We start from the raw sequence: 57529 nt of genomic DNA, 5'->3' as shown, positions 1-57529 counted from the left end.
CGATCAGGCGGGGCAGCCGCTGGGTGCCGCCGGCGCCGGGGATGATGCCGAGCTGGATCTCCGGCTGGCCCAGCTTGGCGGACTCCCCCGCGACCCGGAAGTCGGCGCACAGGGCGAGCTCGCAGCCGCCGCCCAGGGCATAACCGGTGACGGCGGCGATGACGGGCTTGCCGACGCGGGCGACGGCGGTGAAGCAGTCCTGCAGCGTGCGGGAGTGGGTGGCCATGTCTGCATAGGTCATGCCGGCCATCTCCTTGATGTCGGCGCCCGCCGCGAAGACCCGCTCGCCGCCGTAGAGGATGACGGCGTGCACCTCCGGGTCGGCGTCCGCCGCCCGCGCCGCCTCGGCGATCTCCCGCTGGACCTGGCCGTTGAGCGCGTTCATCTTGGGACGGGCCAGCAGGATCGTGGCGATCTGATCGGCCACCTCGACGTTCACGTACTCAGCCATGATCCGACCCTACAACGCCACGTCTGAAAAAATCCTTCGTAAAACTCTCGCCGAAGAAGGAAATCATTGAGACGCTGACTCGGTCCAGAACCCCCCAGTCAAGGAGCGGTACATGCGCAGAGCGCTGGCGATCGCCGCGGTCGTCATTCTGCCCTTAGTCAACACCCCGGTCGCGCATGCCGCGGCGCCGGACGACCGGCAGCGCGCCTTCAGCGCGGCGGCCGAGGAGTTCCAGGTGCCCGAGAGCGTGCTGCTCGGCGTCTCCTACCTCGAGTCACGCTGGGACGCCCACGCCGGCCGGCCCAGCAACGACGCCGGATTCGGGCCCATGCACCTGACCGACGCCGCCGCGTACACCGGGACCAACCACCACGCCGAAGGCGCCGAGGACCCGCGCGGCGACGACAGCAGGCCGATGCCCGCCCCGACCGGGACGCCCGCCCCCGTCGAGATCCCCGCCTCGCTGCGCACCATGGAGAAGGCCGCCCAGCTCACCGGCGAGAGCCACGACGAGCTCCGCACCGACCCGGCGGCCAACATCAGAGGCGGCGCGGCCCTGCTGGCCGACTACCAGAAGGCGCTCGGCGCGCCGCTCAGCGACGACCCCGGCCAGTGGTACGGCGCGGTCGCCCGCTATTCGGGGGCCGCGGAGTCCGAGGCGGCCAAGTTCTTCGCCGACGAGGTCTTCGCCACCATCAAGTCGGGCGAGGAGCGCGTCACCGACGACGGCCAGCGGGTCAGGCTGGCGCCGGTCCCCAGGCTGTCCGCGGTCGCCACCTGGCTGGAGAAGCTGGGCCTGCGCCCGCCGCGCCGGGACGGCGTGGAGTGCCCGCGCACCATCTCGTGCGAGTGGATCCCGGCCGCCTACGAGGAGCTGCCGCCGGACGACTACGGCAACCACGACCTGGCGAACCGGCCCACCGGCCAGAAGATCGACTACATCGTCATCCATGACATGGAGGGCTACTTCGGCCCGTCGATCGGCCTGGTCCAGGACGCCACCTACGGGGCGAGCTGGCACTACTCCCTGCGCTCCACCGACGGGCACATCGCCCAGCACATCAAGACCAAGGACGTCGGCTGGCACGCCGGCAACTGGTACGTCAACGCCAAGTCCATCGGCCTGGAGCACGAGGGCTTCCTGGCCGAGGGCGGCACCTGGTACACCGAGGCGATGTACCGCACCTCGGCCAAGCTGGTGCGCTACCTGGCGCTCAGGCACGGCGTGCCGCTGGACCGGGCGCACATCATCGGCCACGACAACGTGCCCGGCACGCTGCCGACCACGGTCCGGGGCATGCACGAGGACCCGGGCCCCTTCTGGGACTGGGCGCACTACTTCACGCTGCTCGGCGCCCCCCTGCACCCGCTCGGCGGCCCGAAGGCGGGCAGCGTCATGATCAGGCCCGACTTCGCCACCAACAAGCCGCACTTCTACGGCTGCGACCGCGCCAACCCCGAGGCGGACTGCCCGCCGCTCAGCGCGGGCACGGTCTGGCTGCGCACCGCGCCGCGCGAGGACGCGCCGCTGGTCAAGGACATCGGCAAGCACCCGACCGGCGAATCCCTCTACAGCGTGTACGACCACAGCGCCAGGGCGAGCACCGGTCAGCGCTACGCGGTGGCCGAGCGGCAGGGCGACTGGACGGCCATCTGGTACCTCGGCCAGAAGTCGTGGTTCCACAACCCGGCGACCGCGCGGACCGCCATCCCGTCGGCGGGCCTCGTGGTGACGCCCAGGCCGGGCCTGGCGACGGTCCCGGTGTACGGCAGGGCGTACCCGGAGCAGGAGGCCTACCCCGAGGGCATTCCGTACCAGGCGGTCACCCCGCTGCAGTACACGTTCTCGGCGGGCGAGAAGTACACGCTGGCCGGCCCCGCGGCGGCGGAGTACTACCGAGCCGTCACCTTCGACCCGGCCGGCCACAAAGTCGTCCGGGGCACGACGAGGTACCTGCAGATCCAGTTCGGGCACCGAGTGATGTTCGTGAAGGCCGACGACGTACGGGTGTCGTTCGCCTGGTGAACCCCGTCACGGCTGACGACGCGCGGAGGTCGTCAGCCTCATGAACCTCGATACGGCTGACGACGCGCGGAGGTCGTCAGCCTCGTGGACCTCGTCACGGCTGGCGACGTGCGGGGGTCGGTCGTCTGGTGAACTCCGCGACGGCGCTCCTGGTGCTGGTGAGAGCCTCCTGGGAGGAGTCGAACGTGCGCTGGGCGACGCCGACGAAGACGCAGTCGACGACGAGGAGCTGGCTGATCCGGCTGGCCAGGGCGCCGGGACGGAACTCCGTCTCGCGCCCGGCCGAGATGAGCACGTGCTCGGCCAGCTCCGCGATGGCGGAGCGGGGGTTGTTGGTGATCGCGACGGTGGTCGCACCCGCCTCCCCCGCCCGCCGGAGCGGCTCGATCACGTCGGGCGTCTGGCCCGAGGTGCTGATGCCGATCGCCACGTCACCGGCCTTGAGCAGCACCGCGCTGGTCAACGCCAGGTGGGCGTCCTGGAAGGCGTGGCTGGACAGGCCGATGCGCAGCAGCTTCTGGGCCACGTCCTGCGCCACCAGCCCGGAGGCGCCCACCCCGTAGGCGTCCACCCGGCGGGCGCCCACGATGGCGTCGACCACCAGGCCGAGCCGCTCGGAGGTGAGCTGGGCGACCGTGTCGTTGATCGCCTCGGACTCGGCCCTGGCCACCTTCTGGATGACCTCCGACAGCGGGTCGTCGGGCGCCAGATCGCCGGGCACCAGCCGGTCGGGCTGGGCCGCTGCCGCCGCCAGGGCCAGGCGCAGCTGCGGATAGCCGGCGAAGCCGAGCAGCCGCGCGGTGCGCACGATGGTGGCCTCGCTGGTGCCGGAGGCCGCCGACAGCTCGGTGATGGTGCTCTTCGCCACGGTCGCCGGGTCTTCGAGGATCAGACGGGCGACGGTCCTGGCGGCCGGCGTCAGCGACGGCAGCAAGCCTCGGACCGTCGCCACCAGATTGTCTGCCCGCAGGCTGTTGCCACTGTCATCCACAGACCCGATTATGCCGGTGCCTGCGGATTGGTCGGGTGCCGCCGGATCGGCGCGAGGCTTCGCTGGTGATGCCGGCGGCCCCCACAGGCATGAGTGGGTGCCGCCGGATCAGCGCAGCACGCCGCCGGCGGCCCCCACAGGCATGGGTCGCCGGATCAGCGCAGGATGCCGTTGGTCATGCCGGCGGGCTCCTCGGGCACCGCGATGAGGCCCAGCTCGGCCTTGGCGGCGGCCAGCGGGTGGTGCGGGACGACCCGGACGGTGTAGCCGAAGGCGCCGGTCCGATCCAGCGGGACCACCCCGCTGTAGTGGGCCCGGCCGTCGTCGTCCACGTCGCCGGCGGTCAGCTCCAGGTGGTGGGGGTGGATCAGCTCGTCGTGCGGGCCGACCCTGCCGTAGGCGGCCTCCACCAGCAGGTCGCCCGGCTCCAGGTCGCCCAGCGCGATGGTGGCGCGCAGCTCCAGCGACGCGCCCACCTCCGGGGTGTCGCCGATGCCGGAGCCCTCCACGTGCTCCACCCGCACGCCGGGCCAGGCCCTGGTGACCTTGAGCCGCCAGGCGGCGAACGCCTTGGCGGCGGCCTGGGAGTCGGCCGACAGCACATGGGCCGCGCGGGCGGCCGGGAGATAAAGACCCACCACGTAGTCGCGCAGCATCCGGCCGGCCAGCACCTTGGGGCCGAGCGAGGTCAGCGTGTGCTTGACCATCTCCATCCAGCGGCGCGGCAGCCCGTCGCCGGCCCGGTCGTAGAAGCGGTCGGCCACCTCGTGCTCGATCAGGTCGTAGAGGGCGGTCGCCTCCAGCTCGTCACGCCGGTCGGGGTCGTCCACCCCGTCGGCGGTCGGGATGGCCCAGCCGTTGGTGCCGTCGTACCACTCGTCCCACCAGCCGTCGCGGATGGACAGGTTGAGGCCGCCGTTGAGCGCCGACTTCATGCCGGAGGTGCCCGAGGCCTCCAGCGGGCGCAGCGGGTTGTTGAGCCAGACGTCGCAGCCCTGGACCAGGAGCTGGCCCAGCGTCATGTCGTAGTCCGGCAGGAAGACGATGCGGTGGCGCACCTCGGCCCGGTCGGCGAACTTGACGATCTGCTGGATCAGCTTCTTGCCGCCCTCGTCGGCGGGGTGCGCCTTGCCGGCGATCACGATCTGCACGGGCCTGTCCGGGTCCAGCAGCAGCTCGGTCAGCCGCTCCGGGTCCTGCAGCATCAGCGTGAGCCGCTTGTAGGACGGCACCCGCCGGGCGAACCCGATCGTCAGCACCTCCGGGTCCAGCACGTCGTCGACCCAGCCGAGCTCGGCCGGGGACGCGCCACGGTCGCGCCACGACTTGCGGAGCCGGTCCCTGGCGCCCTGGACCAGGCGGGCCCGCAGGATGCTCCTGATGTTCCAGATCTCGGCGTCGGGGATCTTGTGGACGTTCTCCCAGCCGCGCCCCTTCTCCAGCAGCGAGGGCACCTCGCGGGCGGCCAGCTCCATGAACTCGCGCCCCACCCAGGTCGGCGCGTGCACGCCGTTGGTGATGGAGCCGATCGGCACCTCGTCCAGGTCGAATCCCGGCCAAAGTTCTTTGAACATGTCCCGGCTGACCTCGCCGTGCAGCTCCGAGACGCCGTTGACCCGCTGCGCCAGGCGCATGCCCATGACGGCCATGTTGAACCTGCTGGGGTCGGCCTCCGCGCCGAGCGCCAGGATGCGCTCGACCGGCACGGTCGGCCAGGCGTTGTCGCCGCCGAACTGGCGGGCGATCATGTCGACGGGGAAGCGGTCGATGCCCGCGGGGACGGGCGTGTGCGTGGTGAACACCGTGCCGGCGCGCACCACCTCCAGCGCCTCGTCGAAGGAGAGCCGGGCCTCGGTGAGCTCGCGGATGCGCTCCAGGCCAAGGAAGCCCGCGTGGCCCTCGTTGGTGTGGAAGACCTCAGGCTCGGCGTGGCCGGTGACGCGGCAGTAGGAGCGGATGGCCCGCACCCCGCCCACGCCCAGCAGCAGCTCCTGCATCAGCCGGTGGTCGGTGCCGCCGCCGTAGAGGCGGTCGGTGACGTCCCGGGCGGCGTTGTCGTTCTCGGCCACGTCGGAGTCGAGCAGCAGCAGCGGCACCCTGCCGACCTGCGCCACCCAGACCTGCGCGTGCAGCGCCCGCTCGCCGGGCAGCCCGATGCGGATCTTGACCGGGGCGCCGTCGTCCTTGAGCAGGCTCAGCGGCAGGCCGCCCGCGTCCAGCGACGGGTAGTGCTCCAGCTGCCAGCCCTCGGGCGAGAGCGACTGGGTGAAGTAGCCGTGGCGGTAGAGCAGCCCGACGGCCAGGATCGGCACGCCCAGGTCGCTGGCCGCCTTGAGGTGGTCCCCGGCGAGGATGCCGAGACCGCCGGAGTACTGCGGCATGGCGGCGGCGATGCCGTACTCCGGGGAGAAGTAGGCGATGGCGTGCGCGCCGTCGGGTTGCGCCTGGTACCACCGCGGCGCGGTCATGTACTCCCGTAGATCGTCGGCGGCGTCGGCGAGGCGGCGCAGGAAGCGGCGGTCGGCGGCCAGCTCGGCCAGCCGCTCGTGGCTCACGGCGCCCAGCAGCGCGACCGGGTCGTGGCCGACCTGCGCCCAGAGGGCGGGGTCGACCTCGGCGAACAGATCCAGTGTCTCTGGATGCCAGGACCAGCGCAGGTTGTGCACGAGCTCGCCTAGTGCGGCCAGCTCCGCGGGCAGGACAGTCCGGACGGTGAACCGGCGGATAGCTCTCACAATTTTGAACCCTACGGGCTAGGAGGGACCTCTGAGTCCTTCACCCCCAGCCAAGGCGTTCAAACCCCTTTCCCGGACGAAGCATGAAGACGGAGGATTGGGGCAACTTTCTCCAATGTCGACGCTCCCGGTGACACTCGGGAGGTACATCCACTGCTGCCCAGAATTTACATGCAAGGATCGTTCCTGTAACAGAAAGCCTCCGGCGGTACCGAGTGTGCCGTCGCAACCTTGAAATGCGATGATCGGACGAATTCCCATCACGGACATCTCCCCCGTCGTCGACTGCGGGCAGTGGCCCGCCAAGGCGGTCGCCGGCGAGACCTTCGCGGTCTCGGCGACCGTGTTCAGAGAGGGCCACGACGCCGTGGCCGCGGGCGTGGTGCTCACCGCGCCCGATGGGCAGCGTGGCCGGCTGAGACGGATGCGCGAGAGCGCGTCGGGCACCGACAGGTGGGCGGTCGAGATCTGCCTGCCCACCGAGGGCGATTGGCTGTTCCGGGTGGAGGCTTGGAGTGATCCGCTCGCCACGTGGCTGCACGACGCCGAGATCAAGATCCCTCGTGGCCTGGACAGCGATCTGATGTGCGAGGAGGGCGCCCGCCTGTTCGAGCGGGCCGCCAAGGCCGTCCGGCAGGCCGACTGCCCGGGGCCCGACGGGCAGGCCGTCCTGGCGGCCACGGCCGCCAGGAACGGCACCAAGAACGGCACCGCGAACGGCAAGAACGGCGACAGTCCGTGCGGGCACCGGGCGGCGCTGCTGGCGGTCGCGGCCACGCTGCGGGACGAGGACCTGGACCCCAGGGCCCGGCTGTCGGTGGCGCAGCTGCCCGAGACGGCCGCGCTGCTGGAGGCGCATCCGCTGCGCGAGATGGTGACCAGGGCCAAGCAGCAGCGGATCAGGGTGAGCAGGCGCAGGGCGCTGTACGGCTCCTGGTATGAGTTCTTCCCCAGGTCCGAGGGCGCGGTGGTCAACGAGGTCGGCATCTCCAAGTCCGGAAATTTCCAGACTGCTGCCAAGCGCCTGCCCGCGGTCGCCAAGATGGGCTTCGACGTCGTCTACCTGCCGCCCATCCACCCGATCGGCACCACGTTCCGCAAGGGCCGCAACAACACGCTCAGCCCCGAGCCGGACGAGCCCGGCTCGCCCTGGGCCATCGGCTCGGAGGACGGCGGCCACGACGCCATCCACCCGGAGCTGGGCACCCTGGAGGACTTCGAGCAGTTCGTCAGCCGGGCCCGCGAGCTGGGCATGGAGGTCGCGATCGACTTCGCGCTGCAGTGCTCCCCCGACCACCCGTGGGTCAAGGAGCACCCGGAGTGGTTCACGATCCGGGCGGACGGCACGATCGCCTACGCCGAGAACCCGCCGAAGAAATATCAGGACATCTACCCGATCAACTTCGACCGGGACCCCGAGGGGATCTACACCGAGGTCAAGCGGGTGCTGCGGCACTGGATGGACCACGGGGTGCGGATCTTCCGGGTGGACAACCCGCACACCAAGCCGGTGGCCTTCTGGGAGCGGCTGATGGCCGACACCCACGCCACCGATCCGGACGTGCTCTTCCTGGCGGAGGCGTTCACCCGGCCGCCGATGCTCCAGATGCTGGCCAAGGTGGGCTTCCACCAGTCCTACACGTACTACACCTGGAAGAATTCCAAGGCGGACGTGGAGGCGTACCTGTCGGAGCTGGCGCACGTGACGTCGTCGTTCCTGCGGCCCAACCTGTTCGTCAACACGCCGGACATCCTGCACGAGTACCTGCAGCACGGCGGCGTACCCGCCTTCAAGATCAGAGCCGTGCTGGCCGCGCTCGCCTCGCCGACCTGGGGCGTCTACTCCGGTTACGAGCTCGCGGAGAACGTCCCCGTACGACCGGGGAGTGAGGAATATCTAGATAGTGAAAAATATCAGTACAAACCTCGTAATTGGGTTCTAGCGGAACGAGAGGGCCGGAGCATGGCCCCTCTCCTCACGCATTTGAATTTGTTTCGAAGAGCCCATCCAGCACTGCAGGAATTGCGTAACCTACGATTCCACCGGGTCGACCAACCGGATATCATCTGCTTTTCCAAACGACTCCCGGGCGCCTATGACACGGCCACACGAAGGCACGGGCTGGGCGACGTCGTTCTGGCGGTGATCAACCTGGATCCGCACCACACCCACGAGGCCACGGTCGAACTCGACCTGCCCGCGATCGGGCTCGACTGGAACGCCGAGTTCGTCGTCGACGACGAACTCTCCGGCGAGTCCTACCGCTGGCGCCAGAGCAACTACGTGCGCCTCGACCCTCACATCCAGCCTGCCCACATTCTCACCGTACGGGCCTCGCCACGGTAGAACTGAATTCAGCGGGGAGTCTTCAACGTGTGTGTTAGCGCCTCCCTCATGAGCCCCCCAAGGGAGAGCCCATGAGCTCCACACCCATACCCAACTCCTTCGACGAGGAGAAGCCGCGCGATCCTTACTGGTACAAACGCGCGGTCTTCTATGAGGTCCTGATCAGGGGCTTCGCCGACTCCAACGGAGACGGCACGGGTGACATCAAGGGCCTGATCGACAAGCTCGACTATCTGCAGTGGCTCGGCGTGGACTGCCTCTGGCTGCTGCCGCTGTTCGAGTCGCCGCTGCGCGACGGCGGTTACGACATCGCGGACTTCATGAAGATCCTCCCCGAGTTCGGCGATCTCGGAGACTTCGTGAAACTGGTCGACGAGGCGCACAAGCGCGGCATGCGCGTCATAGCGGACCTCGTGATGAACCACACCAGCGACGCGCACCCCTGGTTCCAGGCCTCCCGGCACGACCCCGAGGGGCCGTTCGGCGACTTCTACGTCTGGTCCGACACCGACACCGCCTACTCCGACGCCCGGATCATCTTCATCGACACCGAGACGTCCAACTGGACCTACGACCCGGTGCGCGGGCAGTACTACTGGCACCGCTTCTTCCACCACCAGCCGGACCTCAACTACGAGAACCCGGCCGTGCAGGACGCGATGCTGGAGGTGCTGCGCTTCTGGCTGGACCTGGGCATCGACGGGTTCCGGCTGGACGCGGTGCCCTACCTGTTCGAGGAGGAGGGCACCAACTGCGAGAACCTGCCGAGGACGCACGAATACCTCAAGCGGGTCCGCAAGGAGGTCGACCGGATCTACCCCGACCGGGTGCTGCTCGCCGAGGCCAACCAGTGGCCCTCCGACGTGGTCGAATACTTCGGCGACCCGGTCGGCGGCGGGGACGAGTGCCACATGGCCTTCCACTTCCCGCTGATGCCGCGCATTTTCATGGCGGTGCGCAGGGAGTCGCGTTACCCCATCTCGGAAATCCTCGCACAAACCCCGAAAATCCCCGAACACTGCCAATGGGGTATTTTCCTCCGCAACCATGACGAGCTCACCCTCGAAATGGTGACGGACGAGGAACGCGACTACATGTACACCGAGTACGCCAAGGATCCGCGGATGCGGGCCAACGTCGGCATCCGCCGCCGTCTGGCGCCCCTGCTGGAGAACGACCGCAACCAGATCGAGCTGTTCACCGCGCTGCTGCTGTCGCTGCCGGGCTCGCCGGTGCTCTACTACGGCGACGAGATCGGCATGGGCGACAACATCTGGCTCGGCGACCGCGACGGCGTGCGCACCCCCATGCAGTGGGACCCCGACCGCAACGCGGGCTTCTCCGACTGCGACCCGGGACGGCTCTACCTGCCGGTCATCATGGACCCGATCTACGGCTACCAGGCCCTGAACGTCGAGGCCCAGCAGAAGAGCGCCGGCTCACTGCTGCACTGGACCAGGCGCATGATCGAGATCCGCAAGCGCCATCCGGTCTTCGGGCTGGGCGAGTTCGCCGAGCTCAACTCCTCCAACCCGAGCGTGCTGGCGTTCGTCCGCGAGCTGGGCGACGACCGCATGCTCTGCGTGAACAACCTGTCCCGCTTCCCGCAGCCGGTGGAGCTGGACCTGCGGCGATTCGTCGGCGTCTCGCCCGTCGAGACGATGGGTGGAGTTCCATTTCCACCGATTGGCGAGCTTCCGTATCTTTTGACACTTCCTGGGCATGGGTTCTACTGGTTCACCCTCCCACCGGCCATCACCCAGGAGGAGTAAGACGTGCTGGACGAGCTCCTTGCCGCATGGATCGGACATCAGCGCTGGTTCGGCGGCAAGGGGCGCCCGATCGACACTCTGTCGATCGACTCCGACGTCACCATCGAAGCCGGCGACCCCGGCCTGCGCCACCTGATCGTGTCGGTGTGGCAGGACGGCTCCCGTGAGCGTTACCAGCTCCTGCTCGGCATGCGCGCCGACCTCCCCGACACCCTCCAGCACGCCCTCATCGGCCAGTGCGGCCCGTACGCCTTCGAGAACGGCCCCTCCCACCCGTGGTGGCACGTCTACGACGCCGCCCACGACCCGGAGCTGACCCACTGGATCCTGGAGTCCATGGCGGGCGACACCGAGCAGGGCGTGGTGCGCTTCGAGCACCTGCCCGGCGTCGGGATCGACTCCGGCGTCCGCAGCATGGTGCTGGGGGCCGAGCAGTCCAACACCTCACTGGTGTACGGCGACGCGTACATCTGCAAGCTGTTCCGCCGGCTCATCCCCGGGGTCAATCCCGAGCTGGAGATCGTCACCGCGCTGGCCGCCCGGCAGGCCCCGCACATCGCCCAGCCGTACGGATGGATGGAGATCGACCTCGACGGCACCGCGACCACGCTCGCCATCCTCCAGGAGTTCCTGTCCAACTCCACCGACGGCTGGGACCTGGCGCTGACCAGCGTGCGCGACCTGTACAACTCGCTGCCCGACGTCACCGCGGCGGAGGCCGGGGGAGACTTCGCCGCCGAGGCGGCCCGGCTCGGCGGCGCCACCGCGCGCATCCACCGCGAGCTGGCCACGGCCTTCCCGACCGGCACGGTCGAGCCGCACGAGGTCAAGCGGATGGCCGAGGGCCTGCGGCGCAAGCTCGGCCGGGCGGCGGCCGAGGTCCCGGAGCTGCGCGAGCACGTCGGCATGCTGGAGGCGGCCTACCACCGGGTCGAGGAGCTGACCGCCGAGGTGGCCGTGCAGCGGGTGCACGGCGACTATCACCTCGGCCAGGTGATGCGCACGACCACGGACTGGGTGGTGCTCGACTTCGAGGGCGAGCCGGGCCAGCCGCTGGCCGAGCGCCGGGCGATGTCGTCGCCGCTGCGCGACGTGGCCGGGATGCTCCGCTCCTTCGACTACGCCGCCAGGCACCTGCTGGCCGGCCATGCCGAGGCGGACAAGCTGGAGCCCAAGGCCGACCAGTGGGCCGAGCGCAACAGGGCCGCGTTCCTTGAGGGGTATGTCGAGGGCGGCGGCACGATCACCGCCGCGGACGCCGCCCTGCTGCGCGCGTTCGAGCTGTCCAAGGCGGTGTACGAAGTGATCTACGAGTCCCGCAACCGGCCGTCGTGGATCTCCATCCCGCTGGCCGCGTTCCGTTAGCCGCCCAGCTCCTCCTGGAGGATGGGCGCGCCCTCGACGACGGCGTGGATGCCGACGACGCTGACGATGGCGAGCACTTCCATGATCTCTTCAGGGGTGGCGCCGTAGCCGATGGCGTTGCGCATGTGCAGCTTGAGCCCCGGCTGGTAGAGGTGCGTGGCGGAGGCGTCGAAGGCGATGTAGACCAGCTCCTTGACCTTCGGCTCCAGCACCCCGGTCGTCCACGGCACGCCGGAGAAGTCCAGGTACGCCTCGAACAGGTCCGGGTCCAGCTCCAGCAGGCCGTCCCAGAATGCGTGCCAGTAGCCGCGCTTGTCGGTGAAGTCGGCCTTCAGGCGCTCCCGGCGCTCGTCGAGCGGGGCCGGGCCGGTGCGCAGCCCCTCCTCCTCCAGCACCTCCATCAGCAGCGGCACGCCGATGTTGCAGGCGTGGATGCCGAGGGTGGCGGTCAGCTCCAGCACCTCCATGATCTCCTCGCCGGTCGCGCCGTGCTTGAGGGCGGCGCGGATGTGCTGCCGGACGCCGGGGAGGTAGAGGTGGGTGGCGGCGGCGTCCATCGCGATGTAGATGAACTCCTTGACCTTGGCCGGCAGGTGCTCCCTGTTCCAGGGCACCGCGGACAGGCGCAGGTAGGACTCGAGGAAGCCGGCGTCCAGCCGGAGCATGCTCTCCCACGACTCCCCCCAGGTGCCGCGCACCTGGATGAACTCGTCCTTGATCTTCTGCTGCTCGGGGGTGAGCGTCATCGGGTGGTTCCTTTCACTCGTCAGTCCGCGGGCGTCCACGCGCCCGCGCCGCCGCTACGGGTCACGGTGTTGACCATGAACGCGCCGCCGTCGGCGGACACGACCTCTCCGGTGACGTACGCCGCGTCGTCACCGAGCAGGAAGGCCACCACGCCGGCGATCTCGTCGGTGGTGCCGACCCGCCGCATGGGGATGGTGCCGCCCCGCCGGCTCACCGTGGCGGCGCGGGATGCGTCGCCCGAGGAGGCGAAGATGCCGGTCGGCACCAGGCCGGGGGCCACCGCGTTGACCCGCACCCCGCGCGGCCCGCCGTACATGGCGGCGCCGTGCACCAGGCCGAGCAGGCCGTGCTTGGACGTCTGGTAGGGCAGTTGGTCGTCGGCGCCGCGCAGGGAGGAGATCGACGCGGTGACGACCACGGCGCCGCCCGTCTCCTGGTCGCGGTAGCACCGGAAGGCGGCGCGCAGCCCGAGGAAGGCGCCGCGCAGGTTCACCGCGATGACCTGGTCGAAGTCGGCCGCCGCCACGTCGGGCAGGGGTGCCATGGTGCCGAGCACGCCGGCGTTCAGGTGGTGCAGGTCGATCGCGCCGAACTCCTCCAGCGCCGCGCCGATGTAGGCGTCCACGCCCTCTTCGGTGGAGATGTCCGCGGTCACCGCGACGGCCCGGCCGGGCAGGTCGCCCGCCACCGAGGCGGCGGCGTCGCCGTTGACGTCCACCACGACGACGTGCGCCCCGTCCCGCGACAGGCGCCGGGCAGTGGCCGCGCCGATGCCGCTGCCGCCGCCGGTGACCACGGCCACCTTCCCGGCCAGCGAGCTCGCTCCTTGCTCAGCCAACACGCACCGCCTTCCCTGCCGGCGAGCTCGCTCCTCGCTCAGCCAACGCGCACCACCTGTCCGCCGCCGCCGGGCACCGCCGGGAAGCGCCGCATCACGTCGGCGTCGTGCCCCGCCACCAGCACCTCGCCGGGCTCGCCGGTCATCTCGCGCAGTTGCTCGTAGGCGCGGTAGGTGTCGGTCAGGTCGGTGAGGTAGGTGAACGGCCGGTCCAGCTCCACCTCCTCGTAGAAGTGCGCCGCGTCGGAGGCGAGCACGGCGTGCCCGGTCTCCGTCGCCACCCGCACGACGAGCTGGCCCGGCGTGTGGCCGCCGACCGTGATCGCCTCGATGCCGGGCGCCACCTGGGCGACGCCCTCCACGAGCGTGGCCCGGCCCTGCTCGCGGACCTCGCGCAGGTGGGCGATCTCGTTCTCCTCGACGGTGCAGGCGAACTGCGGGCGGGTGGCGTACGGGCCGGTCCAGAAGTCGAACTCGGCGCGCGCGATGACCACCTCGGAGGAGGGGTAGGCGTCCAGGTTGCCCATGTGGTCGTAGTGCGCGTGCGTGATGATCACCTGGGGGGACGCCTCGGGCCGCGCGTTCAGCTCGGCCAGGGTGGCGAGCGGGTCGGTCAGCTCGGTGCGCGCCATGCGGTGCCCCTTGGTGGCAGCGCTGTAGCCGGTGTCGATCACCACGGTGCGCTCGTCGTTCCTGGCCACCCAGAGGTAGAAGTCCAGGTCGATGGGGCTGTCGGCCTCGCGGTAGACGTGGTGGTTGAAGAAGGTCTGGGCGCGGGTGGTCGCGCGGGTGCCGTAGCGGACGGCCAGCACCTCGTACGTGGCGCCGCTCATCGGCCTACCAGCGCGCTCGCGTTCGCGCCGAGCATGCGGCGGACGTCGCCCTCGGCCAGCCCCGCGTCCAGGAGCCCGCGCGCCCCGCGCCGGAACAGCGTGACGGGCAGCGGGTTGTTCGTCTGGCCGGAGTCCGACGACAGCACGGTCTGCTCGGGGCCGACCGCCTCGATGAAGGCCAGCAGCTCGCCGAGGTCCCTGCGGCGCTCGGGACGGCCGAAGTACATCACCAGGCAGTGCTCGATGTGCGCGCCCTGCCGGGCCCACTCCGCGGCCTGCTCGACGGAGGCGCCGACGACGAAGCAGGGATGGTTGACCAGGATGCGCCGCACGCCCTCCTGCTTGGCGGCCTCGATCAGCTTGGTCGTCTCCTCGACGCCCAGGTGACCGCAGGTCATGATCGCCTCCTCGGCGGCGATGACCGACAGGATGTCGCGCACCTCCGGCAGCACCTTGCCGTCCTGGCCGAGGATGGTGATCACGTCGTTGGGCCGCAGCTGCACGACGGAGGTGGGGAAGCCGGTGTCGTGGTCGCGGTGGTGGTCGATGTGCGCCGCCGAGGACAGGGTGGGGAACCACACCACCCGGCCGCCCATCCGCAGGGCCAGCTCGACGGCGTGCGGGTTCAGGCCGCCCACGGTCTGGTTGAGCGCGATGCCGCCGAAGACCTTCACGGACAGCTCGTCCAGCCCGGCCTGGCCGAGCGCCAGGATGTCGGTGACCATGCTGTGGTGGTGGGACTTGGCCACGATGGCCTCGAAGCCGGCGCCCTCGGCGTCCCTGGCGGCGTCCAGGAGCGTCATCCGCCGGGGGAACGGGCTCGGCCCGGGGTGCTCGTGCAGGTCCACGGCGCCCACGAGGAGCGCGTCGGCCTCCGGGTCGGCGGTGAGCCGGTCGCCGTCCAGCTCCGGATCGAGCAGTGAGGCAGCGGGCTGGGTCATGCGGTCTCCTCGTTGGGATGGGGGTCGGTCGGCGGGGTCACCAGCACCTGGTGCGCGGGGTCCCAGTAGGCGGTCACGCTGCTGCCTGCCCGGATGCCGGCCATGGCGTCGGGGGACAGCACGGCGCAGCCCGTCATGCCGTCGCCGTAGTCGAGTTCGGCGCGCTGGTGCGTGCCCTGGAAGAACAGGCCGGTCACCTTCGCCTGGACGCTGTTCACGCCGGCCGGCACGTCGGTGGGCGCGGCGGCGAGGAGCAGCCGCTCCGGGCGTACGACGAGGTCGCGGCCGGCGGGCAGGCCGTCGGCGTCGCGCACGGCCCACTTGTGCCCGGCCCACTCGTACACGCCGCCGGGTCGCAGCCGGCCGCTGAAGAGGTTGGACTCGCCGAGGAAGCCGGCCACGAACCGGGTGCCGGGGTCGCGGTAGAGGTCGGCCGGGGTGCCGATGCGCTCGACGCGGCCCGCGTTGAAGACCGCGATGCGGTCCGACAGCGACATGGCCTCGTCCTGGTCGTGGGTGACGAAGACGAAGGTGAGCTTCAGCTCCTCGTGCAGGCGCTTGATCTCCTGCTGGAGGGTCTGCCTGAGCTTGCGGTCCAGGGCGCTGAGCGGCTCGTCGAGCAGCAGCACGCTGGGCGAGAAGACCACCGCGCGGGCCAGCGCGACCCGCTGCTGCTGGCCGCCCGACAGCTCGTCGGGCCGCCGCCCGCCCATGCCGCCGAGGTCGACCAGGCGCAGCGTCTCCTCCACCCGCCGGGCGATCTCCTCCTTCGCCACCTTGCGCTCACGCAGGGGGAAGGCGACGTTCTGCGCGACCGTCATGTGCGGGAAGAGCGCGTAGCTCTGGAAGACCATGCCGAAGGCGCGCCGGTGCGGCGGGAGCGGCGCGATGTCGCGCCCGCCCAGCTTGATGGTCCCCGAGGTGACGTCGGTGAAGCCCGCGATCATGTTGAGCGTGGTGGTCTTGCCCGAGCCGCTCGGCCCGAGCAGGGTGATGAACTCGCCCGACGCGATGTCGATGTTGACGTGGTCCACCACGAGTGGCCCTGAGCCGTACCGTTTGCACAGATCCGTCAGCTCGATCCGTCCGTCACCGGCCGTCATTGCCTACCTGCCTTTCCTCGGCGCGCGCCGATCACCTGCGCGAGCAGGATGGGGCCGCTGACCAGCACGACCATCAGGCTCGACGCCGCCGAGATGGTCGGGTCGATCTGCACGGTCACGCTGTTGAACATCTGGACGGGGAGTGTGAGCGTGGTCGGCGACTGCAGGAACAGCGAGATGACCACCTCGTCGAAAGAGGTGATGAAGGCCAGGACCGCGCCTGAGAGCACGCCCGGCAGCGCCAGCGGAAGGGTGATCTTCCTGAAGACGGACAGCGGCCCCGCGCCGAGGCTGGTGCCGGCCTTCTGCAGGGACGCGTCCATGCCCTGCAGCCGCGCCGTCACCGCGATCACCACGAACGGCAGGGCGATGGCGGTGTGCGCCAGCGCGATGCCGAACAGGGTGCCGGTCAGCGACAGCCGCAGGAAGGCCGAGAAGACCACCAGGGCGATGAGGATGTTCGGGATGATGATCGGGGACAGCAGGAACCCGGTCGCCAGGCCGCGCGCTCTGCTGCCCAGCATGGCCAGGCCCAGCGCCGCGGCGGTGCCGAGGGTGGTGGCCAGCAGGGTCGTCAGCAGCCCGACCTGGAGGGAGTTCAGGATCGCGGTGCTCCACTCGGGCGAGGTGAACAGCCGCTCGTACCACTGCAGGGACCAGCCCTGGGGCGGGAACCTGAACGTCTGGGAGGAGGAGAAGCTCATCGGGATGACGACGAGCGTCGGCACCGTGAGGAAGAGGCCCACGAGCACGGACACGATCTTCAGCCAGGGACGCGCGTTCACCTGTCACCTCCCGCTGCCACGGCGTGGGCGGCGACCGCCGTGCCCGTGCCTGCCAGCCGCCTGCTGGCGCCCAGCGCGATCAACGTCACGACCAGGATGAGGACGCCCATCGCGCCCGCGCCGCCGAAGTCGAGCAGGTCGCGGGTGCGGACGCTGATGATCTGCGCGATGAGCGCGCTCTGCGGGGAGCCGAGCAGCGCCGGCGTCACGTAGAAGCCGAGCGCCAGCACGAAGACCAGCGACCCGCCCGAGATGACGCCCGGCAGCGACAGCGGCAGGTAGACCTTACGGAAGGTCGACAGGCGGCTGGCGCCCAGGCTCTGCCCGGCGAGCAGCAGCCGGCGGTCGATCTGCTGCATCACGCTGAACATCGGCAGCACCATGAACGGCAGCAGCACCTGGGTCATCGACAGGGCCACGCCGGTCGCGGTGCCGAGCAGCGTGACGCCGCTCAGCCCGACCAGGCTGAGGATGCCCTGCACCACCCCGCCGTCCTGGATCAGCACCATCCACGCGAAGTTGCGCGCCATCATGCTCGTCCAGAAGGGCACCAGCACGACGGTCACCATGACCGCCCGGGTGGTGGGGCTCGCCAGCGTCATCATGTAGGCGTACGGGTAGCCCAGCAGCAGGCCCACCAGCGTGACGATCAGGGCGACGAGCAGCGTACGGCCCAGCACGCGCAGCGTGTAGCCGTCGCTGAAGAGCGCCAGGTAGTTGCCCAGACCGGGTTCGGGGTCGGTGAAGCTGCCGATGATGATGTCGAGCAGCGGCAGCACGAAGAACAAGATCAGGGCGATCAGGGCGGGCAGGAGCAGCAGCAGGGCTGCGGCCCGCCGCCGCCGGGCCGCCGGGCGGCGGCCGGCCGGCGGCGCGGAAGCGGCGGTCGGCGGGGACGCGGTTGAGGCCGGCATGTGATTACCTAGCTGACCTTCCAGCTCGTCCAGCGCTTGGTGACCATGTCGGTGTTCTCGATCCACCAGGGCTTGTCCTGCTCAAGCAGGGTGCCGCGGTCGGGCAGGAACGCGTTGAAGGCCTTCTGGACGTCGCTGTACCCGATGGTGGAGATGTCCACGTCGGCACGCGCGGGCGCCGTGCCCGTCAGCTCGGCGTACGCCTTGGCCTGCGCCGGTTCGGTGACGAAGGCGAGCGCCTGCTGGGCCAGCGCCTTGTTGGGGGATCCCTTGGGGATCACCAGGGCGCCGATGTCGACGGTGGTGAAGTCCCAGACCGCCTTGAGGTTCGCGCCGCTCTGGGCGGTCACGATGCTGCGGGCCGTCACGGTGAGGACCATCGAGCCCTGCTTGTCCACCATCATCTGCTGGATCGCGCCGTAACTGGGGGCGAACACGAGGGACGACTTGATGGTGTCGAGCTTGCGCAGCGCGCGCTCCAGGTCCAGCGGGTAGACCTTGTCGGGTGCCACGCCGTCGGCCACCAGGGCGGCTTCGAGCAGGCCGCTCTTGGGATAGTCATGGACGATGCGCTTGCCCGGGAACCGCTTGACGTCGAAGAAGTCCGCGATCTTGGAGGGGGCCTCGCCCTTGAACATGTCCGCGTTGTAGCTGAAGACGTTGGCGTAGCGGTAGGTCGGCACGAAGCAGTCGTGGGTCGTTCCCGGCGGGAACTTGCTGCGGTCGAGCGCCGGATCGTCCAGCTTCTCGTAGAGCTCCCCGCAGTAGGCGCCGGCGTAGATCCAGCTCATGTTGGCCAGGTCCCAGGCGGTGTTGCCGGACGCGACCATGGCCTTGACCTGGGAGGCGTCCGCGGGGCTCACGTTGACGAACTGGGTGCCGCTCTTGGCCGTGAAGGGCGCCTGCAGGGCCTTCTTCTCGTCCTCCTGGAACTGGCCGCCCGTGCTGGCCCAGGTGAGTGTCTTGGTCGCTTCGGTCGAGGAGTTAGCGCCGCACGCCGCCGTGGCGGCCAGCAGCAGGCCGGTGGCCGCCAGGGCCAGAAGATGGTTGTGCCTCATGTCGTTGCCTTTCTTGAGTGGAGAGCCGTCACGGCCAAGGTGAACGTCACGGCTCCGGGTCCACCCCCGATCACTCGTCCGTGGCCGGCGTTCGCCGGTCGCGGTGCACGAGAGCGTCGATCACTCCCCTGCGCGCTCAAGTGATGCGCTCAGTGCTTGGTGGATGGCCTGCGCGCCCTCACGCAGGGTCATCACTACATCGCTGTCGTCCTCATCCGGTACGAGCTGCGTCACGCCGATCACCGCGAGCGCGGCCACGACGCGATCGGCCGCGTCCCTGATCGGGACCGCCACCGCGCGCACTCCCTCGCTGGCGCTCGATCGGATGGCGACGCCGGTCCGGCGTACCTCTTCCAGCCCGTCAGCCTCCTGCCCGAGATTCGGCACTTCCTTGCGGAAGTGGTAGAAGGACTGGTCCTGGAAGGCGCGGAACACGCAGTCCTGCGCCGTCCCCGCCCGCAGCAGACTTCCCGTCCGTATCGAGACGTGAGCCGTACGGCTGCTGTCCTCGTGGACCTGGACCACCACCGCCTGCCGGCCGTTCCAGATCGTGAGCACGACCGTGTGCCGGACCCGCAGGCTGATCTGCTCCATGACCGGCTGCGCCACGTTGACCACGCCCAGCCGGGACAGGGCCATGGTGCCCAGCTCGGCCAGGAGCGGACCGAACTCGTAGCGGTTGCGGTCACGGCGCTGGAGCATGCCGTGGTTCTCCATCGAGGCCAGGTAGCGGTGCGCCGTGGACTTTCCCACGCTCAACTCCTGGGCGGCCGACACGAGGTCGATGGTCCCGGCCTCGCCGAGCAGTCGCAGCAACTGGACCACTCGGGCGACGACCTGAAGGTCACCGCTGGGGATGTCGGGGATTGTCACGTGCGGCCCTCCCGGCGCTCGATCCAGATCAGGGCTTGTCCCGCATTGCGGATTTTCGATTCCCTCATCCGGTACGTCGGACTGTAGAACACGCCCTACCGGGGCCGTCAAGGTTTCCACGGCATTTCTACTTCAAGAAAAGTAGGTGTTCAAAACGTGACTCTTGACGCAGCGCATCCGAAAGCCTACCGTCACCCCTATCCCGCTTACTAGAACTCTCATCCCTCAATGAGGGACAGGAGGATTCATGCGCATGCTCCAACACCTCCGCGAAAGCACCCGGTGCCTGATCGGGACCTGGGTCAAGATCCCCGCGCTGGAGACCGTCGAGCTCCTGGCCCGCGCGGGTTTCGATTTCGTGGTCGCCGACATGGAGCACAGCCCCATGACCCTGGAGTCGACCTATCGCGCGGTCGTCGTCGCCCAAGGGCTCGGCATGCACGCGCTGGTCCGCGTGCCCGACGCCGGCGGCAGCCACCTGCAGCGCGTCCTCGACATCGGCGCCGACGGCATCCTCGTCCCGCACGTGACCGGCCGCGAGGACGCCGAGCGCGCGATGAACGGCATGCTCTTCCCGCCGAGCGGCGGGCGCGGCCTCGGCACCACCTCCCGCGCCGGCACGTGGGGCCTCGACTCCACGGCCGACTACGTCCGGCGAGGCAACGAGGAGACCCTGCGCATCCCCCAGCTCGAAGACCTCTCGGCACTCGAACAAGTCACGGAGATCCTGGACACGCCGGGGCTCAACGCCGCCTTCCTCGGCATGGGCGACCTGACGATGTCCACCGGCCTGGCCGCCGACGACCCCCTCCTGCAGCGGCATGCCGACGAGCTCCTGTCGGCCGCCCGCGCCCGTGACCTGCCGGTCGGCACCGCCTGCCGGGACGCCGCGGCGGCGCGCGCGGCGGCCGAACGCGGCTTCTCCTTCGTCATGATCGGCAACGACGCGGGCATCTTCGGCAACGCCGCCGCCGAGATCCGCCGCAACGCCGTCATCTCCCACCCCTAGAAAGGACGCACCATGCCTTACGACCCGAGCGACGCGCGCTCAGCCCTCCCCACGGCGACGGCGACGCGGCAGCCGGACGGCATCTACTCGCCCGCCAGCCACGTGAAGTTCTACGAGCTGCCCGCCGTCACCACCGACGGGGACACCCGCACCTGGTACGGCCGCAGCCAGCACCTGGTGATCGGCTACACCGACCTGGTCACGCCCACCGGGTTCACGGTGCCGGAGACCTCCGACGAATGCGCCGTGCTGATGCCGGAGGCGACCACGTCGGCGACCGTCACCATTGACGGGAAGACCACCACGGTCGCCGGCCAGACGCTCACGTTCATCCCGCCGGACGCGGCCGACGTACGGCTTGAGGGCAGCGGCCGGGTCATCACGATCTTCACCGCCCGTTCCGGCGCCGCCCCCGGCGAGGCCGCCAACGCCGCCGCCTACGACGAGCCGCACCCCGGCGTCGCCCCGCTCATCTCCTGGCCGGATCCGGTCGGCGGGTTCCAGCTGCGCACCTACGACCTCGACGTGCCCGGCCTGACCGAGCCCGCCTTCCGTATCTTCCGGTGCAGCTCGTTCATGGTGAACGTCACCCATCCCCGCAATGGCCCGCGCGACACCACCCGCATGTCCCCGCACTCGCACGACGACTTCGAGCAGTGCTCGCTCGTCATCGACGGCGCGTTCACCCATCACCTGCGCTGGCCCTGGACCACCGACCTGAGCCAGTGGCGCGAGGACGAGCACGAGCACTGCGACAGCCCGTCGCTCACGATCATCCCGCCGCCCGCCGTGCACACCAGCCAGGCGACGGACGCGGGCGTCAACCACCTGATCGACATCTTCTCCCCGCCGCGCACCGACTTCTCCCTCATGGACGGCTGGGTGCTGAACGCCGCCGACTACCCCATGCCCGAGGCCGCCTCATGAGCAGGATCCCCTCGATCGGCCCCGACGAGCTCGACGCCCGGCAGTGGAGCATCTACGACGCGCTGGTCAACGGCCGCCGCGCCACCCAGACCAGGGCCTTTCCCATCATCGACGAGGCCGGCGCCCTGACGGGACCGTGCAACGCCTGGCTGCTCAACCCCGCGATCGGCAGCGCCTTCGAGCAGCTCGGCGCGGCGGTCCGGTTCGAGATCTCCCTCAGCGCCCGCTGCCGCGAGATCATCATCCTCTCCGTCGCCCAGCACCGCGACAGCCCGTACGAGATGTACGCCCACCGGCTCGCCGGGCCGGCCGCCGGGCTGTCCCAGCAGGAGGTCGACGCGCTGTGCGCGGGCGCGGACCCCGGCCTCACCGACGAGCGGGAACGCGTCGTCCACGAGACCTCCCGCATCCTGCTGCGCACCGGGGCTCTGGACGACGACGCCTACGAGCGCGCCGTCACCGCCCTCGGCGAAGCCGGGCTCTTCGAGGTCACGGTGATCGTCGGCTGGTATCAGCACATCGCCACGCAACTGGCCGTCTTCGACGTCCGGCCGCCGGTCCAGCCCTGAAAGGGGGCCAACTCGTGCCCGGAGAAACCCATGTGGCGATCATCGGCGGTGGCTTCGGCGGCATCGCCGCGGCCGTCAAGCTCCAGCAGGCGGGGATCACCGACTTCACCATCTTCGAGCAGTCACCGGCACCGGGCGGCACCTGGTGGGACAACCGGTACCCCGGCTGCGAGGTGGACATCCCCTCGCACGCCTACTCCTTCTCCTTCATGCCCTACGACTGGCCGCGCACCCACGCGACCCAGCCGGAGCTGCAGGTCTACGCCGAGACCGTGGTGGACCACTTCGCCCTGCGGCCGCACTTCCGGTTCGGCGTCCGGGTCGAGTCCGTCGCCTGGGACGACGACGCCGGGCACTACCTGGTGACCACCGATGACGGCGAGCGGCGGCCGTACCGCTTCGTGATCAGTGCCGTGGGGCTCCTGAACGTGCCCCGCTACCCGTCGTGGCCCGGCCTGGACGAGTTCGGCGGCGTGTCGTTCCACACCTCCCGCTGGGACGCCGAGGTGGAGCTGACCGGCAAGCGGGTCGCCGTCGTCGGCACCGGATCCACCGCGGTGCAGATCGTGCCCGCCATCGCCCCGCAGGTCGAGCGGCTGGCGGTCTTCCAGCGTGAGCCCGGCTGGGTGGAGCCCAAGGGCGAGCGGACCTTCACCCCGGCCGAGCGGTCCCGCTTCCAGCGGCTGCCCCTGCTGCGCCGGCTCTACCGCTACAAGCTCTTCCGCGACTCGATGCGGCGCTTCAAGGCCTACGACACGGGCGGGCGCGAGCAGCGCAGAATGCGCGACCTGTGCCTGCGCTACATCGACTCCGCCATCGACGATCCCGCCGTGCGCGCCGCGGTCACCCCCTCCTACCCGTGGGGATGCAAGCGGCCGATCTTCGCCAGTGGCTTCTACCCGGCGCTCAACCGGCCCAACGTCGACCTCGTGCCGCACGCGGTCAGCAAGGTCACCGAGAAGGGCGTGGTCGACGACCAGGGCACCGAGCATCCGATCGACGTGCTCATCCTGAGCACCGGCTTTCAGCCCACCAGGTTCTTGTCCGGCTTCACCGTGACCGGCCGGCGGGGCAAGGAGATCCAGGAGTTCTGGGGCGAGCGCCCCCGCGCCTTCCTCGGCGTGACCGTGCCCGGCTTCCCCAACTTCTTCATCATGTACGGCCCCAACACCAACGGCGGCTTCTCCATCATCGCCCAGCTCGAACGCCAGGCCGAAGTGGCCGTACGGGCCATCGGCCGGGTCCGCAAGAGCGGCGCCAAGCTGGTCGACACCCGCGAGGAGGCGTTGGACCGGCACGTGAGCTGGGTGGACCGCCAGCTCGCCAAGCACGCCTCGGCCATGGACGCCGGCTGCAACAACTACTACCACTCGTCCTCGGGCGCGAACGTCACCCAGTGGCCCCGCACCCACCTCGTCTACTACCTGCTGTGCCGCACGCTGCCCCGGCGTGGCCTGGTCTACCAGGGGTGGACATCACCGGAGAGGAAGTCATGACCAGCAGATTCGACGGCGCGGTCGCCGTCGTCACCGGAGCCGCCTCCGGCATCGGCGCGGCCACCGCGAGGCTGCTGTCGCGCGAGGGCGCGTCGGTCGTCGTGGTGGACGTCGAACTCGACGGGGCCCGCAAGGTCGCCGACGAGCTCGCCGGGCCCGCGCTCGCCGTCCGCGCCGACGTGTCCGACCCGGACGACACCGACGCCTACGTGGCCGCCGCCGTCGAGCGATTCGGCCGGGTGGACCTGCACCACCTCAACGCCGGCATCGTCGGCACCTTCGACCGGCTGCCCGAGATCACCGTCGAGGACTTCGACCGGGTCATCTCGGTCAACCTGCGCGGGGCCTTCCTCGGCGTCCGCGCCGCCTTCCGCCAGTACGCCGCGCAAGGCGCCGGCGGAGCCATCGTCCTGACCGCGTCGATCGCCAGCCTGCGCGGCAGCCACGACCTGCTGCCGTACGAGTCGTCCAAGCACGGCGTGCTCGGCGTCATGCGCGGCGCCGCGATGTACGGCGGCCCGCAGGGCGTCCGGGTCAACGCCGTCGCCCCCGGGCTCGTCCCCACCGGCCTGTTCGCCGGCTCGGCGGGCAGCCCCGGCGCGGGCGACGACCTGCGGCGACGGGGCACGACCGTCCCGCAGCGGCGCACCGGCACCTCCGACGAGGTGGCCGCGGCGGTGGCCTTCCTGCTCAGCTCCGACGCCTCCTACGTCAACGGCGAGGTGCTGTCCGTGGACGGCGGCTCCGCCTGGGTCAACACCGTCCGCCCCGGCGGCGGCGCCGGCGCGTGGGATCCCGCCGCCGTGGACGAGGCGGCCCGCGTCATCGCGGCGAAGGGGGACAGCGCGTGAGCATCGGATTCGTCGGCCTCGGCAACATGGGCGGCCGGATCGCCCGCCGCCTGACCGACGCCGGGCACCCCGTCCTCGGCTACGACCCCGCGCCCGGCAGCGCCGAACGCGCGGGCGCGAGCCCGGCCCGCGACCTCGCCGAGATCGCGGCCGGCGCGGAGCTGATCTTCCTCTCGCTGCCCGACAGCCGGGCCGTGGAAGCGGTCGTGCTCGGCGAGGGCGGCCTGCTCGACCAGGCTGGAGCCGGTCTGACCATCGTCGACCTGAGCACCGCCGCCCCGGACTCCACCCGGCGGATCGCCGCGCTCCTGGACGCCAAGGGCGGCCACTACCTCGACGCCGGCGTCTCCGGCGGCGCCGCCGCGGCCGAGAAGGGCACGCTCACCCTTATGACCGGCGGCGACCAGGAGGCGCTGGAGCGGATCCGGCCCCAGCTGGAGACGTTCGCGAAGAAGATCTTCCACCTGGGCGGGCCCGGCGCCGGACACTCGGCCAAGCTGCTCAACAACTTCCTCAACGCGGTCAGCCTGGCCGCCACCAGCGAGGTCATGGTCGCGGGCCGCAAGGCCGGGCTCGACCCGCACACCCTCCTGGACGTGCTCAACTCCTCCAGCGGCGCCAACTGGGCCACCGCCAACCGCTTCCCGCACATCGTGGACGGCGACTACCTGGAGGGCGGCCTGACCTCCACCCTGATGACCAAGGACATCGTCCTGTACGTGGACCACCTGCGCGACCTCGGCGTCCCCACCCTGAACGCGGCCGGGCCGCTGGCCAGCTTCGGCCTGGCCGCCAACCTCGGGTACGCCGACCAGATCAGCAACCGCGTGGTCGACGCCATCGGCGACATCGCCGGCGGGGTGCGCGTACACGAAGGAGAAAGAACGCAGTGAGAATCGTCCACGGACGCGCCGCCGGGGAGGTCTCCGTCGTCAAGTCCGCCACGTTCGTCGGCACCGTGTGGGCCGACCCGGTGCTGCCCACCACCGACGGCACCACCATCAACCTCGTCACCTTCACCCCGGGAGCCCGTACCAACTGGCACGAGCACGCCGAAGGCCAGATCCTCCAGGTGCTGGCCGGACAGGGCTGGGTCTGCGCGGCGGGCGGCCCTGCCGTCCGGCTGCTGCCCGGCGACACCGTCTGGGTGCCGCCCGGCGAGCGGCACTGGCACGGCGCGACCGAGACCACCCTGATGACGCACACCGCCATCTCCCTCGGCCCCACCCACTGGTACGACGAGGTCAGCCCCGACGACTACACCGCGGCCCACTACTCTGCGGCCCACGACGAGGAGTCCCGATGAGCGACCGTTTCGAAGCCGGTCTGGCCACCCGCAAGGAGGTGCTCGGCGCGGCGCACGTCGAGCGCTCGCTCGCCGCGGTGACCGAGTTCAGCCGGCCGGTGCAGGAGCTGGTGACCGAGTACTGCTGGGGGGCCGTCTGGACGAGGGAGGGCCTCGACCGGCGTACCCGCAGCCTGCTCAACCTGGTCATGCTCACCGCGCTGAACCGCGGGCACGAGCTGGCGGTGCACGTACGGGGTGCGATCACCAACGGCGTCACCGAGGCGGAGATCCAGGAAGCGCTGCTGCAGGCGGCCGTCTACGTCGGCGTACCCGCCGCGCTGGAATCGTTCCGCATCGCCGAGCGCACGCTCGGCGAACTGCGCGCCGAAGGGGTGAAGATCCCCTGAACGCCACCCCACCCCTGACCAGCGGGGGCTCCTCGCCCCTGGCCGGCGAGGGCGACCCGACCCCGCCCTTGTCCGGCGCGGGCGACCCCACCCCGACCGGCACTCCGACCCAACCCAGCGGGGGCGACCCCACCCCGACCAGCACTCCGCCCCAGCCCGGTGAGAGGAATCGTCCCATGATCGCGCTCCAGCCCGGTGCCACGGTCGGCTTCGTCGGGCTGGGGAACATGGGGCTGCCCATGGCCCGCAGGCTCCTCGCGGCCGGCTATCGCGTCAACGCCTACGACAGGGCCGAGGCCGCCTCCGAGGCGCTGGTCGCGGCGGGTGGCACGGCCGTGGCCACCGCCGCCGGCGTTGCCCGCGGCGCCGTGGCCGTGGTGCTCATGCTGCCCGACTCCGCCGCGGTGGAGGCCGTCATGGACGGCGACGGACTTCTTGAGGCCGCCGAGCCTGGAACGGTCATCATCGACATGGGCTCCTCGCGCCCACTGGCCACCCGGGCGCTGGCGGCGCGCACGGCGCTGCGGGGCGTCCACCTGGTGGACGCGCCTGTCTCCGGCGGCGTCAAGGGCGCCGTGAACGGCACGCTCACCATCATGACCGGCGGCGAGCCGGACGACGTCGACCGGGTGCGCCCGCTGCTGGAGGTCGTCGGCAAGCGGGTGCTGCACCTCGGGCCGGCCGGCGCGGGGCACGCGCTGAAGGCGCTGAACAACCTCATGTCGGCCACCCACCTGCTCCTCACCAGCGAGGCCATGCTCGTCGGGCAGCGGTTCGGGCTCGATCCGGCGACCATGCTGGAGGCCGTCAACGGCTCCAGCGGCCGCAGCGGCTCCACCGAACGCAAGTGGCCGGACCACATCCTGCCGGAGACGTACGACTCGGGCTTCGGGCTGCGCCTGATGCTGAAGGACATGCGCATCGGCGTCGAACTGGCCGAGGCCACCGGCGTCACCCCGAGGCTCGGCCTGGCGGCGACCGACCTGTGGGCCGAGGCCGCCGACCACCTCCCGCCCACCGCCGACCACACCGAGATCGTCAAACGCCTCCGCCAACTGCTCGACGAACGTTAACCACCCACAGCGGGCGACGGCGAAAGCCCTCACACACACCGAGCCTCAGCCTTCGCCCGTCCGCTGCACCCCTCCAGAAGCCCAGTCATCGCCGGCCCGCTGCTGTGCCCAACCGTCACCCGCCTGCTGCGCGCCTCCAGAGGCCCAGCCGTCACCCGGCTGCTGCTGCACCGCTCCGGCGGGCCAGCCGTCACCCGCCTGCGGGTGCACGGGCTCCAGACGCCGCGCCTCCTGGACTTTGCTGATCTTGTGGATCACCATGGCCGCCAGTCCCGCCGCCACCAGCATCAGCGCGATGCACACTACGTCGAACCTGGCCGCAGCGGCCATGGCCTCCGGCTCATCCGCCCTGAGGAACAGGCGTCCGGCCACGTACGACGTCCAAGAGCCCATCAGCCAGGCCGCCCACCAGGTGGTGACCAGCCCGGCGCGAGGGGACGGCTCCAGGCCCCGGCGGTGGCTAGCGGTCCAGATGTCATCGATGATCTGCTTGGGGAACCACCACGAGACGATCGGCACAATCCACCCCGCGACCAGCCAAATCCTGGCGCGCCGATGCTCTGCGGGCGTAATGATTTCGGCGTTCGCCCTGACCCGGTACAGCCAGACCATGAACGCCACCATCGCCAGCAGGGTGGTCGCCAACTCCGCCACTGCGAAGACGGTTGCCAGCGCATCACTGAGATTGATCTCGGCGTCGGTTACGGTCGGGTCGACGAGGATCCGGTCGATGAGCGCGGCCTGCTGCAGATCGCTCACCACCACGGCGACCGCCGCGACAGAGTAGACCGCCAGGGCCGCCATGGCGAAGACGGCGAGTCCGCGGACCGGGCGTAACGGCGGGGGGTACGAGGGCGGGTACATGCTCACCTCTGAAGATCGCGGGAGTGAACGAGCCCGCCAGCTTGACAGGCTGTCAGGCCAGGACCGACGGACCGCTCAATCCGAGATCATTTCGTGCCCGACCCGCGACGCCACCCCGCTCGACCGCCCGACACCACTCCGACCGACCGATCCAGCGCCTCCCGGCGAGACCGCTCGACCCTGCTCAGGGCAGCTCCTTGATGCCGCTCAGCGCAGCTCCTCGATCAGGCTCTGAAGGCCCTCGGCGCCGTGGCCCCGGGCGACGCGCTGGTCGATGATGGCCTTCATGGGCAGGAGCAGGTCGGGCTTGACACCCTGCTCCTCGAAGGCCAGGACCAGGTTCGCCACGCCGACCCGGTTGATCTCCAGGTTCGACACGTCGGTGCTGTAGTCGCCCGCCGCGATCTCCTCGGCCAGCTGCGGCATGGTGCTCGCCATCGCGTTCAACCACGGCACCAGGAGCGTGCTGGTGAACTCGGCCACCGGCACCTTCTCCGAGGCCACCAGCGCCACCGCCTCCAGGACTCCGGCGATCTGGCCGTACATGCCGGTCAGCATGGCCAGGTCCAGCAGCGGGGCCAGGCCCGGGTCGGCGCCCACGAAGCGCGGCTCGGCCATGGTCGCCAGCGTGTCCCGGTGCCCGTCGAAGGCGGTCTGCGAGCCGCTGTAGAGGATCAGCGCGCCCGGGTGGCCGATCATCTGGGGGACGGCCATGATGCCGCCGTCAAGGTAGTCGCCACCCCGCCCGGCCACCAGCTCAGCCGTCTCGCGGGCTTCGGAGGGGCGGCCGTTGGTGAGGTTCACCAGGACGCGGCCGGTCAGCGGGACGTCCGTCAGCAGCGCGCGCACCGCCGCGTAGTCCAGCACGCACACGATCACCAGCGGACTCGCCGCCACCGCCTCGGCCACCGTCGCCGCCCGCGTCGCCCCTCTGGCGACCAGGTCGTCCCCCTTGCCCGCCGAGCGGTTCCACACGGTGACCTGGTGGCCCGCGTCCAGAAGGGACCCGGCCAGCGCCTGCCCCATGAGACCGAGACCAAGGATCGAAATAGAGTTCGACATTTCCGCATTTCCTACTAAGAGGTGTTGGACGGACACCACGATGCGGAACGACGGTTATGGTGCGGTTCGGAGTTGGTTACGGGAGGGCGGATGAGGTTCGGGGTGCTCGGTCCCCTGGCTGTGTGGACGGCGGCCGGGGAGCCGGTCCAGGTGCCCGAGGTCAAGGTTCGCGCCCTGCTGGCCGATCTGCTCGTACACCGGGGTGTGCCCGTCTCCACCGACCGGCTGACCGAGGACCTGTGGGGCGGCCGCCCGCCCGGCAACGCCCCCGCCGCACTGCGCGTCAAGGCGTCCCAGCTGCGCAAGGCGCTGGGCGATCGCGACCTGGTGACCTTCCAGCCGCCCGGCTACCTGCTCAGGGTCGCGGCCGAGGAGGTGGACGCGGGCCTGTTCCAGGCCCTGCTTGGCCGCGCCGCACACACGACCGACCTCACCGTACGGCGTGCGCTGCTGACCGAGGCCCTGGAGCTGTGGCGGGGCGAGGCGTACGGCGAGTTCGCCGACGAGCAGTTCACCAGAACCGCCATCGCCAAGCTGGACGAGCAGCGACTCGTGGCGATGGAGTCTCTGGCCGAGACCCGCCTCGGACTCGGCGAGCACGACCTGCTGGCGGCGGAGCTGGCCGACCTGGTGCGCCGGCACCCGCTGCGCGAACGACTGCAGGCCGTACACCTGCGTTCCCTCTACCGCGCCGGCCGGCAGAGCGAGGCCCTCACCCGCTACGCCGCCCTACGCAGCCGCCTGGCCAACGACCTGGGCATCGACCCCGGCCCAGAACTGACATCCCTGCACCAGGCCATCCTCCATCAATCCCCCACCCTCACCTTCCCCACCCCACCCACCGACCCCCACCCCACCGGCCCCCGCACCAACCTTCCGGCCCCGCTCACCGCCCTGGTGGGCAGGCGGGAAGCGGTGGCAGAGGTTCGCTCACTCCTGACCACCACCCGGCTGATCACTCTCACCGGCCCTGGCGGCGTCGGCAAGACCCGCCTGGCCCTGGAGGTCGCGACCCAACCCCGGGAGCTGGGGGTTGCGGGCCAACCCGATGCCCGGGAGGTGGCGGGGTCGGGGTTTGCGGGCGGGGTTTGGCTGGTGGAGTTGGGGGCGGTGTCCGTACAGGGGAGAGGGGGTGTGGCCGACGCGGTGGCCAAGGTCCTCGGGGTGCGGGACGACGTGCCCGGCGCTTTGACCGATCGGCTGGCGGGGGCGCTGCGGGACGGGCGGACGCTGCTGGTGCTGGACAACTGCGAGCACGTGGTGGACGAGGTCGCCGAGCTGGCCGGGGTGCTGCTACGGGCCGCACCGGGGCTGCGGATACTGGCGACGAGTCAGGAGCCGTTGCGGGTCGCGGGCGAGACGGTGTGGAGCGTGCCGCCGTTGGCGCGTGCGGCCGCCGTCGAGCTGTTCCGCGCGCGGGCGGGCGTACGGCTGGACGATGACGCCGCGGTGGCGGAGATCTGCGAGCGGCTGGACGGGATTCCGCTCGCGCTGGAGCTGGCCGCCACCCGGATGCGGGCGCTGACCCCGCGCCAGCTCGCCGACCGGCTCGACGACCGGTTCCGGGTGCTCGCCTCGGGTCAGCGGGGCGCGCCCGCCCGGCAGCGGACCTTGCGGGCGATGATCGCGTGGAGCTGGGAACTGCTGACCGAAGCCGAGCGGCTGGTCCTGCGACGCCTGGCCGTGCACACGGGTGGCTGGACCCTGGAGGCAGCCGAGGCCATCTGCGCCGACTCCGGGTCGGACGTCGTGGACGTGCTCACCCGGCTGGTCGACCGATCGCTGGTGGTGGCGGGACCAACGCGGGTGGCCGGACAGGTGGTCGACCGATCGGTGACCGAGCCGGCAGGACTGCACGACCGGCCGGGAGCGGCGCCGGGGCTGCCGGGCGACCGGTCGGGGACCGGGCCGCGTTATCGGCTGCTGGAGTCGGTGGGCGCCTACTGCCGGGAGCGTCTGGCCGAGGCCGGGGAGCTGGACGCGATGCGGCTCCGGCACGCCCGCCACTATGCCGACCTCGCCGAGCGGGCCGAGCCCCACCTGCGCGGGCACGAGCAGCGCCGCCTGCTCGCCGTCTTCGACGCCGAGGGTGACAATATCCGCGCCGCGATCGAGGCTTCGGTACGTCTCGGCGCGGCCGAGGAGGCCGTCCGGCTGGTGAACGCGACCGCCTGGTACTGGGTGCTGCGCGGCAGGCTGGGCGAGGGCCGCCGGGCGCTGGAGTCGGTGGTGGCCGTCTCCGACGACGTCCAGGCCCGAATCTGGCTGACCGGCCTGGCCCTCCTGGCCGGCCGCCCCCCGCAACCCGATTCCCACCCACTCGACTCCCCCGAAGACCCGCCGGTCCAGGGCAAGACGGAGCAACCCCACTCCCCCGACGACCCACCAGGACAGAACAAGACGCGGTGGTTCGACGGCAGGTGGTTCGAGGCTGTCGGGGAGCCGCTTGCCCGGGCGAGGGCTCGGTGGTTCGCGGGGTTCTGCCTGTTCGGGTTCGATGACCTGTCGGCGAGTGTGCGGCTCATCGACGAGGCGCTGGCCGACTTCCAGGCCCTGGGCGACACCTGGGGCACCGCCGCGGCGCTGAACGTACGGGCCAGGTGGGCGGCGATGCGCGGGGATGTGGCGGCGCTACGGGAGGACGGCGAGCGGGGGCTGGTGCTGTTCCGGGCGGCGGGCGACCGGTGGGGTGAGATGCGGGCCGCCGAGAACCTGGGCACGTACGCCGAGATCACCGGCGACTACGAGCGGGCGGCCGAGCTGCGGCGGGCGGGGCTGCGCAGGGCCGAGGAGCTCGGGCTGTGGAGCGCGGTGTCGGACGCGCTGTCCCGGCTGGGCCGGATCGCCCTGCTGACCGGTGACCACGCGCTGGCCGAGGACTACCACGAGCGGGCCAGGGCGCTGGCCGTGTCGCAGTCGAACCGGCCGGCCGAGGAGTTCGCCGAGGTGGGGCTGGCGCTGGTGGCGAGGAGGCGGGGGCGGCTGGACGAGGCGGAGCGCCGGATGCGCGCCCAGCTGGGCTGGGTGCGTGAGGTGTCGGGCGATCCGGGGGCGGCGCTGATCCTGGCGGAGCTGGGTTTCGCCGCCGAGCAGCGCGGCGACGCGGCGGGCGCGCTCGACCTGCACCTGCAGAGCCTGGCGTCGGCCCGCAAGGTCGGTGACCCGCGCGCGGTGGCGCTGGCGTTCGAAGGGCTCGCGGGAGCGCGGGCACTGCGGGGACGGTACGACGAGGCGGCGCGGCTGCTGGGCGGGGCCGCCGCGCTCAGGGAGTCGGTGGGAGCGCCCCTGCCTCCCGCCGAACGCGGCGACGTCGACCGCATCACGGCAGCGGTGCGCCAGGCACTGGGCGACGACGCGTTCACCGCCGCGATGACGGCCGGTGCCACCCGACCTGGAGGAGCCACTGCCGGTCACGACTTCTCGGAGCCGGGTGTGGAGGCCTGAGCGTCACGGCAACTGATCGAAGTGGTGGTTTCTGGGGTGGATAAACCCAAGATTCAGCACTTTCGGTGATTGTCGCAGTGAATGCGGGCAGTGGCTGGGTTGGACGGTCGCCGTAGGGCAGGGTTAGGAACATGCCGATGAGGACAGAGCTCGACCGCCTCGCGGGCGGGGCGCATCATGATCCGCACTCCGTGCTGGGAGCGCACCCCGTCACCGGCGGGGTCACTTTCCGCGCGCTGCGCCCGCTCGCCGAACGTGTCCGCGTGGTGCTGGAGGACGGCACCGCGCACGACATGAAACACCAGGCACATGGGGTGTTCGAGACCACTGTGCCGGGGCTGGACAAGGTCCCCGGCTACACCCTGAGCGTCCAGTACGCCGGGGGCGAGCCCCAGGTGGCCGGTGATCCCTACCGCCACTGGCCCACGCTGGGGGAGGTGGACCTGCACCTGATCGGCGAGGGCCGGCACGAGCGGCTGTGGGAGGTGCTCGGCGCGCGGGTGATGGAGCACCAGGACGTGCAGGGCACCGCGTTCGCCGTCTGGGCGCCGAACGCGCGGGGCATCAGGGTCGTGGGCGATTTCAACCACTGGGACGGCACCGCCTACCCGATGCGCTCGCTGGGCCGTTCGGGGGTCTGGGAGTTGTTCGTCCCGGGCATCGGGGCCGGTGAGCGTTACAAGTACCAGGTCCTGGGCGCCGACGGCGTGTGGCGGGACAAGGCCGACCCGATGGCCAGGCGCACCGAGGTGCCGCCGCAGACGGCGTCGGTGGTGGAGCAGTCGCACTATGTCTGGCAGGACGCGGAGTGGATGGCCGAGCGCGGCGGCAGGCAGGCGCAGCGCAGCCCCACCAGCATCTACGAGGTGCACCTGGGCTCGTGGCGGCCCGGCCTGTCCTACCTGGAGCTGGCGGACCAGCTCGCGGAGTACGTCGCGGACCTGGGGTTCACGCATGTGCAGCTGATGCCGGTGGCCGAGCACCCGTTCGGCGGGTCGTGGGGCTACCAGGTGACCTCCTACTACGCGCCGACGGCCAGGTTCGGCACGCCTGACGAGTTCCGCCGGTTCGTGGACGAGATGCACAGCCGGGGCATCGGGGTGCTGCTCGACTGGGTGCCGGCGCACTTCCCGATGGACGAGTGGGCGCTGGCCCGCTTCGACGGCACCCCGCTGTACGAGCACGCCGACCCGGGACGGGGCGAGCACCCCGACTGGGGGACGTACGTCTTCGACTTCGGCCGCAGGGAGGTGCGCAACTTCCTGGTGGCCAACGCGGTCTACTGGCTGAAGGAGTTCCACATCGACGGCCTGCGGGTGGACGCGGTCGCCTCGATGCTCTACCTGGACTACTCCCGGCGTGAGGGCGAGTGGACGCCGAACGTCTACGGCGGCCGGGAGAACCTCGACGCGGTCGAGTTCCTCAAGGAGATGAACGCGGTCTGCTACCGGGAGGCGCCCGGCATCATCACCGTCGCCGAGGAGTCGACGGCCTGGCCCGGTGTGTCGCGGCCGGTGCACCTGGGCGGGCTCGGGTTCGGCTTCAAGTGGAACATGGGCTGGATGCACGACACGCTGGAGTATCTGCGGCATGAGCCGGTCTTCCGGCAGTACCACCACCACCAGATGACCTTCTCCCTCATCTACGCCTACTCCGAGAACTACGTGCTGCCGCTGTCGCACGACGAGGTGGTGCACGGCAAGGGCTCGCTGCTGGGCAAGATGCCGGGCGACGAGTGGCAGCGCTTCGCCCAGGTGCGGACCCTGCTGTCCTTCATGTGGGCGCATCCAGGCAAGCAGCTGCTGTTCATGGGCGGTGAGTTCGCCCAGGGCTCGGAGTGGTCGGAGGAGCGCGGGCTCGACTGGTGGGTGCTGGAGTTCGACGGGCATCAGGGGGTGCAGCGGCTGGTGCGCGACCTCAACCGGTTCTACCGGGAGACGCCCGCGCTGTGGGAGCAGGACACCCAGCCGGAGGGGTTCCGGTGGATCGACGCCGACGACGCGCCGGGCAACACGCTGTCGTTCCTGCGCTACGCGGCCGACGGGTCCGCGGTGGCGTGCGTGGTCAACTTCAGTGGCGGGCCGCACGAGAACTACCGCCTCGGCCTGCCGTACGGCGGGCAGTGGACGGAGGCGGTCAACACCGACGCCTACGAGTACTGGGGCAGCGGGGTGGGCAACCTGGGCTCGGTGGAGGCGGTCGAGGAGCCCTGCCACGGGTTGCCGTACTCCACGACCTTGCGGGTGCCGCCCCTGGGGGCGGTGTGGTTGTCGATGCCGGCGCCGCCTACCTGAAAGTCTGATGAGAAAGGGTTTTCAGGGACTGTGCGGTCCTGACAAATCACCGTAAACTCCGGGATCATCCTGTCTCGGAGGACGCTGGTGCGACTTCGCCCCCTGATCGTGTGCTCGCTGGTGCTGGCCCTGCTTCCGGCGGCGCCCGCCTTGGCCGACGATCCCACCCCCACCCCGACCCCCAGCGTCAGCCAGAGCGCCGAGGAGAAGGTGGAGGAGGGCTTAGCCGTCGACGGCGGCGCCGTCCGCGCCATCGTCGAGCTGACCGACCCGGCGCAGCACGCCCCGGTGGCCAGTAAGGCGGCGGCCGACAGCGTGGAGGTCCTCCTCCAGCCGGCGAGCCAGCCGTTCATGGTCGTCGAGGGCACGGCCGAGGAGCTGGCCGCGCTCGCCGAGGATCCCCGGGTGACCTCCATCCACCGCGATCGCGCCTATCCCCCGTCGCTGGCCTCCAGCCTCAAGCTGATCGGCGCCGACCAGGCGCACGCGGCCGGCCAGACCGGCACCGGGCAGAACATCGCCATCCTGGACACCGGGATCGACCGGAACCACCCGTTCTTCGGTGACCGGATCGTCGCCGAGGCCTGCTTCTCCGCGGTGGACCCGGACCTGGGCGCCGAGTCGCTCTGCCCGAACGGGCAGGTCAGCCAGACCGGGCCCGCATCGGCCGACGCCGCCACCCCCAAGTGCCAGGCCGGCGGGGTGAACCTGTGCGAGCACGGCACGCACGTCGCCGGCATCGCGGCCGGCAGCGGCGGCGTGGCACCCGGCGCGGGGATCATCGCGGTGCAGGTCTTCAGCCGGATCAACGACGAGGAGCTGTGCGGCGAGCCGTCCTGCCTGCTCGCCTTCGAGTCGTCGCTGCGGTTGGCCCTGGACCACGTGGCCGCGATGACCGAGCCGATCGCGGCGGTGAACCTGAGCCTGGGCGGCATGCCGTCCGACGTCTCCTGTGACGACAGCGAGGAGGCGCAGGTCTTCAAGCCGAAGATCGACGCCCTGCTGGCCAAGGGCGTCGCGACCGTGGTGGCCGCCGGCAACGAGTTCTTCGAAGGAGCCTCCTTCCCCGCCTGCATCTCCTCGGCGGTGGCGGTGGGCGCCAACGACGACGGCGACGCCATCGCCGACTTCTCCAACCGGGGCGCGCTGCTCGACCTGTTCGCGCCCGGCGTGGACATCGAGTCGTCGGTGCCGGACGACCAGATGGCCGTGCACAGCGGCACCTCGATGGCCACCCCGCACGTGGCGGGCGCGCTGGCGCTGCTGAAGGCCAAGTTCCCGCAGACGCCGATGCCCGAGCTGATCGACAAGCTGAAGACGACCGGCCGGCCGTACGTCTATCAGGTCGACGGGGCGGAGGTCCGCACGCCGCGCCTGGACGTGGCCGCCGCGCTGAACGGCACGGCGCCGCAGCCGGAGATCAGCCAGAGCCCGCCGTCCGCGCCGGGCCCCGGTCCTGACGACCCGGCCCCCGATCCCGACCCGGAGCCGGACCCGACGGGCAGCGGGCCCACGCCAGAGCCCACGGTGGACCCGACCCCCGATCCGACGCCGATCCCGCTGCCGACCGTCACGGTCACGGTGACCGTCACGGTGACGCCGTCGCCGACCACCGCCGCGAAGGCCCCGGCCGTCTGCACGCGTGGCACGGCCGCCAAGCGGATGACGGCCAAGCAGTGGGCGGTGGAGGTCCACCGTGGCAGCGGCAAGCTGTCCGACCCGACGCTCACCTGCTATCTGCGGCTGGCGCACAAGGCCAGCAAGGTCTTCCCCGAACTGACCAAGGCCCAGTCGCTGGGCAAGGCCTACCGGGTGCTGAAGGGCGCCAAGACCGCCAAGCTGCGGCTGGACGGCGCCCTGCTCGCCGGCTGGCTCAACTGGGCCCACGGCGTGAACAACACCAAAACCCTCAAAGCCTCAGAAAAGGTACGGCTGACCGGCAAGCCCACGGGCCGCGCTCTCAAGCGGGCAGCCACGAACATCACTAAATCTCGCTAAAGCTTGCCAAGCTCCGGCAACAATCACCTCTCCAACACCCGCCGCTTCGACAACCTAGGCATCACGGACACCACCCGAGGGGATCTTCGACAGTACCTCCCCCGTCCGTCTGTGATACCTCGGAGGAATCGGTGCGTTCACGCACGCTCACGGCAGGCGTCCTGGCGCTCGCCACGTCCACGGCGGTGCTCACCACGGTGCTCACCACAGCATCGCCCGGGCACGCCCGCGTCATCGGCACCGGTGACCCGACCATCAGCCCCGGCCTGCTCGCCCAGCTCGCCAGCCGGCAGAAGGTGCGCTCGATCGTCGAACTGAACCCGGGCGAGAGCGTCAGCACCGTCGCCGGCGACGTCGAGAAGATCTCCGCCACGGCCAGCGTGCTGGAGGCCACCCGATCCCCGCACTTCTTCGTCGCCGAGGTGGACAGCGCCACCCTGGCCGGGCTGAGAAAGGATCCACGAGTCAAGTCGGTGTACCCGGACTCGCTGAGCCACACCTTTCTGGACTCCAGCACCAGGGTGATCGGGTCGGACGTCGCCAACGCGGCAGGCTGGACCGGCGCGGGCACCACCGTGGCCATCCTGGACACCGGGATCGACCGCGACCATCCGTTCGTGGCCGGCCGGATCGTGGACGAGGCCTGTTTCTCCAGCTCCGACCCGAGCTCCGGGGCCGTGTCCCTCTGCCCGAACGGCCGGTCCAGCCAGACCGGCCCCGGCGCGGCCGACGCCGAGACCCCGCGGTGCCTCGTCGGCAGCGTCAATCACTGCGCCCACGGCACGCACGTGGCGGGCATCGCGGCGGGCCGGGTGGCGGCGGGGGCTCCCGCCAACGGCGTCGCCCCGGCCGCCGGCATCCTGCCCGTCCAGGTCTTCAGCCGCTTCGACAGCATCCAGAGCTGCGGTGGCCCGGCGCCGTGCTACTTGAGCTACACCTCCGACCAGAAACTGGCGCTGGAGTACGTCGCGCGGGTGGCCAGAACGCACAACGTGGCGGCGGCGAACATGAGCTTCGGCGGCGGCGGGCCGCACCGGCAGCACTGCGACGCCGACCCCGAGTCCGCCGCGCTCAAGAGCCAGTTCGACGCCCTGCTGGGCGCCGGGGTCGCGCCGGTCGCGGCGGCGGGCAACGCCGGCTGGAGCGACGCCGTCGCCTCCCCCGCCTGCGTCTCCAGCGCCGTCGCCGTGGGCGCCACGAACGACGATGACCAGATCGCCCCGTTCTCCAACCGGGGGAGGCTGCTCGACCTGCTCGCGCCGGGCGTGCGCGTCACCTCCTCGGTGCCGGACGACACCTACCGGTCGCTGAGCGGCACGTCCATGTCGACGCCGCACGTCAGCGGGAGTTTCGCGCTGATGAAGCAGGCCTTCCCCAACCTCAGCCCGGCGCAGGTCCTGCAGCGGCTGCAGGCGACCGGCGCCCCGATCGACTACGGCGTCACCACGGTCCGCATCGACGTCGGTGCCGCCACCGCCGGACCCCGCCTCTGAGCCTGCGTCCGCTTCGGCAGTAGTTGGCCGCCCATGGCCGACTACTGCCGCTTAGGGTGGCTCTATGGACGCAGGTAAGGCGATCTTCGAAGGCATCGACAAGCTCCGTCAGCGGCGTACCGCGCCCCTGGTTCTCGAGCTCGACCTCACCGAAGGGCTGACGGAGGGACCGCCTTCCGACCCGCTCTCCGCAGTGCTGTCCATGCGCAAGACCCGCCTGGCCGACGTGCTGTCCGGGCTCAAGCGGGCCGCCAAGGACCCCCGGGTCAAGGCGCTGATCGTGAAGATCGGCGGCAACCCGATCGGGCTGGCGATGGTCCAGGAGCTGCGCCAGGCCGTGGTCGGCTTCCGCGCCTCGGGCAAACTGACGGTCGCCTTCGGCGAGACGTTCGGCGAGTTCGGCGGCGGCACCGTGCCCTACTACCTGGCCAGCGCGTTCGAGCGCGTCTACCTGCAGCCGAGCGGCGACATCGGGCTGACCGGCGTGGCCCTGGAGCAGCGCTTCGTCAAGGGCGCGCTGTCCAAGCTGGGCGTCGACTACGAGATGGCGCAGCGGCACGAGTACAAGACCGCCGCCAACACCTTCACCCAGGATCACATGACCGAGCCGCACCGCGAGTCCATGGCCCGCATCACGGAGTCGGTCACCGAGCAGCTCGTCGCCGGCATCGCCGAGGGCCGCAGGCTCGAAGCGGCCAAGGTCCGCGAGCTCATCGACCGCGGCCCGTTCATCGGCCGCGAGGCCCTGGAGGCCGGGCTCGTCGACGGGCTGGCCTACCGGGACGAGGTGTACGACGAGGTCAAGCAGTCCACCGGCGGGGACACCCACCTGCTGTACGTCTCCCGCTACCAGCGCGGCGCCAACGCCCGCAAGCTGCCGCAGCCGACCGCCGACGGCATCGCCCTCGTGCACGGCACCGGCCAGATCCGCACCGGCCGCAGTGGCCGCAGCCCGCTCGGCGGGGGCGGCGCGATGGGCTCCGACACGATCAGCGCCGCCCTACGGGCCGCCCGCCGCGACGAGCACGTCAAGGCCGTCGTCTTCCGGGTGGACAGCCCCGGCGGCTCGTACGTCGCCTCCGACACCGTCTGGCGGGAGGTCGTGCTCACCCGCAAGGTGAAGCCGGTCATCGTCTCCATGGGCGACCTGGCGGCCTCCGGCGGTTACTTCGTCGCCATGGCCGCCGACGTGATCTTCGCCCAGCCCGGCACGCTGACCGGCTCGATCGGCGTCTTCGGCGGCAAGCCGGTGCTCGCGCAGCTCCTGGAGCGGATCGGCGTCAACACGGAGCTGGTCGCCGAGGGCGCCAACGCCGGCATGTTCTCCACCTCGCGCGCCTTCTCGCCGGAGCAGTGGGAGCGGGTGAACGCCTGGCTGGACCGCATCTACGACGACTTCGTCGGCAAGGTGGCCCAGGGCCGCGACCTCACCCGCGACCGTGCCCACGAGCTGGCTCGGGGCCGCGTCTGGACCGGCGCCGACGCCCACGCCCGCGGGCTCGTGGACGAGCTGGGCGGCCTGGAGGACGCCATCGCCCTGGCCAGGAAGCGCGCCCGCCTGTCCGACGACGCCCCGGTGCGCACCTTCCCCCGCATCAACCCGCTGGAACGCCTGCGCGGAGCGGACTCCAGCGACGACAAGGCCGCCGCCCTCACCCGCATCCGGCTCGACGCCTGGGGCCCCCTGGCCCGCCTGTCCGCCGAACTCGGCCTCCCCGCCGCGGGCCCCCTCGCCCTCCCGGCCTGGTACACCATCCGCTGACCGATACGGACCGCCGGCTCAACCGCCTACCGCGCGATAACGGCCGCGTAGGCGTACCAAGGGCTGGAGGGTGGGGGTCACGTAGGGGATGGCGAGGACGGTGGCGATGAAGAGGGTGTGGTCGCCGGCCGGGACCACCTGGGTGGTCTCCGCCTCCAGGGCGGCGACGCCGCCCTCCACCACCAGCGCGCCGGTGTGCGCGCCGCGGTGATGCGGGGCGCCCGCCACCAGGTGGCGGGCGCCGGGGCGGCCGGCGGCGGCGAACCTGCTGGCCATGGCCGCCTGGCCGGCGGACAGCAGGGAGCAGGCCCAGCGGTCCTGCCGGAGCAGGACCTCGTTGAGATAGCCGCCGCTGGCCAGGCTGACCAGGACGAGCGGCGGCTCCAGCGAGACGGACACCAGCGCCGAGACCGTGACGCCCAGGTCGTCGCGGCCGTCGCGGACGGTGATGACCGCCACCCCTCCCGCGAGCTGTGCCATGGCGTCGGTGAACTCGCTCACGGCGCGGGCCTCCTGGGCACGGTGCGGGTCAGCCGAGGCCGTTGGTGGTCAGCCATTCCTTGGCCACCGTCGCGGGCTCGTCCTTGTTGACGGAGATCTTCTGCATCATCTCCAGCAGGCCCTCTGTCGTCAGCTTGGCGGAGACGCCGTTGAGCGTGGTCCTGACGGTGTCGGTGGCCCCGGCCTTGTTGAGCAGCGGGGTCACGTTCTGGGCGGGGAAGATGTTCTTGGTGTCCTCAAGCGGCACCAGGCCGTTGGCGGTGATCTTCGGGTCGGTGGAGAAGACGTTGCCGACCTGGATCGAGCCGTCCTTGATGGCGTCGGCCGTGGTGGGGCCGGTGGGCTTCCACTGCTTGAACTCGATGCCGTAGACGTCCTTGAAACGCGCCTCCCAGCGCTTCTTGAACTCCGGCGGACCGCCCACGATCATGTCCTTGGACACCTTGGCCAGGTCTTCCATGGTGGTGAGCGACTGCTTGGTCTGGGTGTCCTTGCTGATCGACAGGGTGTCCTTGTCCTCGGCGGCAGCCGAGTCGAGCACCTCCAGCTCGGCCGGCAGCTTCTCCTTCAGCGCCGCATTGATCTCCTCGGTGGTCGCCGCGGTGGTGGCCTGGTCGACGAAGGCGAGCAGGTTGCCGTTGTACTCGGGCACCAGGGTCAGCCCGCCGCTCTTGACCTGGTCGTAGACGACCTCGCGGCTGCCGATCCGCGGCTTCTCCTCCACCTGCACGCCCTTGGCCTCCAGCGCCTGGGCGTAGATCGAGCCGAGCAGGACGCTCTCGTCGAAGTCGAACGACCCGATCACGACCGGGCCGCCGGCTGCGGAGGCCGAGGCCGAGCCCGTGGGCGCCGCGCTCGTGGTCTCCAGCGGGTTGCCGCCGCCCCCGCCGCCGCAGGCGGTCAAGGCGAGTGACGCGGACAACAGCATGGCCGCCGCGGTGAACATACGTCTCACTGCACAACTCCTTCGGTACGACACATCAACGAATCTTCAGTCGCTGACTCACTCCCGGGGAGACGGTCACCCTCTGCGTGAGCATGAAGGCGAGCTGCACCACGAGTGCGAACAGCACAATCAACACTGAACCACCGACAACGCTGGAGTAATCCTGGGTCGCGAATCCATCGATCATGAATCGCCCCAGGCCGCCCAGCCCCGTGTAGGCGGCGACGGTCGTGGTCGCGACCACCTGGATGGCCGAGAGCCTGAGCCCGAGCAGGATCAGCGGCAGCGCCACGGGCACCAGCACCCGCCCGAGCACCTGCCCGCCGCGCAACCCCATCCCGTACGCCGCGTCCCGCAGCTCGGGGTCCACGCCCCTGATGCCCTCGAAGGTGTTGACCAGGATCGGCGGCACGGCCAGCAGCACCAGCGGGATGATCACCGGCCAGATCGACGCGGTGCCGAGCAGCAGCACGAACAGCACCAGGATGCCGAGCGTGGGCAGCGCCCTGGCCAGGTTGGCCGAGACGACCACGACCACGCCGCCGCGGCCGGTGTGGCCGATCAGCAGCCCGAGCGGGATCGCGATCAGCATGGCCAGCACGAGCGCCAGGACGGAGAACTCCAGGTGCTCCAGCATCCGTACCGGAATCCCGTCGGGCCCGGACCATCTGGCGGGGTCGCCGAAGAAGTCGGTCAGCCAGGTCACGACGTCCCCCTCGCCCGTACCCACGGGGTGAGCAGTCGCTGGCACAGGACCAGCAGCCCGTCGACGACCAGCGCCAGCAGGACGATCAGCACGATCCCGACGATGACCGGCGGCAGGAACGGGTTCTGGTAGGCCCTGGTGAAGAGCATGCCGAGGCCGCCCTGGCCGATCAGCGCGCCGACGCTCACCAGGCTGATGCTGGAGACGGCCACCACGCGCAGCCCGCCGAGCACCACGGGCGCGGCGATCGGCAGCTCCACCTGGACCAGGCGGCGCAGCGGCGTGAAGCCCATCGCCACCGCCGACTGGCGGACGTGGTCGGGCACCGAGCCGAGCCCGTCGACCACGGCCGGGATGAGCACGGCCATGGCGTAGAAGGTCAGCGGGATGATCACGGTGACCGGGGAGAGCCCGGTGACCGAGATCAGCAGCATGAACACCGGCAGCGAGGGCAGCGCGTAGATCACGTTGAACACCCCGGACGTCGGCTGGTAGAGCCATCGCCAGCGCACGCTGGCCAGCCCCAGCGGCAGCGCCAGGACCAGCCCGGCCACGATGGGCACCAGCGACATCAGCAGGTGGTCGCCCAGCAGGTCGCTGATGCTGCCCACCCGCCCGGTCTGCCAGTTGCGGGCGAACCACTCCCAGAGTGTGGGCGGGCCGTCACCCATCGGCGGCCTCCATCATCGCCTGGTCCAGCGCCTTCCTGGTGAGCACGCCGGCCACCTGGCCCGTCTCGTCCACGGCCACCGCGTGGCCCGACGGCGACAGCAGCGCCGCGTCGAGGGCCGAGCGCAGCGGGTCCTGGCCGTACAGGAACGTGCCGAACTGCTCCAGCTGGCCGGGCCGGTCCTTGGAGATCCAGCCCACCGGCCGGTCGTCCGGGGTGACGGCGAGCAGCCACGGCTCGTCCGCGGTGCCGTCGTGCCCCTCGGGGACGGTCAGGTCCGTGCGCAGCGGCAGGCCGGCGGTGGGCACGAACTGCAGGCGGCGGATGCCCCTGTCGCGGCCGAGGAACTCCCGGACGAAGTCGTCGGCCGGCTCCGACAGCAGCGTCTTCGGGGCCGCGAGCTGCGCGAGCTGGCCGCCGACGCGCAGCACCGCGACGCGGTCGCCGAGCTTGATGGCCTCGTCGATGTCGTGGGTGACGAAGATGATGGTCTTGTTCAGCTCCGCCTGGAGTCTGAGCAGCTCGTCCTGCAGACTGGTGCGGACGACCGGGTCCACCGCGCTGAACGGCTCGTCCATGAGCAGCACGGGCGGGTCCGCGGCCAGCGCCCTGGCCACGCCCACCCGCTGCTGCTGGCCGCCGGAGAGCTGGAACGGGTAGCGCTCGGCCAGGCTCAGGTCGAGGCCGACGCGCTCCAGCAGCTCCATGGCCCGGTCGCGGGCCTTCTTACGGCTCCAGCCGAGCAGGAACGGGACGGTGGCCACGTTGTCCACGATCTTACGGTGCGGGAAGAGACCGGCCTGCTGGATGACGTAGCCGATGCCCCGGCGCAGGGTGGGCGGGTCGATGCCCTGCACCGGCTCGCCGTCGAGCAGGATCTTGCCCTCCGTGGCGTCGATCATCCGGTTGATCATCCGGAGCGATGTCGTCTTTCCGCAGCCCGAGGGGCCGACGAACACGGTGATCTCGCCTGTGGGAGCCTCCAGGCTGAGACGGTCCACGGCAGTGGTCCCGTCTGGATAGCGTTTGGTGACAGCGTCGAACGTGATCACGCGCGACCTTCCGCTTCAGGGCAGGGCCGCGGCCCCCCTGCCACGACCGCCGCATGATCTAGTGAAGGCAACACTACGGCGATCCAGCCCGGTCTGTCCTATCGGGCCTTGCTTAAACGCTTCACTGACCAGGTATTCCTTAGCAAATATCGATCTGGTAGTGCGCCGGACCAAGGTTCATTGGCATGATTGCTCCTATAAACCCCCGACGCCCCCCAAAGCGTCAGCTTCTTCACTAAGAGGGACCGGTCACGTGACTCACTCGCTCACCGAGCAGCGCTCACGCCCCGAGCTGGTCGCAGATCTCTACGACCGTCACGCGGCCGGGCTGTTCGCGTACTGCGCCGACCAGCTCGGCGACCTGGGCTCCGCAGGCGATGTCCTGGTGGCCGTCCTCGGCGGCGTGCCCGTGGCGGCCGGCCAACCGGCACCCCAGCGCGCCGCCCTTTACGCGTTCGCCCGGCGCGAGATCCTCCGGCGGGACGTCGTCTACTCGCCGCCCGTGGTGGACCCGATCGTCGACCCCGCCTCCGCCCTGGTCGAGCGGGCACTGAGCGAGCTGCGCCTGCAGCAGCGCGAGGTGCTCCTGCTGACGCAGGTCTGCGGGCTCAACAGGGACGAGCTGGCCTGGGTGCTCGACGTGGCGCCCGACACCGCCGAAGAGCTCGCGGTCAACGCCGCGGGCCGGTTCAAGCAGTCCCTCGCACAGGCGCTGGCCATCGCGGAGAAGCGCGTGCCCAAGCCGATCGCCGACATCTACGCCGCGCTGGCGGTCGCCCCGCTGCGCGACGTGCTCGGCCGCCTGCCGTGGCCGTCCCCGCCGGGCACCCTGCGCATCCACTTCGCCGGATCGCTCTCGGCGACACCGGCGCCGCTGTTCGTCAAGCCGCGCTGGCCGGTGCCGCCCAACTGGCCGCTGCCGCTGGACGAGGCCGACCCGGCGAGCACCACCAGGCTCTTCCCCGCCGAGCTGCTGACGCCCCCGTCGCCGACCCGTACCCCTGAGCACGACGCCACCACGGCGCCGATGCCGAAACTGCGCCGCCCCAGCGCCGAAGGCCCGGCGCCGTTCCCGTCGCCGGTCCCGTTCGGCGAGACGCAGACGCCCTTCGCCGCGTTCGAGCCGCGCCGCAAGACGCCCGGCGGTCCGCCGCCGAAGGCGCCGGACGAGCGGTCGCTCATCATGCGCACCCCGATGCCCGCGGACGTGCTCGACGACCGGCCGCCGCCCAGGCCGCAGGCGGCGCCCGCGACCGGCGACGTGATCCTGCCCATGAACGTGCCGCCCGCGACGGGCGACTTCATCCTGCCCAGCGACGTGGGCCCGCTGTTCACGCCCCGGTCACCGGCGAAGGACCGGGAGCCGGTCTACCGGATGCCGGCGGCCGAGCCCGCCGCCGCCCGGCCGGTCGCCGCGCCCAAGGCCCGGCGATCCGAGCCCGAGACCCGGCGGCCCGAACCCGAGGCCCGGCGGCCCAAGGCCGTCGCGAGCGAGCACGACACCACCAAGAGCGAGTTCTGGCAGCAGCGCGAGGCCCGCAAGCCGGCCGGGTCCCAGAAGACGGCGCCCGGCAAGAAGCCCGGCGGCGGCCGGCCCGGACTCGATTCGTACGACACCCGCAAGCCCGTGGTCCGCAAGGCGCGGCCGCTCCAGGGCCCGCCCAAGCGGCGTCCCAGCAAGAAGTCGCAGCGCCCGCGCCACCTCGACTGGGCCTGGGAGCTGATCGGCTTCGTCATCTGCGTGGTGATCGCGATGATCGTGTTCTTCTCGGTGCCGACGATCCTCAGCCCCTGACGCTCAGGGCGCCGAGAGGATCAGACCGCTGGTCGGCACCCCCGTGCCGGCCGTCACCAGCACGTTGGCGACCCCGACCACCTGGTTGACGGACGTGCCGCGGATCTGGCGGACCGCCTCGGCGATGCCGTTCATCCCATGGATGTAGGCCTCGCCGAGCTGGCCGCCGTGCGGGTTGACGGGCAGCCGGCCGTCGAGCTCGATGCCGCCGTCCTGGAGATAGCCGGCGGCCTCTCCCCTGCCGCAGAACCCGAGCTCCTCCAACTGGGTCAGCACGAACGGGGTGAAGTGGTCGTACAGGATGGCGGTCTGGATGTCCGCGGGCGTCAGGCCGGACATCTCCCATAACCGCCTGCCGACCACTGACATCTCCGGCAGGCCGGCCATGTCGTCGCGGTAGTAGCTGGTCATCATCATCTGGCCGGCGCCGGCTCCCTGGGCCGCCGCCGTGATCACCGCGGCGGACCGGCGCAGGTCCCGCGCCCGCTCGGCGGACGTCACCACCAGCGCCACCGCGCCGTCGCTCTCCTGGCAGCAGTCGAGCAGCCGCAGCGGCTCCGCGATCCACCTGGACGCCTGGTGCTCGGCCAGCGTGATCGGCCGGCCGTGGAACCAGGCGGCCGGGTTGGTCGCCGCGTGCCTGCGCATCGCCACGGCCACCCGCCCGAAGTCCTCGGAGGTCGCGCCGTAGACGTGCATGTACCGCTGGGCGAACATGGCCACCCAGGCGGCGGGCGTCATCAGCCCGTACGGCACATGCCAGCTCATCTCCAGCCCCTGCGACGACGGCTGCCCGCCGAGCCGGGCGTCGGGCTGGCCGAAGCGCCGCCCCGAGCGCTCGTTGAAGGCCCGGTAGCACACGACCGTGTCCGCCATCCCGGTCGCCACGGCCATCGCCGCGTGCGCCACGGTGCCGCAGGCCGCGCCGCCGCCGTACTCCACGCGGGAGAAGAAGCTCAGCTCACCGATGCCCACCTCCCTGGCGACCGCGATCTCCTGGTTGGCGTCCTGGGTGTAGGTGACCATGCCGTCGACCTCGGACGGCGCCAGCCCGGCGTCGTCCAGGGCGGCGAACACCGCCTCGGCCGCCAGCCGCAGCTCCGACCGGCCCGAGTCCTTGCTGAAATCCGTGGCGCCGATGCCGGCGATGGCCGCGCGGGCTCTCAACACGTTCGCTCCTTGGTGATGGCGCGGCCGTTACCGGCGGGCGGGAAGGACGAGGGCGACGGTCCCGGTGGCGTGGTCGCCGAGGCTGACCTTGCCGCGGACCTCCACCGTGATCTCGCCGGACGCGATCGAGGTGACCGTGCCGGTGAAGAGCAGCCGGTCGCCGGAGTAGGCGGGGACGCCCAGCTTGACGTTGATCCGCCGGATCACGGCCGCCGGGCCCGTCCAGTCGGTGACGTACCGCTCGACCAGTCCCATCGTGGTCAGGATGTTGAGAAAGATGTCCGCAGAGCCCTGCGCGCGGGCGCCTTCGACGTCGTGGTGCACGGGGGTGAAGTCCATCGTGGCCAGCGCGGTGGAGACGACCACCGTGGGCGTGAGCTCGATCGACAGCTCGGGCAGCACCGCACCGAGCTCGACCTGATCTTCCCTCAACGTCCGCATCACGGCTCCCGTGGTGCCCACATGGGCAGAACCAGCTCGTCGTCCATCTGTCGGTACGTCACTACCACTGCCATACCGATACCCACGGCCTCGGGCGGGCAGTCCACGATGCCGCCCACGATCCGCACGCCTTCCGGCAGGGCCACCACCGCCACGACGAACGGCGGCTCCCGCCCCGGCACCGGGGGGTGGTGATGCACCACGTAGCTGTAGACCGTGCCCTCGCCCCCCGCGATCCGGTACGCGCGGTTGGCGGAGCGGCAGTGGGGGCAGATCGGGCCCGGCGGATGGCGCAGCTCGCCGCAGTCGGCACAGCTCTGCACGCGCAGCTCGCCCTGCCGGACACCGTCCCAGAAGAACGCGGTGTCCCTGTTCACGGCCGGTCTGAGCGGGTACGGCTCTCGCGGCACCGCCCGCGGCGGCGGGCGGAACTTGAGCACCCGGAACATCATCTCCGCCACCGCCTCCCCGGACTCGGCGTGCCAGGTGATGGTCCAGGTGGCGAAGTACCCTTCGCCGAGCGCCGTCCGTTTCGGTCCGGCCAGGTCGTCGAAGCGGATCGCCGAGGTCAGGCGCTCGCCCAGCCTCGCGTAACGGTGGTAGACCTGCTCGCAGTTGGTCGCCACCACGCCGGTGAAGCCGACGGCGTCCAGCGCGGACATGACGTCGTCCACCGGCGAGTGCTGCCCGGCGGCCCGGCGCACCCCCTGCATGGTCCACACCTGCGCCATCGCCGGAGGGGCGATCCCCTGGTCGAGGTAGACCGGGTTGGTGTCGCCCATCGCGTCGAGCCAGTGCCTGATCATGGGGACGTTGACCGGGTCCACCGCGGCGGCGCCGCGCACCTGCCCGAGCGCGGCCTGCTTGACGGCCAGCTCGTGCAGGTCCCTGTCGGTGCTGGTGCCGGGCTTGCCGGGGTCGGCTCTGTCGGTGTCGGGGCTCATCGGGGCGGCCTCGGCAGGTTCAGGCCCAGCATGGCGATCAGCTCCCGCTGCACCTCGTTGACGCCGCCGCCGAAGGTGAGGACGACCGCGCCCTTGGCCCCGTGGTCCGTCTGCTTGATCAGCTCGGCCGTCTCCGGGTCGGCGGGGTCGCCGTACCTGGCCAGGATGTCGCCGATCAGCCGGCCGGTCTCCTGCATCCGCTCCGAGCCGTAGATCTTGGTGGCCGACGCGTCGGGCGCGCCCAGCCAGCCGAGGTCCATGTTCGCCGCGACCTGCCAGTTGAGCAGCTCGTTGGTGCGGAACCAGGTCCGTACCGCGCCGAGCGCCCGCCGTACGTCCGGCTCGTCCGCCAGCCCTGTGCGGCGGGCCCAGGCGTGGAAGCGGTCGTACGCCTGACCGAGGTTGCCGGCCGGGCCCAGGGTGACGCGCTCGTAGTTGAGCTGGTTGACGATCAGGTCCCAGCCCTTGTCCACCTCGCCCACGACCATGTCCACCGGGACGCGCACGTCGCTGTAGTAGGTGGAGTTCGTGTGATGGCGGCCGTCCATGGTGACGATCGGGGTCCAGGAGTAACCGGGATCGTCGGTCGAGGCGATCATCATGGTGATGCCCTTGTGCTTCTTCGCCCCGGGGTTGGTGCGGGTGGCCAGCCAGATGTACTGGGCGTAGTGGGCGCCGCTGGTGAAGATCTTCTGCCCGTTGACGACGTAGTGGTCGCCGTCCAGCACCGCCGTGGTCCGCAGCGAGGCCAGGTCGGTGCCCGCCTCGGGCTCGCTGTAGCCGATCGCGAAGTGGCACTCGCCCGCCAGGATGCTCGGCAGGAACCGGTCCTTCTGCGCGCTGGTGCCGTACTGCATGAGGGTGGGACCGACGGTCTGCACGGTGATGATCGGGTACGGCACGCCGGCGCGGGCGATCTCGTTGGCGAAGATCTGCTGCTCAAGGGGGCCGTGGCCGCCGCCGCCGTACTCCTTGGGCCAGCCGAGGCCCAGCTTGCCGTCACTGCCGAGCCGGCGGCAGTGCGCCATGTACGCCTCGCCGAACGGGTCCTCGGCGATCTTCCTGCGGTCCTCGGCGGTGAGGCAGGCGGCGAAGTACTCGCGCAGCTCGTCGCGGAGCCTGCGCTGATCAGGGGTCAGGTCGATGAGCATCAGGCGAGCGCTCCGATCAGGTCGAGCTGGGCGTCGCCGCCCCCCAGCCGGTGGGCCAGGTGCTTGGCGTGCGCGAAGTAGCGGTGCAGCGGGTAGGTCACGTCCAGCCCGAGGCCGCCGTGCAGGTGCTGGCAGGTGTAGAGCGCCTTGACCGCCTCGCTCGCGTGGAACGCCGCGACGGCCAGGTCCTCCTCTGCGGGCAGGCCGACGGCCAGCCGCCAGGCGCCCGACCACATGGCCACGTCCAGCGCGCGCCCGGCGATGTAGACGTCGGCGATCTGCATGGTGACCGCCTGGAACTCGGCCAGCGCCCGGCCGAACTGCTTCCTGGTCCTGATGTACTCGGTGGTGAGCCGCAGCGCCCCCGCCAGCACGCCGGACGCCTGCGCGACGGCCGCCGCCGTGTACAGCCGCCGCACGTCCTCGACCGCCTCGGGCCCCGCGACCCGCTCGGCCGGGGTACGGTCCAGGGTGATCGTGGCCGTGGGCTCCCCCGTGGAGGCGAACTCGGGCGTCGCCGGTGGCCCGTGCACCAGGAACAGCCCTTGATCGGCCGTCACCAGCACGTCCCCTTCGGCATGCGCCACACCGGCCTTCCGACCACTGACCGACCAGCCACCCACCCCTGGCTCGGACGCCCCCGCAGCCGATCCGCCCGCTCCTGGCTCGGCTGTGGTGGTGGGCGGGGCGGCGAGCGGCCGGCCCGGTTCCTTGATCGCCACCGTGGACACGTTCGTCCCGGACAGCCTCAACTGCTGCTCGCGGGAGCCGTGCCTGCTGACGGCCAGCGTGCTCACCAAGGTCGCCGCCAGTGGGCCGGGCGCGGCCCTCGCCCCCGCCTCCCGCAGCAGCACGGCCAGCTCAACAGGCCCCAGCCCGGCGCCGCCGGCGTGCTCGGCCGCGCAGATGGCTGTCAGGCCGGCCTCGCGCAGCGCCTTCCACAACCTCTCGTCGTACGGCCTGCCGCTCTTCTCGTGCGCCTCCAGCCGCTCGTGACCGGCCTCGTTCGCCAGTACGTCCGCGGCCAGGGCTCGCAGCTCCTCCTGGGTCTCGTCAAGCTTGAAATCCATCAAAGCCTCCCGAGGGGACCGTCGCCTTGAGGCGACGGGGGAATCGGCAGCGGGAGGGCCATCAAAGCCCGAGCGTGCCCTGAGCTGTCAGGTCCGCGCATCACGGATGTCCTTCCGGGTTCTGTCGGCGCTTGCCGATATCGTGGTGGTGTCGTTACCGAACGTGAGGGGAGGTGGGGTGTGCGCAGGTCGTTCACGTTTCTGCTGCGCCCCACCCGGCATCAGGAGATCGCGCTGGCGGCGTGTCTGGAGGATCACCGGCAGCTGTACAACGCCGCTCTGGAGCATCGCCGCATCGCCTACGCCAAGGCGGGCGTGAGTATTCGGTACGGCGACCAGTCGGCCGAGTTGAAACACATCCGGGGCGATGACCCCAATGGGCAGGGCCGCTGGTCGTTCTCCTCCCAGCAGGCCACCCTGCGCCGTCTGGACAAGGCGTTCGGTGCATTCTTCAAGCGCGTCAAGGCCGGGCGCACCCCGGGCTTCCCCCGGTTCAAGGGCTGGGGCCGGTTCGACAGCGTCGAGTGGCCGAAGGACGGCGACGGCTGCCGGTGGGACTCCCAGCCGCAGCACCCCACCGCGACCTACGTGCGGCTCCTGGGCGTCGGGCACGTGCGGGTCCACCAGCACCGGCCGGTCAGGGGCTGGGTAAAGACGATCAGAGTCAAGCGGGCAGGCTCCCGCTGGTTCGTGGTGCTGTCGTGCGATGAGGTGCCCGCTGAACCGCTGCCCGCCACGGGCGCGAGCGTAGGGATCGACCTGGGTGTCGCCTCGCTCGTCACCACCTCCGACGGCGGTCAGGTGGCCAATCGGCGTCACCTCGCGGCCACGGCCGGTCGGCTCGCGGCGGGGCAGCGTGACCTGGCCCGTAAGAAGCGTGGCTCGAAGCGGCGGCGCAAGGCGGTGGCCCGCGTCGCCGCGCTGCACGCCAAAATCCGTCGCCAGCGCCTGGACGGCGCGCACAAGGCTGCGCTCGCCCTGGTCCGCGCCTACGACGTGATCGCGCACGAGGACCTGCGGATCAGCAACATGACCCGCTCGGCGTCCGGCACGGTCGAGCGGCCCGGCCGCAATGTCGCGCAGAAGTCCGGCTTGAACCGGAGCATCCTGGATGCGGGCTGGGGGGTGTTCCTGACGATCCTCGCGGACAAGGCTGAAAGCGCCGGTCGAGAGCTGATCGCGGTGAACCCCGCCGGCACCTCCCGCACATGCGCCCGCTGCGGGCACTGTGCGAAGGACAACCGCGTCACCCAGGCCGAGTTCGCCTGTACGGCGTGCGGGCACGCCGCGCACGCCGACGTGAACGCGGCGATCAACATCCTCAGGGCAGGGCTTGCCCTTCGCCAGGCCGCGCAAGCGGCTTAGCGAAAAGCCGCTCCCTTCAGAGAGCGGAGGAGTCACCAGCCCTCCAGTAGGTGATGCCGGCCATGCCGGATGAACTCGCCCTCGATCGCCGCGATGTCCTCCCTGCCGAGTAATCGCGGCTCAGCGCGGGCTTCCGGCCACCACCAGACGGGGTCGGAGGTCCGCCAGGCGTCCTTGGCCAGGAGCCGCTTGATGACCTTGTTCGAGGGCGTCTGGGGCAGCGCGCGGCACAGCCGTACATAGCGGGGCAGCGCCTTCGCCCCCAGATCCCGCCGCGACGCCAGAAAATCGGCGAACGCCTTCGGGTCGAACCCCACAGGACCGGACGCCGCCAGCTCGGACGCCGCCGGACCTGACAGCGCGAGATCGGGCACCGCCGGACGGGACACTGCCGGACGGGACACTGCTGGACGGGACACTGCTGGACCTGACAGCGCGAGATCGGACGTCTCTTCGGAGGCGCTCAGTACCAGGGCCGCCATCACCTGGTCGCCGGCCTGGGCGTCCGGTACCGGGTAGACCACCGCCTCGACCACACCGGGGAACTCCCGTATCGCCGCCTCGATCGGGGCGACGGCCAGGTTCTCCCCGTCCACCCGGAGGCGTTCGGTGCCGCGCCCGGCGAAGAACACGTAGCCGTCGCCGTCGACGTAGGCCAGGTCGCCGGACCAGAACGCGCCGTCGCGGACGCGCTCCGCGTCGGCCTCGGGGTCGTTGTAGTAGCCCTCGAACAGGCCCAGCCCCGCCACGTTGACCAGCTCACCGATCGCCTCGTCCGGGTTGCGCAGCCGCCCCTCCTCCAGCACCGCCGTGGCACACCGCGCGCCGGTGTACGGGTTACGCACCTCGACGCCCTCGGGGAGTTTGCCGAGGCTGCCGGGAGGGCCCGACGGGTCGGGAGAGACCGAGATCGCCGTCTCCGTCGACCCGAACGCGTCGATCACCCCGCAACCGAAGCGCTGCCCGAACCGCCGGGTCGCCGTCGCACTCCCCTCATTGCCGAAAGCGATCCTCAACGGGTTGGCGGCGTCGTCGGGCAGCTCCGGGGTGGCCAGCACGTAGGACAGCGCCTTGCCCACATAGTGCAGGTACGTGCACCCGTACCGTCTGATGTCGGGCAGTGTGCCGGAGGCCGAGAACGTCCGGCGCAACGCCAGCGCGGCCCCCGAGACCACCGCCGGGGCGTAGGCCGCCATGATCGCGCCGGAGTGGAAGAGCGGCATCGAGCAGTAGACGACGTCGTCCGGCGTGAGAAGCGCGGCCAGGGACACCCCCGGCAGCGCGACCTTGCGCTGCGTGACACGAACGGCACGCGGGCGCCCAGAGGTGCCGGACGTGAAAATCAACATCACGAGATCCCCCGGCTCAGGCCAACCCGTCACACGCCCCTCCAGACCGGGCCCATCCGGACCGGGCCCCTCCAGACCGAGCTCATCCGGACCGCGCTCGTCCGCATCGGGGTCGCGCCGGGCGGGCCCGTTCGGCTCGGTCGGGGGCTGGGACAGGGTCGAGACGGGGACGGGCTCCACGCCCGTCTCGCGGGCGACCTCGCGGGCCAGGGTCTCGTAGGGCTCGTCCCACAGCAGGACGTCCACGTCGGTCGCGCGGGCGTCGCGGGACAGCTCGGCCACCGACCGGGTGCGGTTCAGCGCGACCACGACGTGCCCCGTCAGCGCCGCCCCGCCCAGCAGGAAGAGCAGCTCGGGCACGTTGTCGCAGAGCACGCCCGCGTGGACGGGACGAGCCCGGCCGGGGCGGGCGCGCCGGTCCAGCCAGGCGCCCGCCAGGCGGCAGGCGCGCACGTACGCGCGCCACGACCATCGCCGGTCCTCGAACAGGAGGCCGGGACGGTCGTCCTCCGCTCGGGCCGCCAGGAGGGCGGCGAGGGTGTCCGCGGTCATGGTGCCTCCACCAAGCGCTCGGTCGAACCGCAAACTAGAACAGATTCTAATATCTGTCCAGAGGCCACCCGTTACGACAAGTCTGGATATATGCGTGTAGCGCGGGAGACATGCATCTATAGGCGCTGTTTGTGACCCGTGAGTAACAAGCCCGGCCGCCGATAAATCAAGTAACGTGTTCTCATGCGTACCCCGCAGCCGGCCATCGCCACGCCCCCCAGTGACACCGAGGGGGCCATGGAGCAGGAGCCCAGCAGCGGGCAGAGCGTCCGGACGCGCAGCCAGCACCAGCGCCGCAAGCGCATCGTCCAGGCGGCCGCCGCGCTCGCCTCACGAGGCGGCGTCGAGGCGATGCAGATGCGCACGGTCGCCGAGCGGGCCGGGGTGGCGCTCGGCACCCTCTATCGCTACTTCCCGTCCAAGATGGACCTGGTCGTGGCGGTCGTCGGCGAGGAGATCGACCTGCTGGAGAGCAGCATCGAGCGCAGGCCGCCGAGCGCCTCCACCCCCGCCGGGCGCGCGGTCGACGTCCTGATGCGGGCCACCCGCGGCCTGATGCGCGAGCCGGAGCTGGCCGACGCGCTGATCCGCTCGCTGATCCTGGCCGAGGTCGAGACCCCGTTCGGCGACCGGATGACCGGCCTGCTGCTCCGCGTCTCGGCCGGCGGCATCAGCCGCGACCAGGCCAGCGAGGAGCAGATCGCGCTCGCCGGCTCCCTGTCGAGCATCTGGGTGCAGGAGCTGCTGGAGATGCTGCGCGGGCGCCGCACCTACGAGCAGATCCAGCGCCGCATCGAGATAGCCTCCGACCGGCTGCTGAGCGACATCTAGACAGGCGCGGAGGGATCTGGACAGGCGCAGAGAGATCTGGACAGGCGCAGATCTAGACAGGCGCGGACAGCCTGAAGGTGCGGCGGTAGGCGTGGGGTGACACGCCGACCGCCGCGTGCAGATGCTGCCGCAGCGAGGCCGCGGTGCCGAGCCCGGCGCGCTCGGCGATGGCGTCCACCGGCAGGTCGCTGCTCTCCAGCAGCCGCCTGGCCAGCTCGATCCGCTGCAGGGTGAGCCACTGGCCGGGGCTGGTGCCGGCCTCCGCGCGAAAGTGCCTGGTGAACGTACGCCTGCTCATGCCGGCGTGCCGTGCCAGGTCCGCCAGCTGGAGCGGCTCGCCCAGTCGCTCCAGGGCCCACGCCCTGGTGGGGGCCGTCCCGGAGCCGGACGGCTCGGGCATGGGGTGCTCGACGTACTGCGCCTGGCCGCCGTCCCGCCACGGCGCCACCAGGCACAGGCGCGCGACCTGGTTGGCGACCTCGCTGCCGTGGTCACGGCGCAGCAGGTGCAGGCAGAGGTCCACCCCCGCGGAGGCGCCCGCCGAGGTGAGCACGTCGCCGTCGTCCACGAACAGCACGCCGGGGTCCACCCGCACCTGGGGGTACAGGCGGGCCAGGCGCTCGGCCTGCTTCCAGTGGGTCGTCGCGGGCCGGCCGTCCAGCAGGCCCGCCGCCGCCAGCACGAAACTGGCGACGCAGATCGATACGACCCGCGTACCCGGGCGTACCGAGGTCAGGGCCGTGAGCAGGCCCGCGGGCAGTTCCTCCGGGCCGGTGATGTCGGAGAAGTCCTCCACGGCGGGAATGACCACGGTGTCGGCGGTGGCGAGCACGGCCGTGTCGTGCTCGACCAGCACCGAGTAGTCGGCGGCCGTGGCGACCGGGCGGCCGTCGAGCGAGCAGGTGACCACCTCGTAGCGCGGCCGGCCGTCAGGGGTGTACGCGCCGCCGAAGATGCGGGACGGGATGCTGAGCTCGAACGGGATCACGCCGTCGAGTGCGAGGACGGCCACACGATGCATGGCCCGATTTTTGCACATATTGGCCTTCGGGTCACTCGCCCAGCGCCGCCGCGTCCAGCAAGCTTGTCCTTATGAAGATGCGTGCGATCAGCCAGGACACCGCAGGCGGTCCCGAAGTGCTGAAGATGGTGGAAGTGGACAAGCCGGTCCCCGGACCGACCGAGGTGCTCGTCCGGGTGAAGGCGGCGGGCGTGAACCCCACCGACTGGAAGAGCCGGGCCAGTGGCAGCGTGTGGGGCACACCTCCCCCGTTCGTCCTAGGCTTCGACGTCTCAGGCGTCGTCGAGGCCGTCGGATTCGGCGTGGCGCTGTACAAACCGGGCGACGAGGTCTTCGGCATGCTCCGCTACCCGGTGGGCCACGGCGCCTACGCCGAGTACGTCACCGCGCCGTCCAGGCACTTCGTCCGCAAGCCCGCCGGCCTCGACCACGCGCAGGCGGCCGCGATCCCGCTCGCCGCCCTCACCGCCTGGCAGGCGCTCGTGGACGTCGCCGGACTGCAGGCGGGGCAGCGCGTGCTGGTCCACGCCGCCGCCGGTGGGGTCGGGCACTTCGCCGTGCAGATCGCCAAGGCGCGCGGCGCGTACGTGATCGGCACGGCGAGCGCCGGCAAGCACGACCTTCTGCGCGATCTCGGGGCCGACGAGCTCGTCGACTACCGGGAGCAGGACTTCGCCGAGGTGGTACGCGACGTCGACGTGGTGCTGGAGGCCATCGGCGGTGATTATGGGATGCGTTCCCTGCGGACTCTGCGCGAGGGCGGCACCATCGTGTCCCTGCTGGGGTTGAGCGAGGAGCTGGCGGCTCGGGCGGCCGAGCTGGGCATCCGGGCGGAGGCCATCCTCGTCGAGCCCGACCACGCGGCGATGCGGGCCCTGGCGGCGCTGGCCGAGGCGGGCAAACTGCGTACGGAGGTCGCCGCGATCGTGCCGCTGGCCGAGGCGGCCAAGGCCCACGAACTCGGGGAGACGAACCGTACCTCCGGCAAGATCGTCCTCACCGTCCCCGACTGACCCGCACTCGCCTCCCGGCCGTTCCGGTGGCGCGGGGGTGGGTTCGGAGCTCAATCTGTCGGTGGCTTGGCCTATACAGGAGGTATGAGCGACAAGCCATCGAGCGAGGACTTTCTGCGCCTGGCTGATCCGATGCGGCGCGAGCTGCTCGCGCACTGCTATCGCATGCTCGGCTCGGTGCACGACGCCGAGGATCTGGTGCAGGAGACCTATCTGCGGGCGTGGCGCGGCTACGAGGGTTTCGAGGGCCGTTCCTCGCTGCGCACCTGGCTCTACCGGATCGCCACCACCCAGTGCCTCACCGCGCTCGACAGCCGGGGCCGCCGGCCGTTGCCGACCGGCCTCGGCGCGCCGGCCGCCGAGCCGACGGCGCCGCCGGTCGAGCGGGGTGAGGTGCCGTGGCTGGAGCCGGTGCCCGACGGGATGGTGGGCGCCGGGGGCGACGACCCGGCCGCGATCGTCACCGCCCGGGAGAGCATCCGGCTCGCGCTGGTCGCAGCCCTGCAGCACCTGCCGCCGCGTCAGCGCGCCGTCCTCATCCTGCGGGACGTGCTCAAGTGGCGGGCGGCCGAGGTCGCCGAGGTGCTCGACACCACCACCATCGCCGTCAACAGCATCCTGCAGCGGGCCCGTGCG

The 57529-nt window shown here is 71.0% G+C and carries 49 protein-coding genes (2 of these 49 cut by a window edge); 23 read left to right on the top strand and 26 right to left on the bottom strand.

From position 1 onward, the window contains the following. Window positions 1-451, bottom strand: the 5' portion of a protein-coding gene (locus tag IEY87_RS00795) for an enoyl-CoA hydratase/isomerase family protein (protein ID WP_189136500.1). Its footprint begins 323 nt before the window's first position; the window shows 451 of its 774 coding nt (coding positions 1-451); the start codon lies at window positions 449-451; the stop codon falls past the left edge of the window. Between the two features lie 112 nt (window positions 452-563). On the opposite strand from IEY87_RS00795, the gene IEY87_RS00790 reads away from it, so the two are divergent. After that, entirely contained in the window at window positions 564-2477 is a 1914-nt protein-coding gene (locus IEY87_RS00790) for a peptidoglycan recognition protein family protein (RefSeq protein WP_189136499.1), read from the top strand. Window positions 2478-2571: 94 nt separating this feature from the next. On the opposite strand, the gene IEY87_RS00785 is transcribed toward IEY87_RS00790, so the two are convergent. Both IEY87_RS00785 and glgP read right to left on the bottom strand, forming a co-directional pair. Further along, a complete protein-coding gene (locus IEY87_RS00785) occupies window positions 2572-3468 on the bottom strand; it encodes a MurR/RpiR family transcriptional regulator (RefSeq protein WP_189136498.1) in 897 nt (298 codons plus the stop codon). 155 nt (window positions 3469-3623) lie between these two features. Next, complete coding sequence (gene glgP / locus IEY87_RS00780) at window positions 3624-6203, bottom strand: alpha-glucan family phosphorylase (protein WP_189136497.1); 2580 nt, start codon at window positions 6201-6203, stop codon at window positions 3624-3626. A gap of 241 nt (window positions 6204-6444) precedes the next feature. On the opposite strand from glgP, the gene IEY87_RS00775 reads away from it, so the two are divergent. The 3 genes from IEY87_RS00775 to IEY87_RS00765 all read left to right on the top strand — a co-directional run bounded on the left by IEY87_RS00775 (window position 6445) and on the right by IEY87_RS00765 (window position 11687). Then, entirely contained in the window at window positions 6445-8550 is a 2106-nt protein-coding gene (locus IEY87_RS00775; RefSeq protein WP_189136496.1) for an alpha-1,4-glucan--maltose-1-phosphate maltosyltransferase, read from the top strand. Between the two features lie 71 nt (window positions 8551-8621). Beyond that, window positions 8622-10322 carry a maltose alpha-D-glucosyltransferase gene (gene treS, locus IEY87_RS00770; protein ID WP_189136495.1) on the top strand — a complete coding sequence of 567 codons (1701 nt, stop codon included), beginning with the start codon at window positions 8622-8624 and terminating at the stop codon, window positions 10320-10322. 3 nt (window positions 10323-10325) lie between these two features. After that, window positions 10326-11687, top strand: coding sequence for a maltokinase N-terminal cap-like domain-containing protein (locus tag IEY87_RS00765; protein ID WP_189136494.1), 1362 nt, complete (start codon window positions 10326-10328; stop codon window positions 11685-11687). Here IEY87_RS00765 and IEY87_RS00760 read toward each other — a convergent pair. The 9 genes from IEY87_RS00760 to IEY87_RS00720 form a co-directional block, all read right to left on the bottom strand. After that, on the bottom strand, window positions 11684-12433 hold the full coding sequence (locus tag IEY87_RS00760; RefSeq protein WP_189136493.1) for a carboxymuconolactone decarboxylase family protein: 750 nt from the start codon (window positions 12431-12433) through the stop codon (window positions 11684-11686). The genes IEY87_RS00765 and IEY87_RS00760 overlap by 4 nt on opposite strands. A gap of 20 nt (window positions 12434-12453) precedes the next feature. Then, complete coding sequence (locus tag IEY87_RS00755) at window positions 12454-13272, bottom strand: SDR family NAD(P)-dependent oxidoreductase (RefSeq protein ID WP_225276860.1); 819 nt, start codon at window positions 13270-13272, stop codon at window positions 12454-12456. Window positions 13273-13310: 38 nt separating this feature from the next. Next, complete coding sequence (locus IEY87_RS00750) at window positions 13311-14105, bottom strand: N-acyl homoserine lactonase family protein (protein ID WP_189136492.1); 795 nt, start codon at window positions 14103-14105, stop codon at window positions 13311-13313. Further along, the gene (locus IEY87_RS00745; protein ID WP_225276861.1) at window positions 14102-15046 is read right to left on the bottom strand and encodes a DUF6282 family protein; all 945 of its coding nucleotides are present in this window, start codon (window positions 15044-15046) and stop codon (window positions 14102-14104) included. The genes IEY87_RS00750 and IEY87_RS00745 overlap by 4 nt, the downstream gene beginning before the upstream one ends. Next, window positions 15043-16149, bottom strand: coding sequence for an ABC transporter ATP-binding protein (locus tag IEY87_RS00740; protein WP_189136491.1), 1107 nt, complete (start codon window positions 16147-16149; stop codon window positions 15043-15045). The genes IEY87_RS00745 and IEY87_RS00740 overlap by 4 nt, the downstream gene beginning before the upstream one ends. Then, complete coding sequence (locus IEY87_RS00735) at window positions 16146-16934, bottom strand: ABC transporter permease (protein ID WP_225276862.1); 789 nt, start codon at window positions 16932-16934, stop codon at window positions 16146-16148. Before IEY87_RS00735 ends, IEY87_RS00740 begins: the two co-directional genes overlap by 4 nt. Further along, a complete protein-coding gene (locus tag IEY87_RS00730) occupies window positions 16931-17848 on the bottom strand; it encodes an ABC transporter permease (protein ID WP_189136490.1) in 918 nt (305 codons plus the stop codon). Before IEY87_RS00730 ends, IEY87_RS00735 begins: the two co-directional genes overlap by 4 nt. A gap of 8 nt (window positions 17849-17856) precedes the next feature. Then, window positions 17857-18906, bottom strand: coding sequence for an extracellular solute-binding protein (locus tag IEY87_RS00725; RefSeq protein WP_189136489.1), 1050 nt, complete (start codon window positions 18904-18906; stop codon window positions 17857-17859). A 120-nt stretch (window positions 18907-19026) separates the two neighbouring features. Next, complete coding sequence (locus IEY87_RS00720) at window positions 19027-19779, bottom strand: IclR family transcriptional regulator (protein ID WP_189136488.1); 753 nt, start codon at window positions 19777-19779, stop codon at window positions 19027-19029. Between the two features lie 247 nt (window positions 19780-20026). On the opposite strand from IEY87_RS00720, the gene IEY87_RS00715 reads away from it, so the two are divergent. The 9 genes from IEY87_RS00715 to IEY87_RS00675 all read left to right on the top strand — a co-directional run bounded on the left by IEY87_RS00715 (window position 20027) and on the right by IEY87_RS00675 (window position 27399). Then, entirely contained in the window at window positions 20027-20788 is a 762-nt protein-coding gene (locus tag IEY87_RS00715; protein ID WP_189136487.1) for an HpcH/HpaI aldolase family protein, read from the top strand. A 12-nt stretch (window positions 20789-20800) separates the two neighbouring features. Beyond that, window positions 20801-21715, top strand: coding sequence for a cupin domain-containing protein (locus IEY87_RS00710; RefSeq protein ID WP_189136486.1), 915 nt, complete (start codon window positions 20801-20803; stop codon window positions 21713-21715). Next, window positions 21712-22284 (top strand): carboxymuconolactone decarboxylase family protein, encoded by a 573-nt coding sequence (locus IEY87_RS00705; RefSeq protein WP_189136485.1) that lies wholly within the window; start codon window positions 21712-21714, stop codon window positions 22282-22284. The genes IEY87_RS00710 and IEY87_RS00705 overlap by 4 nt, the downstream gene beginning before the upstream one ends. 14 nt (window positions 22285-22298) lie before the next feature. Next, on the top strand, window positions 22299-23780 hold the full coding sequence (locus tag IEY87_RS00700; protein ID WP_189136484.1) for a flavin-containing monooxygenase: 1482 nt from the start codon (window positions 22299-22301) through the stop codon (window positions 23778-23780). Further along, window positions 23777-24631 carry an SDR family NAD(P)-dependent oxidoreductase gene (locus tag IEY87_RS00695; protein WP_189136483.1) on the top strand — a complete coding sequence of 285 codons (855 nt, stop codon included), beginning with the start codon at window positions 23777-23779 and terminating at the stop codon, window positions 24629-24631. Before IEY87_RS00700 ends, IEY87_RS00695 begins: the two co-directional genes overlap by 4 nt. After that, window positions 24628-25524, top strand: a complete 897-nt coding sequence (locus IEY87_RS00690; RefSeq protein ID WP_229699270.1) for an NAD(P)-dependent oxidoreductase — start codon at window positions 24628-24630, stop codon at window positions 25522-25524. Before IEY87_RS00695 ends, IEY87_RS00690 begins: the two co-directional genes overlap by 4 nt. Continuing rightward, window positions 25521-25937 (top strand): cupin domain-containing protein, encoded by a 417-nt coding sequence (locus IEY87_RS00685; RefSeq protein WP_189136482.1) that lies wholly within the window; start codon window positions 25521-25523, stop codon window positions 25935-25937. The genes IEY87_RS00690 and IEY87_RS00685 overlap by 4 nt, the downstream gene beginning before the upstream one ends. After that, window positions 25934-26326: a carboxymuconolactone decarboxylase family protein gene (locus IEY87_RS00680; protein WP_189136481.1), complete on the top strand. Its 393-nt coding sequence runs from the start codon at window positions 25934-25936 to the stop codon at window positions 26324-26326. Before IEY87_RS00685 ends, IEY87_RS00680 begins: the two co-directional genes overlap by 4 nt. Window positions 26327-26502: 176 nt before the next feature. Then, window positions 26503-27399, top strand: a complete 897-nt coding sequence (locus IEY87_RS00675) for an NAD(P)-dependent oxidoreductase (RefSeq protein WP_189136480.1) — start codon at window positions 26503-26505, stop codon at window positions 27397-27399. A 45-nt stretch (window positions 27400-27444) separates the two neighbouring features. Here the strand turns inward: IEY87_RS00675 and IEY87_RS00670 are convergent, their stop codons facing one another. Then, the gene (locus IEY87_RS00670; RefSeq protein ID WP_189136479.1) at window positions 27445-28203 is read right to left on the bottom strand and encodes a DUF4328 domain-containing protein; all 759 of its coding nucleotides are present in this window, start codon (window positions 28201-28203) and stop codon (window positions 27445-27447) included. Window positions 28204-28470: 267 nt separating this feature from the next. Further along, on the bottom strand, window positions 28471-29325 hold the full coding sequence (locus IEY87_RS00665) for an NAD(P)-dependent oxidoreductase (protein ID WP_189136478.1): 855 nt from the start codon (window positions 29323-29325) through the stop codon (window positions 28471-28473). A gap of 90 nt (window positions 29326-29415) precedes the next feature. Here IEY87_RS00665 and IEY87_RS00660 point away from each other — a divergent pair, with 90 nt between their 5' ends. The 5 genes from IEY87_RS00660 (at window position 29416) to sppA (ending at window position 40316) form a co-directional block, all read left to right on the top strand. Next, complete coding sequence (locus tag IEY87_RS00660) at window positions 29416-32769, top strand: ATP-binding protein (RefSeq protein WP_189136477.1); 3354 nt, start codon at window positions 29416-29418, stop codon at window positions 32767-32769. A 137-nt stretch (window positions 32770-32906) separates the two neighbouring features. After that, window positions 32907-35063, top strand: a complete 2157-nt coding sequence (glgB, locus tag IEY87_RS00655; RefSeq protein WP_189137256.1) for a 1,4-alpha-glucan branching protein GlgB — start codon at window positions 32907-32909, stop codon at window positions 35061-35063. A gap of 87 nt (window positions 35064-35150) precedes the next feature. Further along, entirely contained in the window at window positions 35151-37061 is a 1911-nt protein-coding gene (locus IEY87_RS46535) for a S8 family peptidase (RefSeq protein WP_189136476.1), read from the top strand. A 131-nt stretch (window positions 37062-37192) separates the two neighbouring features. Then, window positions 37193-38554 carry a S8 family peptidase gene (locus IEY87_RS00645; RefSeq protein WP_189136475.1) on the top strand — a complete coding sequence of 454 codons (1362 nt, stop codon included), beginning with the start codon at window positions 37193-37195 and terminating at the stop codon, window positions 38552-38554. Between the two features lie 64 nt (window positions 38555-38618). Continuing rightward, entirely contained in the window at window positions 38619-40316 is a 1698-nt protein-coding gene (gene sppA / locus IEY87_RS00640; protein ID WP_189136474.1) for a signal peptide peptidase SppA, read from the top strand. 18 nt (window positions 40317-40334) lie between these two features. Here sppA and IEY87_RS00635 read toward each other — a convergent pair whose 3' ends face one another. The 5 genes from IEY87_RS00635 to IEY87_RS00615 are packed head-to-tail and all read right to left on the bottom strand — an operon-like array spanning window position 40335 to window position 44191. Further along, the gene (locus IEY87_RS00635) at window positions 40335-40817 is read right to left on the bottom strand and encodes a flavin reductase family protein (RefSeq protein ID WP_225276865.1); all 483 of its coding nucleotides are present in this window, start codon (window positions 40815-40817) and stop codon (window positions 40335-40337) included. 28 nt (window positions 40818-40845) lie between these two features. Next, complete coding sequence (locus IEY87_RS00630; protein ID WP_225276896.1) at window positions 40846-41763, bottom strand: ABC transporter substrate-binding protein; 918 nt, start codon at window positions 41761-41763, stop codon at window positions 40846-40848. Window positions 41764-41797: 34 nt separating this feature from the next. After that, window positions 41798-42469 (bottom strand): ABC transporter permease, encoded by a 672-nt coding sequence (locus IEY87_RS00625; RefSeq protein ID WP_225276866.1) that lies wholly within the window; start codon window positions 42467-42469, stop codon window positions 41798-41800. Next, window positions 42466-43140, bottom strand: coding sequence for an ABC transporter permease (locus tag IEY87_RS00620; protein ID WP_189136472.1), 675 nt, complete (start codon window positions 43138-43140; stop codon window positions 42466-42468). The genes IEY87_RS00625 and IEY87_RS00620 overlap by 4 nt, the downstream gene beginning before the upstream one ends. Then, window positions 43133-44191: an ABC transporter ATP-binding protein gene (locus IEY87_RS00615; protein ID WP_189136471.1), complete on the bottom strand. Its 1059-nt coding sequence runs from the start codon at window positions 44189-44191 to the stop codon at window positions 43133-43135. Before IEY87_RS00615 ends, IEY87_RS00620 begins: the two co-directional genes overlap by 8 nt. 253 nt (window positions 44192-44444) lie before the next feature. Between IEY87_RS00615 and IEY87_RS00610 the strand changes: the two genes are divergently transcribed. Next, window positions 44445-45986 (top strand): hypothetical protein, encoded by a 1542-nt coding sequence (locus tag IEY87_RS00610; protein WP_189136470.1) that lies wholly within the window; start codon window positions 44445-44447, stop codon window positions 45984-45986. Window positions 45987-45989: 3 nt separating this feature from the next. Here the strand turns inward: IEY87_RS00610 and IEY87_RS00605 are convergent, their stop codons facing one another. Genes IEY87_RS00605 through IEY87_RS00585 form a run of 5 tightly spaced genes read right to left on the bottom strand, consistent with a single transcriptional unit; the run spans window position 45990 to window position 50762 of the window. After that, window positions 45990-47153 (bottom strand): lipid-transfer protein, encoded by a 1164-nt coding sequence (locus tag IEY87_RS00605; RefSeq protein ID WP_189137253.1) that lies wholly within the window; start codon window positions 47151-47153, stop codon window positions 45990-45992. Window positions 47154-47183: 30 nt separating this feature from the next. Further along, on the bottom strand, window positions 47184-47597 hold the full coding sequence (locus IEY87_RS00600) for a MaoC/PaaZ C-terminal domain-containing protein (RefSeq protein WP_189136469.1): 414 nt from the start codon (window positions 47595-47597) through the stop codon (window positions 47184-47186). Next, entirely contained in the window at window positions 47597-48541 is a 945-nt protein-coding gene (locus IEY87_RS00595) for a bifunctional MaoC family dehydratase N-terminal/OB-fold nucleic acid binding domain-containing protein (RefSeq protein ID WP_189136468.1), read from the bottom strand. Before IEY87_RS00595 ends, IEY87_RS00600 begins: the two co-directional genes overlap by 1 nt. Beyond that, window positions 48538-49692: an acyl-CoA dehydrogenase family protein gene (locus IEY87_RS00590; RefSeq protein ID WP_189136467.1), complete on the bottom strand. Its 1155-nt coding sequence runs from the start codon at window positions 49690-49692 to the stop codon at window positions 48538-48540. Before IEY87_RS00590 ends, IEY87_RS00595 begins: the two co-directional genes overlap by 4 nt. Next, window positions 49692-50762 carry an acyl-CoA dehydrogenase family protein gene (locus IEY87_RS00585; protein WP_189136466.1) on the bottom strand — a complete coding sequence of 357 codons (1071 nt, stop codon included), beginning with the start codon at window positions 50760-50762 and terminating at the stop codon, window positions 49692-49694. The genes IEY87_RS00590 and IEY87_RS00585 overlap by 1 nt, the downstream gene beginning before the upstream one ends. Window positions 50763-50942: 180 nt before the next feature. Here IEY87_RS00585 and IEY87_RS00580 point away from each other — a divergent pair, with 180 nt between their 5' ends. After that, complete coding sequence (locus tag IEY87_RS00580) at window positions 50943-52127, top strand: RNA-guided endonuclease InsQ/TnpB family protein (RefSeq protein ID WP_189136465.1); 1185 nt, start codon at window positions 50943-50945, stop codon at window positions 52125-52127. A 32-nt stretch (window positions 52128-52159) separates the two neighbouring features. Here the strand turns inward: IEY87_RS00580 and IEY87_RS00575 are convergent, their stop codons facing one another. Continuing rightward, on the bottom strand, window positions 52160-54028 hold the full coding sequence (locus IEY87_RS00575; protein WP_225276867.1) for an AMP-binding protein: 1869 nt from the start codon (window positions 54026-54028) through the stop codon (window positions 52160-52162). A gap of 237 nt (window positions 54029-54265) precedes the next feature. On the opposite strand from IEY87_RS00575, the gene IEY87_RS00570 reads away from it, so the two are divergent. After that, complete coding sequence (locus tag IEY87_RS00570; protein WP_225276897.1) at window positions 54266-54859, top strand: TetR family transcriptional regulator; 594 nt, start codon at window positions 54266-54268, stop codon at window positions 54857-54859. Between the two features lie 52 nt (window positions 54860-54911). Here IEY87_RS00570 and IEY87_RS00565 read toward each other — a convergent pair whose 3' ends face one another. Beyond that, window positions 54912-55880: a GlxA family transcriptional regulator gene (locus IEY87_RS00565; protein WP_189136463.1), complete on the bottom strand. Its 969-nt coding sequence runs from the start codon at window positions 55878-55880 to the stop codon at window positions 54912-54914. A 77-nt stretch (window positions 55881-55957) separates the two neighbouring features. On the opposite strand from IEY87_RS00565, the gene IEY87_RS00560 reads away from it, so the two are divergent. Both IEY87_RS00560 and IEY87_RS00555 read left to right on the top strand, forming a co-directional pair. Continuing rightward, on the top strand, window positions 55958-56893 hold the full coding sequence (locus IEY87_RS00560) for an NADP-dependent oxidoreductase (protein WP_189136462.1): 936 nt from the start codon (window positions 55958-55960) through the stop codon (window positions 56891-56893). Window positions 56894-56977: 84 nt separating this feature from the next. Beyond that, window positions 56978-57529, top strand: the 5' portion of a protein-coding gene (locus tag IEY87_RS00555) for a sigma-70 family RNA polymerase sigma factor (protein WP_189136461.1). Its footprint extends 441 nt past the window's final position; only the first 552 of its 993 coding nucleotides appear in the window; the start codon lies at window positions 56978-56980; its stop codon lies off the right edge, out of view.

It is taken from the genome of Nonomuraea glycinis, from assembly GCF_014646515.1.
Taxonomy (GTDB): domain Bacteria; phylum Actinomycetota; class Actinomycetes; order Streptosporangiales; family Streptosporangiaceae; genus Nonomuraea; species Nonomuraea glycinis.
This window is presented reverse-complemented; position numbering and strand designations above follow the sequence as displayed.

What these genes read in the sequence shown, in the direction of transcription:
- IEY87_RS00790 (WP_189136499.1), top strand. Translation starts at nt 564, where the DNA reads ATGCGCAGAGCGCTGGCGATCGCCGCGGTCGTCATTCTGCCCTTAGTC.
- IEY87_RS00775 (WP_189136496.1), top strand. Translation starts at nt 6,445, where the DNA reads ATGATCGGACGAATTCCCATCACGGACATCTCCCCCGTCGTCGACTGC.
- treS (WP_189136495.1), top strand. Translation starts at nt 8,622, where the DNA reads ATGAGCTCCACACCCATACCCAACTCCTTCGACGAGGAGAAGCCGCGC.
- IEY87_RS00760 (WP_189136493.1), bottom strand. Translation starts at nt 12,433, where the DNA reads ATGACGCTCACCCCCGAGCAGCAGAAGATCAAGGACGAGTTCATCCAG.
- IEY87_RS00750 (WP_189136492.1), bottom strand. Translation starts at nt 14,105, where the DNA reads ATGAGCGGCGCCACGTACGAGGTGCTGGCCGTCCGCTACGGCACCCGC.
- IEY87_RS00745 (WP_225276861.1), bottom strand. Translation starts at nt 15,046, where the DNA reads ATGACCCAGCCCGCTGCCTCACTGCTCGATCCGGAGCTGGACGGCGAC.
- IEY87_RS00740 (WP_189136491.1), bottom strand. Translation starts at nt 16,149, where the DNA reads ATGACGGCCGGTGACGGACGGATCGAGCTGACGGATCTGTGCAAACGG.
- IEY87_RS00730 (WP_189136490.1), bottom strand. Translation starts at nt 17,848, where the DNA reads ATGCCGGCCTCAACCGCGTCCCCGCCGACCGCCGCTTCCGCGCCGCCG.
- IEY87_RS00725 (WP_189136489.1), bottom strand. Translation starts at nt 18,906, where the DNA reads ATGAGGCACAACCATCTTCTGGCCCTGGCGGCCACCGGCCTGCTGCTG.
- IEY87_RS00715 (WP_189136487.1), top strand. Translation starts at nt 20,027, where the DNA reads ATGCGCATGCTCCAACACCTCCGCGAAAGCACCCGGTGCCTGATCGGG.
- IEY87_RS00710 (WP_189136486.1), top strand. Translation starts at nt 20,801, where the DNA reads ATGCCTTACGACCCGAGCGACGCGCGCTCAGCCCTCCCCACGGCGACG.
- IEY87_RS00705 (WP_189136485.1), top strand. Translation starts at nt 21,712, where the DNA reads ATGAGCAGGATCCCCTCGATCGGCCCCGACGAGCTCGACGCCCGGCAG.
- IEY87_RS00695 (WP_189136483.1), top strand. Translation starts at nt 23,777, where the DNA reads ATGACCAGCAGATTCGACGGCGCGGTCGCCGTCGTCACCGGAGCCGCC.
- IEY87_RS00680 (WP_189136481.1), top strand. Translation starts at nt 25,934, where the DNA reads ATGAGCGACCGTTTCGAAGCCGGTCTGGCCACCCGCAAGGAGGTGCTC.
- IEY87_RS00675 (WP_189136480.1), top strand. Translation starts at nt 26,503, where the DNA reads ATGATCGCGCTCCAGCCCGGTGCCACGGTCGGCTTCGTCGGGCTGGGG.
- IEY87_RS00670 (WP_189136479.1), bottom strand. Translation starts at nt 28,203, where the DNA reads ATGGCGGCCCTGGCGGTCTACTCTGTCGCGGCGGTCGCCGTGGTGGTG.
- IEY87_RS00665 (WP_189136478.1), bottom strand. Translation starts at nt 29,325, where the DNA reads ATGTCGAACTCTATTTCGATCCTTGGTCTCGGTCTCATGGGGCAGGCG.
- IEY87_RS00660 (WP_189136477.1), top strand. Translation starts at nt 29,416, where the DNA reads ATGAGGTTCGGGGTGCTCGGTCCCCTGGCTGTGTGGACGGCGGCCGGG.
- glgB (WP_189137256.1), top strand. Translation starts at nt 32,907, where the DNA reads ATGAGGACAGAGCTCGACCGCCTCGCGGGCGGGGCGCATCATGATCCG.
- sppA (WP_189136474.1), top strand. Translation starts at nt 38,619, where the DNA reads ATGGACGCAGGTAAGGCGATCTTCGAAGGCATCGACAAGCTCCGTCAG.
- IEY87_RS00630 (WP_225276896.1), bottom strand. Translation starts at nt 41,763, where the DNA reads ATGTTCACCGCGGCGGCCATGCTGTTGTCCGCGTCACTCGCCTTGACC.
- IEY87_RS00620 (WP_189136472.1), bottom strand. Translation starts at nt 43,140, where the DNA reads ATGGGTGACGGCCCGCCCACACTCTGGGAGTGGTTCGCCCGCAACTGG.
- IEY87_RS00600 (WP_189136469.1), bottom strand. Translation starts at nt 47,597, where the DNA reads ATGCGGACGTTGAGGGAAGATCAGGTCGAGCTCGGTGCGGTGCTGCCC.
- IEY87_RS00595 (WP_189136468.1), bottom strand. Translation starts at nt 48,541, where the DNA reads ATGAGCCCCGACACCGACAGAGCCGACCCCGGCAAGCCCGGCACCAGC.
- IEY87_RS00590 (WP_189136467.1), bottom strand. Translation starts at nt 49,692, where the DNA reads ATGCTCATCGACCTGACCCCTGATCAGCGCAGGCTCCGCGACGAGCTG.
- IEY87_RS00585 (WP_189136466.1), bottom strand. Translation starts at nt 50,762, where the DNA reads ATGGATTTCAAGCTTGACGAGACCCAGGAGGAGCTGCGAGCCCTGGCC.
- IEY87_RS00575 (WP_225276867.1), bottom strand. Translation starts at nt 54,028, where the DNA reads ATGACCGCGGACACCCTCGCCGCCCTCCTGGCGGCCCGAGCGGAGGAC.
- IEY87_RS00570 (WP_225276897.1), top strand. Translation starts at nt 54,266, where the DNA reads ATGGAGCAGGAGCCCAGCAGCGGGCAGAGCGTCCGGACGCGCAGCCAG.
- IEY87_RS00565 (WP_189136463.1), bottom strand. Translation starts at nt 55,880, where the DNA reads ATGCATCGTGTGGCCGTCCTCGCACTCGACGGCGTGATCCCGTTCGAG.
- IEY87_RS00560 (WP_189136462.1), top strand. Translation starts at nt 55,958, where the DNA reads ATGCGTGCGATCAGCCAGGACACCGCAGGCGGTCCCGAAGTGCTGAAG.